General features: G+C 65.2%; 57 protein-coding genes, 5 tRNA genes and 2 pseudogenes (2 of these 64 running past the window's edge). 26 read left to right on the forward strand and 38 right to left on the reverse strand.

What is annotated here, in order from left to right:
* The 5 genes from gspD to ACVPT3_RS09570 form a co-directional block, all read right to left on the reverse strand.
* On the reverse strand, positions 1–1,016 hold the start of the coding sequence (gene gspD / locus ACVPT3_RS09550; protein WP_492040681.1) for a type II secretion system secretin GspD. The gene continues 1,141 nt to the left of window position 1, outside the view; only the first 1,016 of its 2,157 coding nucleotides appear in the window; it begins with the start codon at positions 1,014–1,016; the stop codon falls past the left edge of the window.
* Positions 1,013–1,810: a type II secretion system protein N gene (locus ACVPT3_RS09555; protein WP_492040682.1), complete on the reverse strand. Its 798-nt coding sequence runs from the start codon at positions 1,808–1,810 to the stop codon at positions 1,013–1,015. Before ACVPT3_RS09555 ends, gspD begins: the two co-directional genes overlap by 4 nt.
* 241 nt (positions 1,811–2,051) lie before the next feature.
* Positions 2,052–4,703: a TonB-dependent receptor domain-containing protein gene (locus tag ACVPT3_RS09560; RefSeq protein ID WP_492040683.1), complete on the reverse strand. Its 2,652-nt coding sequence runs from the start codon at positions 4,701–4,703 to the stop codon at positions 2,052–2,054.
* A gap of 75 nt (positions 4,704–4,778) precedes the next feature.
* The gene (locus tag ACVPT3_RS09565) at positions 4,779–6,305 is read right to left on the reverse strand and encodes a beta-helix domain-containing protein (RefSeq protein WP_492040684.1); all 1,527 of its coding nucleotides are present in this window, start codon (positions 6,303–6,305) and stop codon (positions 4,779–4,781) included.
* 219 nt (positions 6,306–6,524) lie between these two features.
* Positions 6,525–7,187: a sugar transferase gene (locus ACVPT3_RS09570; protein WP_492040685.1), complete on the reverse strand. Its 663-nt coding sequence runs from the start codon at positions 7,185–7,187 to the stop codon at positions 6,525–6,527.
* A gap of 132 nt (positions 7,188–7,319) precedes the next feature.
* On the opposite strand from ACVPT3_RS09570, the gene ACVPT3_RS09575 reads away from it, so the two are divergent.
* A complete protein-coding gene (locus ACVPT3_RS09575) occupies positions 7,320–7,496 on the forward strand; it encodes a hypothetical protein (protein ID WP_492040686.1) in 177 nt (58 codons plus the stop codon).
* A gap of 10 nt (positions 7,497–7,506) precedes the next feature.
* On the opposite strand, the gene ACVPT3_RS09580 is transcribed toward ACVPT3_RS09575, so the two are convergent.
* Positions 7,507–8,034 (reverse strand): hypothetical protein, encoded by a 528-nt coding sequence (locus ACVPT3_RS09580; protein WP_492040687.1) that lies wholly within the window; start codon positions 8,032–8,034, stop codon positions 7,507–7,509.
* Positions 8,031–8,996 (reverse strand): M28 family peptidase, encoded by a 966-nt coding sequence (locus ACVPT3_RS09585; protein ID WP_492040688.1) that lies wholly within the window; start codon positions 8,994–8,996, stop codon positions 8,031–8,033. Before ACVPT3_RS09585 ends, ACVPT3_RS09580 begins: the two co-directional genes overlap by 4 nt.
* A gap of 75 nt (positions 8,997–9,071) precedes the next feature.
* On the opposite strand from ACVPT3_RS09585, the gene ligA reads away from it, so the two are divergent.
* Positions 9,072–11,405 carry an NAD-dependent DNA ligase LigA gene (ligA, locus tag ACVPT3_RS09590; protein WP_492040689.1) on the forward strand — a complete coding sequence of 778 codons (2,334 nt, stop codon included), beginning with the start codon at positions 9,072–9,074 and terminating at the stop codon, positions 11,403–11,405.
* Positions 11,406–11,408: 3 nt separating this feature from the next.
* Here the strand turns inward: ligA and ACVPT3_RS09595 are convergent, their stop codons facing one another.
* Positions 11,409–11,918, reverse strand: coding sequence for a hypothetical protein (locus ACVPT3_RS09595; RefSeq protein ID WP_492040690.1), 510 nt, complete (start codon positions 11,916–11,918; stop codon positions 11,409–11,411).
* A 194-nt stretch (positions 11,919–12,112) separates the two neighbouring features.
* Positions 12,113–12,913, reverse strand: coding sequence for a LytTR family DNA-binding domain-containing protein (locus ACVPT3_RS09600; RefSeq protein ID WP_492040691.1), 801 nt, complete (start codon positions 12,911–12,913; stop codon positions 12,113–12,115).
* 152 nt (positions 12,914–13,065) lie between these two features.
* On the opposite strand from ACVPT3_RS09600, the gene ACVPT3_RS09605 reads away from it, so the two are divergent.
* The gene (locus tag ACVPT3_RS09605; protein WP_492040692.1) at positions 13,066–14,286 is read left to right on the forward strand and encodes an acyltransferase family protein; all 1,221 of its coding nucleotides are present in this window, start codon (positions 13,066–13,068) and stop codon (positions 14,284–14,286) included.
* 83 nt (positions 14,287–14,369) lie between these two features.
* On the opposite strand, the gene adhP is transcribed toward ACVPT3_RS09605, so the two are convergent.
* The 3 genes from adhP to ACVPT3_RS09620 all read right to left on the reverse strand — a co-directional run bounded on the left by adhP (position 14,370) and on the right by ACVPT3_RS09620 (position 18,168).
* Complete coding sequence (gene adhP / locus ACVPT3_RS09610; RefSeq protein ID WP_492040693.1) at positions 14,370–15,398, reverse strand: alcohol dehydrogenase AdhP; 1,029 nt, start codon at positions 15,396–15,398, stop codon at positions 14,370–14,372.
* Positions 15,399–15,541: 143 nt separating this feature from the next.
* Positions 15,542–17,059 (reverse strand): acetaldehyde dehydrogenase ExaC, encoded by a 1,518-nt coding sequence (exaC, locus tag ACVPT3_RS09615; RefSeq protein WP_492040694.1) that lies wholly within the window; start codon positions 17,057–17,059, stop codon positions 15,542–15,544.
* 134 nt (positions 17,060–17,193) lie between these two features.
* The gene (locus ACVPT3_RS09620; protein ID WP_492040695.1) at positions 17,194–18,168 is read right to left on the reverse strand and encodes a GAF domain-containing protein; all 975 of its coding nucleotides are present in this window, start codon (positions 18,166–18,168) and stop codon (positions 17,194–17,196) included.
* A gap of 203 nt (positions 18,169–18,371) precedes the next feature.
* On the opposite strand from ACVPT3_RS09620, the gene ACVPT3_RS09625 reads away from it, so the two are divergent.
* Complete coding sequence (locus ACVPT3_RS09625) at positions 18,372–18,794, forward strand: DUF2147 domain-containing protein (RefSeq protein WP_492040696.1); 423 nt, start codon at positions 18,372–18,374, stop codon at positions 18,792–18,794.
* A gap of 79 nt (positions 18,795–18,873) precedes the next feature.
* On the opposite strand, the gene ACVPT3_RS09630 is transcribed toward ACVPT3_RS09625, so the two are convergent.
* The 13 genes from ACVPT3_RS09630 to murA form a co-directional block, all read right to left on the reverse strand.
* The gene (locus ACVPT3_RS09630; RefSeq protein ID WP_492040697.1) at positions 18,874–19,860 is read right to left on the reverse strand and encodes an aldo/keto reductase; all 987 of its coding nucleotides are present in this window, start codon (positions 19,858–19,860) and stop codon (positions 18,874–18,876) included.
* A 96-nt stretch (positions 19,861–19,956) separates the two neighbouring features.
* Positions 19,957–20,033 (reverse strand) — tRNA-His (locus ACVPT3_RS09635).
* Positions 20,034–20,163: 130 nt separating this feature from the next.
* A complete protein-coding gene (locus ACVPT3_RS09640; protein WP_492040698.1) occupies positions 20,164–20,880 on the reverse strand; it encodes an energy transducer TonB in 717 nt (238 codons plus the stop codon).
* A 14-nt stretch (positions 20,881–20,894) separates the two neighbouring features.
* A complete protein-coding gene (locus ACVPT3_RS09645) occupies positions 20,895–21,329 on the reverse strand; it encodes a biopolymer transporter ExbD (protein ID WP_492040699.1) in 435 nt (144 codons plus the stop codon).
* A 5-nt stretch (positions 21,330–21,334) separates the two neighbouring features.
* Positions 21,335–22,222, reverse strand: a complete 888-nt coding sequence (locus ACVPT3_RS09650; protein ID WP_492040700.1) for a MotA/TolQ/ExbB proton channel family protein — start codon at positions 22,220–22,222, stop codon at positions 21,335–21,337.
* Positions 22,223–22,768: 546 nt separating this feature from the next.
* A tRNA-Phe gene (locus ACVPT3_RS09655) sits at positions 22,769–22,844 on the reverse strand.
* A gap of 63 nt (positions 22,845–22,907) precedes the next feature.
* Entirely contained in the window at positions 22,908–23,072 is a 165-nt protein-coding gene (locus tag ACVPT3_RS09660; RefSeq protein WP_492040701.1) for a DNA gyrase inhibitor YacG, read from the reverse strand.
* Positions 23,069–24,109 (reverse strand): ribonuclease E/G, encoded by a 1,041-nt coding sequence (locus ACVPT3_RS09665; protein ID WP_492040702.1) that lies wholly within the window; start codon positions 24,107–24,109, stop codon positions 23,069–23,071. The genes ACVPT3_RS09660 and ACVPT3_RS09665 overlap by 4 nt, the downstream gene beginning before the upstream one ends.
* A complete protein-coding gene (locus tag ACVPT3_RS09670) occupies positions 24,106–24,681 on the reverse strand; it encodes a Maf family protein (protein ID WP_492040703.1) in 576 nt (191 codons plus the stop codon). Before ACVPT3_RS09670 ends, ACVPT3_RS09665 begins: the two co-directional genes overlap by 4 nt.
* Before the next feature lie 12 nt (positions 24,682–24,693).
* Complete coding sequence (gene infA / locus ACVPT3_RS09675; RefSeq protein ID WP_008261544.1) at positions 24,694–24,912, reverse strand: translation initiation factor IF-1; 219 nt, start codon at positions 24,910–24,912, stop codon at positions 24,694–24,696.
* A 103-nt stretch (positions 24,913–25,015) separates the two neighbouring features.
* A complete protein-coding gene (locus tag ACVPT3_RS09680; protein WP_492040704.1) occupies positions 25,016–25,483 on the reverse strand; it encodes a UPF0262 family protein in 468 nt (155 codons plus the stop codon).
* Positions 25,480–25,965, reverse strand: a complete 486-nt coding sequence (locus ACVPT3_RS09685) for a DUF2948 family protein (protein WP_492040705.1) — start codon at positions 25,963–25,965, stop codon at positions 25,480–25,482. Before ACVPT3_RS09685 ends, ACVPT3_RS09680 begins: the two co-directional genes overlap by 4 nt.
* The gene (gene murA / locus ACVPT3_RS09690) at positions 25,965–27,257 is read right to left on the reverse strand and encodes a UDP-N-acetylglucosamine 1-carboxyvinyltransferase (protein ID WP_492040706.1); all 1,293 of its coding nucleotides are present in this window, start codon (positions 27,255–27,257) and stop codon (positions 25,965–25,967) included. The genes ACVPT3_RS09685 and murA overlap by 1 nt, the downstream gene beginning before the upstream one ends.
* Before the next feature lie 411 nt (positions 27,258–27,668).
* On the opposite strand from murA, the gene ACVPT3_RS09695 reads away from it, so the two are divergent.
* Positions 27,669–27,743, forward strand: a tRNA-Thr gene (locus ACVPT3_RS09695).
* Between the two features lie 136 nt (positions 27,744–27,879).
* Here ACVPT3_RS09695 and ACVPT3_RS09700 read toward each other — a convergent pair.
* The 4 genes from ACVPT3_RS09700 to lipB form a co-directional block, all read right to left on the reverse strand.
* Entirely contained in the window at positions 27,880–28,467 is a 588-nt protein-coding gene (locus tag ACVPT3_RS09700) for a hypothetical protein (protein WP_492040707.1), read from the reverse strand.
* 47 nt (positions 28,468–28,514) lie between these two features.
* On the reverse strand, positions 28,515–29,009 hold the full coding sequence (gene msrB / locus ACVPT3_RS09705; protein WP_492040708.1) for a peptide-methionine (R)-S-oxide reductase MsrB: 495 nt from the start codon (positions 29,007–29,009) through the stop codon (positions 28,515–28,517).
* 73 nt (positions 29,010–29,082) lie between these two features.
* A complete protein-coding gene (locus tag ACVPT3_RS09710) occupies positions 29,083–30,564 on the reverse strand; it encodes a hypothetical protein (protein WP_492040709.1) in 1,482 nt (493 codons plus the stop codon).
* Positions 30,565–30,690: 126 nt separating this feature from the next.
* Positions 30,691–31,407, reverse strand: coding sequence for a lipoyl(octanoyl) transferase LipB (lipB, locus tag ACVPT3_RS09715; RefSeq protein ID WP_492040710.1), 717 nt, complete (start codon positions 31,405–31,407; stop codon positions 30,691–30,693).
* A 65-nt stretch (positions 31,408–31,472) separates the two neighbouring features.
* Between lipB and ACVPT3_RS09720 the strand changes: the two genes are divergently transcribed.
* The 7 genes from ACVPT3_RS09720 (at position 31,473) to ACVPT3_RS09750 (ending at position 37,279) form a co-directional block, all read left to right on the forward strand.
* Complete coding sequence (locus ACVPT3_RS09720) at positions 31,473–31,724, forward strand: FliM/FliN family flagellar motor switch protein (RefSeq protein WP_183217073.1); 252 nt, start codon at positions 31,473–31,475, stop codon at positions 31,722–31,724.
* Positions 31,725–31,820: 96 nt separating this feature from the next.
* Positions 31,821–31,905 (forward strand) — tRNA-Leu (locus ACVPT3_RS09725).
* Positions 31,906–31,967: 62 nt separating this feature from the next.
* Positions 31,968–33,386, forward strand: coding sequence for a magnesium transporter (mgtE, locus tag ACVPT3_RS09730; protein ID WP_492040711.1), 1,419 nt, complete (start codon positions 31,968–31,970; stop codon positions 33,384–33,386).
* A 69-nt stretch (positions 33,387–33,455) separates the two neighbouring features.
* A complete protein-coding gene (locus ACVPT3_RS09735) occupies positions 33,456–35,105 on the forward strand; it encodes a lysozyme (RefSeq protein ID WP_492040712.1) in 1,650 nt (549 codons plus the stop codon).
* 43 nt (positions 35,106–35,148) lie between these two features.
* Complete coding sequence (locus tag ACVPT3_RS09740; RefSeq protein WP_492040713.1) at positions 35,149–36,318, forward strand: isovaleryl-CoA dehydrogenase; 1,170 nt, start codon at positions 35,149–35,151, stop codon at positions 36,316–36,318.
* A gap of 30 nt (positions 36,319–36,348) precedes the next feature.
* Positions 36,349–36,537, forward strand: a complete 189-nt coding sequence (locus tag ACVPT3_RS09745; protein WP_035305524.1) for a DUF3008 family protein — start codon at positions 36,349–36,351, stop codon at positions 36,535–36,537.
* Between the two features lie 103 nt (positions 36,538–36,640).
* On the forward strand, positions 36,641–37,279 hold the full coding sequence (locus ACVPT3_RS09750; RefSeq protein ID WP_492040714.1) for an exopolysaccharide biosynthesis protein: 639 nt from the start codon (positions 36,641–36,643) through the stop codon (positions 37,277–37,279).
* A gap of 250 nt (positions 37,280–37,529) precedes the next feature.
* Here the strand turns inward: ACVPT3_RS09750 and flaF are convergent, their stop codons facing one another.
* Positions 37,530–37,895 (reverse strand): flagellar biosynthesis regulator FlaF, encoded by a 366-nt coding sequence (gene flaF, locus ACVPT3_RS09755; protein WP_492040715.1) that lies wholly within the window; start codon positions 37,893–37,895, stop codon positions 37,530–37,532.
* Positions 37,855–38,277: a flagellar biosynthesis repressor FlbT gene (gene flbT / locus ACVPT3_RS09760; RefSeq protein ID WP_492040716.1), complete on the reverse strand. Its 423-nt coding sequence runs from the start codon at positions 38,275–38,277 to the stop codon at positions 37,855–37,857. Before flbT ends, flaF begins: the two co-directional genes overlap by 41 nt.
* Before the next feature lie 151 nt (positions 38,278–38,428).
* Between flbT and ACVPT3_RS09765 the strand changes: the two genes are divergently transcribed.
* From ACVPT3_RS09765 to ACVPT3_RS09800, 8 genes are all read left to right on the forward strand, one after another.
* Complete coding sequence (locus ACVPT3_RS09765) at positions 38,429–38,869, forward strand: hypothetical protein (RefSeq protein ID WP_492040717.1); 441 nt, start codon at positions 38,429–38,431, stop codon at positions 38,867–38,869.
* Positions 38,870–38,881: 12 nt separating this feature from the next.
* Positions 38,882–39,079 carry a hypothetical protein gene (locus ACVPT3_RS09770; RefSeq protein ID WP_492040718.1) on the forward strand — a complete coding sequence of 66 codons (198 nt, stop codon included), beginning with the start codon at positions 38,882–38,884 and terminating at the stop codon, positions 39,077–39,079.
* Positions 39,080–39,143: 64 nt separating this feature from the next.
* Entirely contained in the window at positions 39,144–40,004 is an 861-nt protein-coding gene (locus ACVPT3_RS09775; RefSeq protein ID WP_492040719.1) for an AAA family ATPase, read from the forward strand.
* A 56-nt stretch (positions 40,005–40,060) separates the two neighbouring features.
* Positions 40,061–40,870 (forward strand): methyltransferase type 11, encoded by an 810-nt coding sequence (locus ACVPT3_RS09780; RefSeq protein WP_492040720.1) that lies wholly within the window; start codon positions 40,061–40,063, stop codon positions 40,868–40,870.
* Between the two features lie 159 nt (positions 40,871–41,029).
* A complete protein-coding gene (locus ACVPT3_RS09785) occupies positions 41,030–41,623 on the forward strand; it encodes a YfbR-like 5'-deoxynucleotidase (RefSeq protein WP_492043806.1) in 594 nt (197 codons plus the stop codon).
* 2 nt (positions 41,624–41,625) lie between these two features.
* Positions 41,626–42,567 (forward strand): NUDIX hydrolase, encoded by a 942-nt coding sequence (locus ACVPT3_RS09790; RefSeq protein WP_492040721.1) that lies wholly within the window; start codon positions 41,626–41,628, stop codon positions 42,565–42,567.
* A gap of 87 nt (positions 42,568–42,654) precedes the next feature.
* Positions 42,655–42,744, forward strand: a tRNA-Ser gene (locus tag ACVPT3_RS09795).
* 129 nt (positions 42,745–42,873) lie between these two features.
* Positions 42,874–43,104 carry a hypothetical protein gene (locus ACVPT3_RS09800; protein ID WP_492040722.1) on the forward strand — a complete coding sequence of 77 codons (231 nt, stop codon included), beginning with the start codon at positions 42,874–42,876 and terminating at the stop codon, positions 43,102–43,104.
* 204 nt (positions 43,105–43,308) lie between these two features.
* On the opposite strand, the pseudogene ACVPT3_RS09805 reads toward ACVPT3_RS09800, so the two are convergent.
* From ACVPT3_RS09805 to ACVPT3_RS09825, 5 genes and pseudogenes are all read right to left on the reverse strand, one after another.
* A pseudogene (locus ACVPT3_RS09805) lies at positions 43,309–43,890 on the reverse strand (recombinase family protein); the annotation flags it as partial.
* 46 nt (positions 43,891–43,936) lie between these two features.
* Positions 43,937–44,329: pseudogene (locus ACVPT3_RS09810) on the reverse strand (recombinase family protein); the annotation flags it as partial.
* A gap of 51 nt (positions 44,330–44,380) precedes the next feature.
* Positions 44,381–44,635 carry a hypothetical protein gene (locus ACVPT3_RS09815; protein ID WP_492040723.1) on the reverse strand — a complete coding sequence of 85 codons (255 nt, stop codon included), beginning with the start codon at positions 44,633–44,635 and terminating at the stop codon, positions 44,381–44,383.
* 147 nt (positions 44,636–44,782) lie between these two features.
* On the reverse strand, positions 44,783–45,010 hold the full coding sequence (locus ACVPT3_RS09820; RefSeq protein WP_492040724.1) for a sigma factor-like helix-turn-helix DNA-binding protein: 228 nt from the start codon (positions 45,008–45,010) through the stop codon (positions 44,783–44,785).
* On the reverse strand, positions 45,007–45,387 hold the full coding sequence (locus ACVPT3_RS09825) for a hypothetical protein (RefSeq protein ID WP_492040725.1): 381 nt from the start codon (positions 45,385–45,387) through the stop codon (positions 45,007–45,009). Before ACVPT3_RS09825 ends, ACVPT3_RS09820 begins: the two co-directional genes overlap by 4 nt.
* Before the next feature lie 138 nt (positions 45,388–45,525).
* On the opposite strand from ACVPT3_RS09825, the gene ACVPT3_RS09830 reads away from it, so the two are divergent.
* The 3 genes from ACVPT3_RS09830 to ACVPT3_RS09840 all read left to right on the forward strand — a co-directional run bounded on the left by ACVPT3_RS09830 (position 45,526) and on the right by ACVPT3_RS09840 (position 48,949).
* A complete protein-coding gene (locus ACVPT3_RS09830) occupies positions 45,526–45,756 on the forward strand; it encodes a helix-turn-helix domain-containing protein (protein ID WP_492040726.1) in 231 nt (76 codons plus the stop codon).
* 369 nt (positions 45,757–46,125) lie between these two features.
* Entirely contained in the window at positions 46,126–47,220 is a 1,095-nt protein-coding gene (locus ACVPT3_RS09835) for a serine hydrolase domain-containing protein (RefSeq protein WP_492040727.1), read from the forward strand.
* A gap of 562 nt (positions 47,221–47,782) precedes the next feature.
* Positions 47,783–48,949: an acyltransferase family protein gene (locus ACVPT3_RS09840; RefSeq protein ID WP_492040728.1), complete on the forward strand. Its 1,167-nt coding sequence runs from the start codon at positions 47,783–47,785 to the stop codon at positions 48,947–48,949.
* A gap of 135 nt (positions 48,950–49,084) precedes the next feature.
* Here the strand turns inward: ACVPT3_RS09840 and ACVPT3_RS09845 are convergent, their stop codons facing one another.
* Together ACVPT3_RS09845 and ACVPT3_RS09850 are read right to left on the reverse strand one after the other, a co-directional pair.
* Entirely contained in the window at positions 49,085–49,600 is a 516-nt protein-coding gene (locus tag ACVPT3_RS09845; protein ID WP_492043807.1) for a P-loop nucleotide/nucleoside kinase family protein, read from the reverse strand.
* 714 nt (positions 49,601–50,314) lie between these two features.
* Positions 50,315–51,394 (reverse strand): IS110 family RNA-guided transposase, encoded by a 1,080-nt coding sequence (locus ACVPT3_RS09850; RefSeq protein ID WP_492040729.1) that lies wholly within the window; start codon positions 51,392–51,394, stop codon positions 50,315–50,317.
* A 504-nt stretch (positions 51,395–51,898) separates the two neighbouring features.
* On the opposite strand from ACVPT3_RS09850, the gene ACVPT3_RS09855 reads away from it, so the two are divergent.
* The 3 genes in view from ACVPT3_RS09855 to ACVPT3_RS09865 are tightly spaced (each overlapping or abutting the next) and all read left to right on the forward strand, a layout consistent with a single transcriptional unit that may run on beyond the window.
* A complete protein-coding gene (locus tag ACVPT3_RS09855) occupies positions 51,899–53,053 on the forward strand; it encodes an ABC-three component system protein (RefSeq protein ID WP_492040730.1) in 1,155 nt (384 codons plus the stop codon).
* Entirely contained in the window at positions 53,050–53,556 is a 507-nt protein-coding gene (locus ACVPT3_RS09860; RefSeq protein WP_492040731.1) for a three component ABC system middle component, read from the forward strand. The genes ACVPT3_RS09855 and ACVPT3_RS09860 overlap by 4 nt, the downstream gene beginning before the upstream one ends.
* Positions 53,553–54,687: the 5' portion of a DUF3732 domain-containing protein gene (locus ACVPT3_RS09865; protein WP_492040732.1), read on the forward strand. 812 nt of this gene lie beyond the right edge of the window; 1,135 of the gene's 1,947 nt are visible here — the first part of the coding sequence; the start codon lies at positions 53,553–53,555; its stop codon lies beyond the right edge, outside the window. The genes ACVPT3_RS09860 and ACVPT3_RS09865 overlap by 4 nt, the downstream gene beginning before the upstream one ends.

The raw sequence follows: 54,687 nt of genomic DNA on the forward strand, positions 1-54,687 counted from the left end.
GCGGTCACGGTAGACGAGCCGATGGCGCCGCCGCCCGCATCCGCGCCGCCAAGGCTGGCGGCGGTGCGCGACAGGCCGCTGGACGCGCCGGTCGTCGACCCGGTCGGGGCTGTCCGCAGCCCCTGGCTCGTGCTGCTCGAGGCCGTGACTGGCTGGCCGACCACCTGTTGCAGCACCGGCAGCAACTGTTCGGCGTTGGCGTGTTCCAGGAAGACGACATTGACATCCTGGCTGGCGCGCGACCGGCCGTCCAGGTCGTGGATCAGGCCGCGCACCCGCGCCAGGGCCTGACCGTCGCCGCGCAGGACGATGGAGTTGGAGCTCTCGACCGCCGTGACGGTGACCATCCCCTGCCCGCCGCCGCCCGGCGCGGCCATGACCTGTTGCAGCACCCCGGCGATCTCGCGCGCCGAGGCATTCTCCAGCGCCACGACCTCATAGCTGGACCGGTCCACGTCGATCCGGCCGATCAGCGAGCGGATGCGGGCCAGATTGTCCGAAAAGTCGGCCACCACCACGCTGTTGGCGCCGGGGTTGGCCAGGACCTGGCCCTGGGCACCGACCAAGGGTCGGATGGTCTCGGCGGCAGACGCCGCATCGATGTTGCGTAGCTGGAAGACCTCGGTCGAGAACCGCTCGGCCCCGACGGTGGACGGCCCCTGAGCGGCGCCCTGGGCCGGGCTGATCCGATAGGCGCCCGACTGGGTCGGGGTGACCACCAGCCCATTGGCCCGCAGGGTCGACAGGAAGACCTCGAACAACTGGGCGCGGCCCAGCGGCCGGTCGCTGGTCACCGTCACCGTCCCCGTCACGGCCGGATCGACGATGAAGGTGCGGCCGGTGGTGCGGGCCACGTCCTGGATGAAGGCGCGGATGTCCGCCCCCTGGACGTTCAGGGTCTGGCGCGCCTCCTGCGCCATGACGGGCGCGGCGGCCAGGGGCGCCTGCAGGGCCAGGATGGCGGCGAGGGCGCCGACGGCGGAGCGCTTCAGGCGATGGCGCAGAGAGGCGGTCATGGACGCGTCCTTATGGTGGTGGTGCGCGTCTCGCCCGCGCGCTCATATTGGATTTCAGCGGACGGGGCGCTGGCCAGCTGGCCGCGCAGGGCGCCGATGGCCTGGGGGCTGTTCAGCGCCACGCCGTTGACGGACAGGATGACGTCGCCCGACTGAAGCCCCGCGCTGCGCAACTCGGACGCATTGCCGGCTGAAGACACGGTGAAGCCGTTGACGCCCAGCCCCTGGATGCGCGGCCGCAGCGACGCCTGGGCCATCAGCCTTTGAGGATCGACGACCGCGGCCTGACCAGACGCTGGCGCAGCGGCGGGCGGACCCAGGACCTGAGGCGTAGCGGGCGGCGGCGGCGGGGCGGCGGCTCCGGCCGGCGCCTCGGTGAACTCCAGACGGCTGATCGACTGGCCACGCGCCAGGGTCACGAAGTCCGGCCCGACGCTCTGCAACACCAGGCCGGGCTCGACCTCCTCGCCCACGCCGACCGACATCTGGCGTCCGTCGGCCAGGCCGATAATCGCAGAACCGCCGCCGACGCCGCCCGCGCGAACGCCGAACAGCCGCATCTGGCTGGCGTCCGCACCCGAGGCGCCAGCCAAGGCCCCCTGCCCGCCCGTGCGGAAGAAGGCGTCGAAGCGCGACAGGATGCTCAGATCGACGGCGGGGGGCGCGGTCTCAGCAGCAGCCACCGACGACTTCGGCGACGGAGCGGCGAACAGCCAGACCAGTCGCCCGCCCTGAACCAGTAAAAGCAGGACCAGAACGCCTTCGACGAAGCGACGCAGCGGCAGACGCCGCATACGGTCGGTCGCCGAGGAGACGTTAAAACTACGGAAAGCCGCGATCACGACGCCATGCCTGTTCCAGCCCCCACACGGCCATGGCGCGATCTAGACTAATCGTCCGTATGCGGGCCGCACCGAAGTGTGAAGACACAAAGAACATGTCGTGACAGTCACGATCTATACGGATCATTTTCAAACGAAAACGACCGGAAGGCCGAAGGCCTCCCGGTCGCAAACGCGTCGCCTTTTTCTGAAATCAGAAGCGGGCGGTCAGGCTGACCGAGGCGCTCTGACCCAGGTCGTAGTTGTTGACCCGGATCTTGTTGCCCAGCTCCTGGTATTCGTCGAACTCGGTGCCCAGCAGGTTCCGCAGTTCCAGGGCGAAGCCCATGTCGCGGGCCATGACGGTGAAGTCCTTGCGATAGACGAAGTCGAGGAAGACGCCCGGCTCCTGGATGAAGTCGGGCTCGCGGCTCACGCCGGTGCCGGCGCCGCGGGCGGTGATCCGGTCGCTGACATAGTTGACGATGATCGTCGCCTGCGAGCGGGCCGTATCGTCTTCCCAACCCAGTTGCAGGTTGGCGACATGGTCCGACTGGCCTTGCAGACGGCTGCCGTCCTGGATGAAGAAGGACGCCTGTTCCGGCGTACCCGCGCCACCCAGGGTCAGGACGGTGTCGCCGTCGCCGACCTTAACCTCGGAGTTCGAGTAGGTGTAGTTGGCCTGCACCAGCCAGCGCTTGTTGGCGATGAAGCTCATGCCCTGGTCGGGGAACTCGAAATACTTCTTCACCTCGACCTCGGCGCCCATGATGGTCGCCTTGGGCGCGTTCAGATACGACTGCTGGCGCTGGTTGCCCACATCGACGATGACGGATTCAACCGGCTTATCCATGTCCTTGTAGAAGACGCCGGCGGTGATGAACTGCTGGCGGGCGAAGTACCATTCGTACCGCGCATCCAGGTTCAGCAGTTCGGTGTCCACCAGATAGGGGTTGCCGATGAAGATGCGGTCGCTTTCCGGGTCCGTATAGGCCTGGGGCGCCAGTTCGCGGAACTGCGGACGACCGATGGTCTGCGACACGCCGAAGCGCAGTTGCTGATCCTCGGCGAAGTTCCACGTCGCCGTCAGCGAGGGCAGCCAATACTGTTCCTCGATCTCGGTCGCCTCGTAGGTGGAAGTTCCGCCGAACACGTCGCGCGGCGTAACGCTCTGCTGACCGTCCTCGAAGCGGACGCCGACCGTGGTGCGGACCAGCGGGATGATTTCCGCATCGACCATGGCGTAGGCGGCGTTGACCTGCAGCTCGGCGTCATAGGCGCTGGCGCCGTTGCTGCCGGCGATTTCACGCAGCTGCAGGGTGGTCGGATTGATGTTGTAGTCCGAGAACAGATAGTCGATGCGCGACATCCGTTGATCGTCGGTCAAGCCATTGACGGCTTCGAACTGCAGATCGTGACGGCTGGCTTCGCGGTTGTTGTCCAGCGTGGCGACGCCGGCGCTGATGATGGCTTCCCGCGCCGACGACAAGGGCAGAGTATAGGCCACGTCCACGCCGCCCGAGACGATGTCGTCGTCCAGTTCGCTGAACGAGATCAGATTGCCCTGGACGTTGTGGATATAGTCGCCGTCCGCATTCACGCCGTACTGGAAGCGCGACTCATAGGGCGCGTCCCGCGACGTCTTGGCGTAGGCCGCGCGCCAGTCGATCTCCAGGGAACCGTCCATGAACTGATGTTCGCCGGCCAGCTGGCTGCTCCACAGCTGGCGCACGAACCATTCGGTATAGTCGTTGCGGATCACGCTGCCGCCGGCGTCGAAGTCGGGGCCGGCGACCGAGCGGGCTTCCTTGGTCGTGTTGCGGACATAGAGGTTGGTCCACTTGACCTCGTGATCGGCGTTAGACAGCGACAGGCCGCCGAGGAAGTTCAGGCGGATGTCGTTCTGGTTCGAGTCCACGGCATAGGTCGAGACCGGCACCAGGACTTCGCCCTGGAACTGGCCCTCTTCCTGGACGCCGCTACGCGCGCGCCAGCTGTTGTCGTATCCAGCGACGGCGATCAGGCCCAAGGTGCCGAAACCCGTGTCCTGCGAGAAACCGCCAGCCAGTTCCACACCGCCGTCGATCGGCGTCTTTTCGCGTTGCAACAGGCGCAGCGGCGCGTTCACCAGCGACTGGCCCATGGTCTGGAGCTGGTCGGCGGTGAAGTTGGCGCTATTGATCTGCTTGCCCTGGTCGAAGGCGATGGCGATGGCGCCGGGCACTTCGCGGGTGTCGTCGTCAAAACCGGTGAAGTCGGTGCGCGACCCGTAATAGATCAGGTTTTCCTTGCCGGTCGATTCGGTATTGCCGCCCAGCGACAGCTTCATGTTGAAGAAGGGCTGGTTCGGCGCGTCGACGGTGTGCAGGTCGATGACGCCGCCGCCGAACTCGCCGGGGAAGTTGGGCGAATAGGTCTTCTGCACCGTCACGCCGTCCAGGATGCTGGAGGGGAACAGGTCCAGGGGCACAACCCGCTGCAGCGGCTCGGGGCTGGGCAGGGGCGAACCGTTCAGCAGGGCCGACGAGTAACGCTCGCCCAGGCCACGGACATAGATGAAGCGGCCTTCGACGATCGACAGGCCGGTGACGCGGGTCAGGGCTGCGGCGGCGTTGCTGTCGCCGGTGCGCTCCAGGTCTTCGGACGTCAGGAAGACCGCGACTTCGGAGCTCTCGCGGTTGGGTTCGGGAATATAGCGGCCCAGGACGACGATCTCGCCGACGTCGGCAGCCTGTTCCTCAACCTGTTCGGCCGGCGTCTGGGTCGTCGAGGAGGTGGGATTCGTCTGGGCGAACGCCAAGCCGGGCGCGATCAGCGCACTGGTGGCGAGAAGGACCCCGCTCAGGGTCAGAGTAAGTCTATTCATGGTCTGCGCCTTGAAGGGGTCAGGAAACGCGAAGAACCGGCGGCGACCTCAGGGTCGCCGCCGGCGCTGTCATCGTCAGCAGGTGGAGCCGGCGGTCAGGCCGCAGGTCCAACCCTGCCACCAGGTGTCCTGGGCGTTCCGCACGGCGCCGATGTAGGTCACGCTGTCGAAGAAGCCGTAAACCGTCTTCGGATCGACCGCCGGCACGGCGTTCTCGTTGGCGCCGTTGATGAAGGCCAGGTTCTGATTGGTGATCGTCGTGCCCGAGGCCGGAGCGGTCAGGGTCGAGGTTCCCGCCGCCGTGACATTGGTGTTGCGGGCGTTGGTGAACACCGCCGTCGAGCGGGCGACGTTGGCCGGACGATACGAGACCGAGCAGGACATGAAGATCGAACGCAGCGACGGCGTAGAGCCGCCGTCGAAGCTCGTCTGGGTGTCGACGTCGGCGATGTCGAAGCAGCCGGCGACCGAGCCCGTCGTCGAGGTGGCGACGATGTTGATCAGGTTCGGGTTGGTGCCGGTGTCGAAGTGCATAACCGTGTGAGCGTCAGTCGGAGCGTTACGCCCGACCAGGGTCCAGTTGGCGATCTTCGGCTGCGACAGATAACGCGAGGCGTAGGCAGTCGAGGTCGGGGCGGACGAGAATTCGAAGCCGGCCGAGCGGCTGGTCGAGTTCGGGGCACGCTGGGTCACGATGCCGAACTGGGCGCCGCCGCGCCAGCCGGTGTCGGTGTCCAGACCATCGTCGTCGGCGCCGTTGATGACGATATGCTTCAGGTTGGCGTTGCCGCCGAAGATCTCGATGCCGTCGTCCGAGCTGTTGTACGACTGGATGTATTCCAGGGTCGTGCCCGAGCCGACGCCGGCCAGGGTCAGGGCCTGAAGCTCGTTGCCGGTGGCGATTTCAAAGCCCGAATACTTGATCTGGACATAGCGCAGACGACCAGAGTTGTCGGCCGCCGTATTGCCGCCGTAGAAGGCGTTGGTGCCCTCGACTTGGCCGGTGCAGGTGACCGGCGCAGTCAGCTGGCAGTTGGCTTGCGGCGCGCGGCCGGCGAGGACGATGCCGCCCCACTGGCCCTGCGAGGTCGCGGTGGCCGTGCCCTCGATGTCCTGGCGGCTGGTGAAGATGATCGGGTTGGTCGACGTGCCTTCAGCGAAGATCTGCGAGCCGCGGTTGACCAGCAGATAGTCGCCGCCGCTCGAAGCGAAAATCTTCACGCCCGGTTCAATCGTAAGGATGCCCTGCGTGCCCGTGGTCGACGCCGGGTCGATGCCGCGGTCGGTGCCGACTTCGGTGCGGCCGCTGATGGCGTAGATGGTGCCGGCGCGAACGGCCAGGGTCAGGTTGCCCAGCACCTGTTGCGGCAGCTGGCAGACGCGCAAAGTGTTGTTGGCGATGGTGCCGATGTTCGACAGGCCCGTCGGGCAATCGGCGGCGGGGGTGCCCGGCGTGGGCGTGGTCGGGGTGGTCGGCGTGCCGCCGCCGCCATTGCCGAAATCGCCCTCGCCGGGAGAGGCCACCTCGGCCGAGCCGCACGCGGCGAGCGCGAGGGCGCTGGCCGCCGTCACGAGAAGGGTCTTGAGCTGAAGGCCGGTCATCGTCAGTCCACCGTGTCTGGTCAAAGAGCTATGACAGGGGACGGTCGAGCTCATGCCCGGCCGCGATGACGTGTTCGTCCCTCCTGCCCAACTTCAGTCATAGTCAGGCCATGTGACGGCGCATGCGCCCTAAGATGAAGGTTAAGCGGAGGTTTTACGGACAATTCGCATCTTTTTTGCAATATTTCCTCCGCCTCCAAACCAGTTTCGCAACCTCGCCTAATAGACGCCCTCTCGCCTCAAGACAGCTGGGACTGTGCGGATCAGAAGCGCCACATAGGTTCTTACCGTCAGATTGCGGACCAGCCACACATCCATCGCGACACGACGTGGATAGGACACGTCATTGCGCCCCGACACCTGCCACAGCCCCGTCAGACCGGGCCGCACGGCGCAGTAGGCCGCGAAGCGCCGCCCATACAGGGCTGCCTCGTCCGGCACGATAGGCCGCGGCCCGACCAAGGACATTTCCCCAACCAGCACATTGACCAACTGTGGCAGTTCATCGAGGCTCGACAGGCGCAGGAACCGACCCAGCGGCGTCACGCGCGGGTCCCGTCGCAGCTTGCTGCGCTGCGCCCATTCTCCATCCGCCGACTGAGGCAGGCGCGCCTCGGCGTCCGTCGTCATGGAGCGAAACGTCAGACAGGCGAACGGCCGCCCGTCCCGGCCGATCCTCTGTTGCCGGAACAGGGCCGGTCCGCCGTCTTGCGCCCGCAACGCCAAGGCGATCAGCAGCAAGGTCGGCAGAAAGAACAGCAGACACGCCAGGGCGGCCAGCACGTCCAGCAGACGGATCACGGCCCGGCTTGCGCGATCGGAACGTCCCGAAACCGGTCCGTCCGCATCCATGCTGCGCAGCGCGGCCTCAACGGTCGTCATGTCCGCCCTCCCCCCAGCGCGGGGAATATCCCTTATGGTTGCACAATTGGCAATCCCAGGACGATAACCGGACATCGCGGCACGGATCATCAGCCTGTTGACGCCGCAGCACAACCTATCATAGGTTGCATTGTGCCTCTGGAAGATCGTAAATTCCCCCGCCGCCCGCCACTCCGGCTCGTCGAGCCCCCACCGGCGGAGCCCCGCTGGTCGGGTCGTCGCTCGGTCGTCGTCATGATCGGGCTGGGCGCCCTGATGTGGGTCCTGGTCGCGACTGGGGGATGGCTGCTGGCCCGCGCCCTCGCCTGACCTGGCCTGATCAGTCTCCGTTCCACCAGCCCAGGCTGAACGGAACCCGCTGTCCCTTCACCGTCACAGCGCCGGCGATCACCGGCGAGCCGTCGCCCAGGTTGCGGCGCGCCGTGGCCAGGGCGCCCGGATCGATCCGGGCGTCCAGCGTGGCCTCCGCCCCGTCGGGCGACACCCCCACCAGATGCAGGCTCTCGTCCGTCAGATCATAGACGCGCGGCGCGAACGTCACAGCGCCGTCGGGCCCGGACAGGGTCAGGATCAACGGCGACGCCTGGCGCCGTCCGCCCTCCCAGGCCTCTAAGGCCGAGGCCTGACCGATGAACAGGCTCTCGACCCGCCAGGCCTGCGTCGTCTCGGCCACGGGCCGATAGTCGCCGGAGATGTCCCCCTCCAGCCGATGGCGGAAATCGGCCTCACGCTTGGGCGCTGAAGCCGGCGCCTCCGGCCGCGCCTCACGCCGCTCGCAGCCGGCCAGGACCGCCATGCCGAACAGCATAGGGCCGATCAGGGCAGGAACGAGAAGACGCCGCATCATCGATCCAACGACCGGTCCAGGGCGCGGAAGCCGGCGATGGCCAGTTCCGTCGCCGAGGTGAAGACCTCCGGCTTGATCCGCTCGAAGTCGTCGGTCGGGCGGTGATAATCCGGGTGATAGTCCACGCCCATATAGAGGAAGGGCACCCCCTTGTCGTGGAAGGCGCCGTGGTCCGACGCCGAGACCCAGTTGTTCTCCCCCTCGTCCTGCGGCGTATCCTTGCCGAAGGCGAAGCTGACCGGACCGACCGCCGCCAGCGGCTCCAGAATCGGGCGCAGGTTCGGGTGTTGGTACGTTCCCGTGACCCACAGATGACCGTCGGTCTCGGCCCGCGCAGTCATGTCGAAGTTCAGATTCAGGGCGATGGACGACAGGGGCACGGGCGGCGCCTTGACGAACTCGCGCGCGCCCAGCAGCCCCCGCTCTTCCGCATCGAACGCGACCAGCAGCACGCTATGCTCCGGCGCCTGGGCCTTCAGCCGCTTGGTCAGCTCCAGCATCGTGGCCACACCTGAGGCGTTGTCGTCGGCCCCATTGTAAATCTGCCCGCCATAGGTCCCGACGTGATCATAGTGGGCGCTGACCACGATGTAGCGGTCGCCGACACGGGTTCCGGGGATCAGGCCCAGCACATTGGCCCCACGATAGGTGACCGGGCCCTGCGGCGAAGGCCCCGTCCCCTCGAACGGCTGCAACCGTCCGAACGGCGCCGGCGCGACGCCCAGCGCCTCGAGCCGCGCGACGACATAGGCCCGCGCCCGCTCCCCGCCCGGCGTTCCGGTTCCCCGCCCCTCCATGTCGTCCGCCGACAGGATCCGCACATCGTCCAGCAGTTGGTCGTATTCGGCGGCGGGCACAGACACAGGCGCGGGCGGCGGGGGGCTGATCGGCTCGACGCATCCGGTCAGGGCCAGGGCGGCGCATCCGCCGAGCAGAAGGGATCGGACGGCGGCAGGCGGCATGGACGACTCCGTAGACAATGATTCAGCCTAGCGTGCGGATCGTCCGGCGTCAGCCCGTGGTAATGAGACCACGACATGTCCAGCGCGATTCCCCCCTTCCCGCCCGTCGAAGACCTGACCGCCGAAACTGCGGCCGAGGAACTGGCCTGGCTGGCCGCCGAAATGGCCCGCCACGACGCCCTCTATAATGAGGCGACGCCCGAGATTTCCGACGCGGACTACGACGCCCTGCGCGCCCGGAACCTGGAGATCGAGGCCGCCTTCCCCGACCTGGTCCGCCCCGACTCCCCATCCAACAAGGTCGGCGCCGCCGCCTCCAGCCAGTTCGCCGAGGTGCGCCACGGCGTGCCCATGCTGTCCCTGGACAACGCCTTCGACGAGGGCGAGGTGCGCGACTTCGTCGCCCGCATCGCCCGTTTTCTGAAACTGCCCGCCGACGAGCCCATCGCCTTCGTCGCCGAGCCCAAGATCGACGGCCTGTCGGCCAACCTCCTCTATGTGGACGGCAAGCTGACCATCGGTGCCACGCGCGGCGACGGTCGTGCGGGCGAGGACGTCACCGCCAATCTGAACACCATCGCCGATGTGAAACAGACCCTGGCCGGCGACGACTGGCCCGACCGGATCGAGATCCGGGGCGAGGTCTACGCCCCCAACGACGCCTTCGCCGCCTTCAACGCCGCCGCGGAAGCCGAGGGCCGCCGCACCTACGCCAATCCCCGCAATTTCGCCGCCGGCTCCCTGCGCCAGAAGGACGCCCGGATCACGGGCAAACGCCCGTTGAACTTCTTCGCCTACGCCTGGGGCGAACATTCCAGCGACTTCGCCGAGACCCAGTGGGAGGCCCTGCAGAAGCTCAAGGCCTGGGGCTTCCCCGTCAACGCCCGTTCGCGCCGGGTCGAGGGCGCCGAGGGCCTGATCGAAGTCTATCGCGAGTTGGAACGCGACCGTGCGACCCTGGGCTATGACATCGACGGCGTGGTCTACAAGGTCGACCGCATCGACTGGCAGCGCCGCCTGGGCTTCGTGGCCCGTAGCCCCCGCTGGGCCATCGCCCACAAATTCCCCGCCCAACAGGCGACCACGGTGCTGGAAGGCATCGACATCCAGGTCGGCCGCACCGGCTCCCTGACCCCCGTCGCCCGTCTCCACCCCGTCACCGTCGGCGGCGTCGTGGTCCGCAACGCCACCCTGCATAATGAAGACGAGATCGAACGTCTGGACGTCCGCATCGGCGACACGGTGCGCCTGCAACGCGCCGGCGACGTCATCCCCCAGATCCTGGGCGTCGTCCCCGAGTTACGTCCCACCGACGCCGTGCCCTATGTCTTCCCCGACAAATGCCCGGTCTGCGGTTCGGAGGCGGTGCGCGAGGGCGACGAGGTCAAGCGCCGCTGCACCGGCGGCCTGATCTGCGACGCCCAGATCGTCGAACGGCTCAAACATTTCGTCGGCCGCCGCGCCTTCGACATCGAGGGCCTGGGCGAGAAACAGCTGGTCGCCTTCAACGCGCGCGGCTGGATCAAGGAGCCGGCCGACATCTTCCGCCTGGCGCGCGACGAGGCGCGGCTGAAGGAACTGGAACGCGAAGACGGCTATGGCGAGACCAGCATCCGCAACCTGGTCGCCGGCATCGACGCCCGCCGCGTCATCTCGCTGGATCGGTTCCTGTTCGGCCTGGGCATACGCGACATCGGCGAACAGACCTCCATCGTCCTGGCCCGCGCCTTCGAGAGTTGGCCCGCGCTGAAGGCCGCCTGCCTCCAGGCCGCTTCCGGCGTGCCTTCCGACGCCTGGACCGCCCTGGCCGCCTCCCACGCCATATCGCCCCGCGTCCTGACCCTGATGGCCGAGGCGACGCCGCCCGCCGCCGATCCATGGCCCGAGGCGACCATGGACATGAAGATCAGCCAGGCCTTCCCCGGCATGGCCGCCCCGGCCCGGCGTTCGCTGGCGACTATGGTTCAGGACTGGTCCGGCCTGGTCGAACTGGCCCGGGTGGCGCGCGAGGAAGGCCCGTCCGAAATCCTGAACCAGATCGCCGGCGTCACCGGCGTCGGCCCCGTCGCCGCCTTGGCCCTGGCCCACTTCTTCCACGAGCCGCACAATCTTCAGGTCGTCGCCGCGCTGGAGGCCGAACTGACCGAAATCCTCGACGCCGAACGCCCCAAGTCCGACACCCCGGTCGCGGGCAAGACCGTGGTCTTCACCGGCGCCCTGGAACGCTTCACCCGCGACGAAGCCAAGGCCCGCGCCGAAAGCCTGGGCGCCAAGGTCTCGGGCTCCGTCTCCAAAAAGACCGACTACCTCGTCGCCGGCCCCGGTGCCGGCTCGAAGCTGAAGGACGCCGAAAAACACGGGGTTCAGGTGCTGACCGAGGACGAGTGGCTGGCGCTGATCGGGGGATAGGCGTCAGGGGATCGGGAAGCCCCAGGTCCGAGGGTCGAACGGATCATCTCCCGGCGCCCAGTCATCAAGGGAAGTGGGACCTGCCGTTATTAAGACGGCGCGTAATTCCCCCGCGAGCCGCCCCCGGGTGATGTTTTCCTCGATCAACAGCATTCCATCGGCGGTCACGAATTGCGCCTGGCCAATGTCCTGCACGCGGGGCATGCCGTCGATCCAGTGGCACGCCCGACCGAGAACGATTTCCGGCGTTCGTTCGATCCTTGGCTTCTCAGTCGGTGCTGAAGCCGTATTGTGGCTGGCCCACATCCTCGTGTGCGTCGCCTGCCCGTCCCATTGCGCTGACCAGACGACGCTTCGATCTGAATTTTCTAAAGTTCTGCGGCGCTCGCCGTTGGAGATCTCCTCGACAAATCTCCAGTCGCCGCGACTTACGATAGTGCGACGGATTGGACCGATGACAAATGATCGCCCCTCCATAACGACACGATAGTCGCTCGGCTCAGGCAGGATCACGGCGTCACCCACCCGTGTAGGCGCTCGGGCGGCGCACCCTGCCAACCCCAATGCGACCAGAATAAAACCGTAGAGCACCCTCTTCATATTGCCAGAATAGCGCGTCTGGATTGCGCAATGCTTACGCCGTCCGCGAGCAAGTCAACTCAACCGACCCAGATCCTGACCGAAGACGAGTGGCTGGCCCTGATCGGCTATCCGCGCAGCGTCGCCAGGGCGGCGGGATAGCGGCGTGACAGGGGCGCATTGACCGCCCCCAGTTCCACGGTCCAGTCGCCAGAGCGGTCGGGTTGCAGGCCGGTGACGCGCTCTGCATTGACCAGCCACGAGCGATGGACCCGCACGAAGCCGAACCGCGACAGTTCGGCCTCCACCGCCGCCAGGGTCGCGCGCATCAGCGGACGCCGCCCGTCTGCCAGCAGGAACTCGACATAGTTCCCGGCCGAACTGACCGCCAGGATATCGGCCAGGGGCGCGCGGATGATGCGGGCCCCGTCACGAATGTCGAAACTGACCGGCCGCACCGGTTCATCGCGCCGCCGCCGCAGATAGGCGGTCAGCAGGAAGCCTCCGACCAGCAGGACATAGGTCACCAGGTCCTTGCGCAGCTCATAGCCGAACCGGTCGCCGAACTGATAGAGGCTCGCCCCCATGACAAAATAGCCGAGCTTCCTCAGCGCCACAAAACCGCTGACGTGCAGGGCCGAAAAGGTCATAAGCGCCGCCAGATGAATCCCGGCGCACCGCGCCTTGGGCCGCCATCCCTCGCCCGCCGCCTCGTCCGGCGGCGCCAGACTGGCGGCCAGCCAGGGGATCCAGATCACCGCCATCAGGGTGAGGGTGCTCGACACTTCCCAGACCATGGGCTTCCAGGCGGCTACATCCGGATTGTCCGCCTGAGCGGTCAGGATGTTGACCGGCGTGTTTATCAGCGAAAAGGCCAGGACCGCCAGGGCGCACCGCCACAGGTCGCGACCGTTCAGGCGTCGCGCCATAGCCGCCCATCCACTCGTCACGACACGCGCGCCGTTCGTCCCAGCGACCCCGGCGCCGTCCCCGCCAGGCGCCCGCACGGCCCCAGACGATTGCTGAACCGCCCGTCGGTCCGCGAGGACGGGGCCTGCATCATTCGCCATGGAGTTCTCGCATGTCTGTTACGCCCCCGCTCGTGTCGCCGTCCGCGACGACGGGCCGACGATACGATCTGGACTGGATTCGCGTCGGCGCCTTCATGCTGCTGATCCTCTATCACGTCGGCATGTTCTACGTGCCTTGGGACTACCATGTGAACAGCCCACGTCCGGTCGAGGCGCTTGAGCCGATCATGCTGCTGACGAACCCCTGGCGGCTGACCCTGCTGTTCCTGGTTTCGGGCTGTGCGACCCGGTTTCTGGCGGACGGGTTCGCCGCGCGCGGGCAAAGCGGATGGGCGCTGGCCGGATCGCGCATCCTGCGCCTCTTGCCGCCGCTGCTGTTCGGCATGTTCGTCATTGTGCCGCCCCAGAGCTATTACGAAATCCTCGAAGCGGCCAAGGGCTTGGGCATAGCCGACCCCGCGCATGGACCGGTGCTCAAGGACTTCTGGGTGCGGTACGTCACCTCGACCGGCCACTGGTGCGACGCCGACGGTTGCCTGACCACGCCGACGTGGAACCACCTGTGGTTCATCGCCTATCTGCTGCCCTACAGCCTGCTGCTGGCGGCGATGATCGCCTTTCCGGCCGCCCGGCGCGCGCTTCAGGCGGCGGGGGATCGAGCATTTCGGGGATGGGGGCTGGTGGTCTGGCCGGTGCTGTATCTGATCCTGATCCGCTGGTTCCTGGCGCCCCGGTTCGAGATCACCCATGCCCTGACCGACGACTGGTACAACCACGCCCTCAGCTTCGGCGCCTTCCTGTTCGGCTATCTGATCGCCCGATCGGAAGAGGCGCGTCAGACCCTGATGCGGCTGCGCTGGCCGGCCCTGATCATCGCCCTGTGCAGCTGGGCGGCCTGGGCGACCTATGCCTGGGTCTATCGCGGCGACGTCAATCCGTCCGAGCCGCTCAGGCAGGCGATGCGGATCGTCTATGCGCTGGATCAGGCCAGCTTCATCGCCGCCATCCTGGGCTTCGGCGCACGATGGTTGAACCGGGACGCTCCGGCCCTGCGCTATCTCTCGGTAGGCGTCTTCCCCTTCTATATCGTCCACCAGACCGTGACGGTTGTGGCGGCCTATAATCTGGCCACGCTCCACCTGCCGTTGGGCGTGGAGGCCGGCCTGCTAATCCTGATCACCGCCCTGGGCTGTCTCTTCGCCTACGAGATCGCGCGCCGGATCGGATGGATGGGCCTGTTGTTGGGGGTGAAGCCGCAGAAGGAAGGGTGAACCGTGCGGTCGCCCGCCTGATGCGAGGGCTGGGACCGCCCAGCCCTCTCAACTTCAAGCAAAGATCTTCGTCAGATGCATTTTCAAATCGTCATGACGATCCGGCCCTCGATCTGGCCGTCGCGCATCCGCTGGAAGATGCTGTTGATGTTCTCCAGCGGTTCAACCGAGACCGTGGCCTTGACCTTCTCGTCGGCGGCGAACTGAAGCGCCTCCTGCAGGTCCAGACGGGTGCCGACGATGGAGCCGCGCACCGTGGTCCCGTTCAGCACCATGTCGAAGATTGACAGGGGGAAGTCGCCGGGCGGCAGGCCGTTCAGGGCCACGGTCGCGCCCCGCGCCGTCATATTGACCGCCTGTTCGAAGGCCTTGGGCGAGACGGCCGTTACCAGCACGCCCTGGGCGCCGCCGTCGGTCTGGGCCTTGATGTCGGCGGCGGGGTCGTTGGACGTCTTGGCATTGACCGTCACGGTCGCGCCCAGCCGTCGCGCCAGATCCAGCTTAGCGTCGTCCACGTCCACGGCGGCGACGTTCAGCCCCATGGCCTTGGCGTACTGGACCGCCACATGGCCCAGGCCGCCGATGCCTGAGATCACCACCCAGTCGCCCGGCTTGGTGTCGGTCATCTTCAGCCCCTTGTAGACCGTGACCCCGGCGCACAGGATCGGGGCGATGTCGGTGAAGCTGACATTGGCCGGCAGATGGCCGACGTAGTTGGGGTCGGCAATGGCGTATTCCGCGAAGCCGCCGTTGACCGAGTAGCCGGTGTTCTGCTGGTCGTGACACAGGGTCTCCCAGCCGCCCAGGCAGTGTTTGCAGTGACCGCAGGCCGAGTACAGCCACGGCACCCCGACCCGGTCGCCCTCCTTGACCAGGGTGACCCCCGCCCCCACCGCCGAGACATAACCGACGCCCTCGTGGCCCGGAATGAAGGGCGGGTTCGGCTTGACCGGCCAGTCGCCCTCGGCCGCGTGCAGATCGGTGTGGCAGACGCCCGAGGCCTCGATCTTGACTTGGACCTGGCCCGGCCCCGGTTCGGGGATGGCGACCTCTTCGATGGTCAGCGGCTGACCAAACGCGCGCACGACAGCGGCCTTCATGGTTCTGGGCATGGAACATCCTCGTCGATTTTGGGGGAACGGGCGGACCGGAAGCAGGACACCGGCCCGCCCGCCTGGGAGTGCGCTCTCCGGACTGACGGATCAGAGAGCCGTTACAGGATGGCCGATATTGGACCGGCCATCCTTGATACAGATCAGAAGAAGCCCAGTTTGTCGGGGCTGTAGCTGACCAGCAGGTTCTTGGTCTGCTGATAATGGTCCAGCATCATCCGGTGGTTCTCCCGCCCGATACCCGACTTCTTGTACCCGCCGAAGGCCGCATGCGCCGGGTACTGATGATAGCAGTTGGTCCAGACGCGGCCCGCCTGGATGGTCCGACCCGCCCGATAGGCGGTGTTCATGTCACGCGACCAAACCCCGGCGCCCAGGCCGTATTCGGTGTCATTGGCGATCTCCATGGCCTCTTCGAAGGTCTTGAAGGTGGTCACGGCCAGGACGGGACCGAAGATCTCCTCCTGGAAGATCCGCATGTCGTTGGTGCCCTTGAACACGGTCGGCTTGACGTAATAGCCGCCCGACAGGTCGTCCGGCAGCAGCGACTGCTCGCCGCCCGTCAGCACCTCAGCCCCCTCGTCCTTGCCGATCTGCAGATAGCTCAGGATCTTCTTCAACTGCGGTTCCGAAGCCTGGGCGCCGACCATGGTGGCCGGGTCCAGCGGATCGCCTTGGACGATGGCCTCTACCCGGGCGATGGCCTTGGCGATGAAGGCCTCATAGATGTCTTCGTGGATCAGGGCCCGGCTGGGGCAGGTGCAGACCTCGCCCTGGTTCAGGGCGAACATCGCAAACCCTTCCAGCGCCTTGTCCAGGAAGGCGTCGTCGGCGTCCATCACGTCCTTGAAGAAGATGTTCGGCGACTTGCCGCCCAGCTCCAGCGTCACAGGAATGATGTTCCGGGTCGCATACTCCATGATCTTCTGGCCCACAGCGGTCGAGCCCGTGAAGGCGATCTTGGCGATCCGGGGATTGGTGGCCAGTGGCTCGCCCACCTCGGCGCCCGTGCCCGACACGATGTTCAGCACGCCTGCGGGCAGCAGGTCCTGGATCAGTTCGATCAGCAGCAGAATCGACGCCGGCGTCTGTTCCGCCGGCTTCATGACGATACAGTTGCCCGCCGCCAGGGCCGGCGCGATCTTCCATGCCGCCATCAGGATGGGGAAGTTCCACGGGATGATCTGGCCGACGACACCCAGCGGCTCATGGAAATGATAGGCGACCGTGTCGTGGTCCAGCTCCGAAATCCCGCCTTCCTGGGCGCGGATACAGCCGGCGAAGTAGCGGAAATGGTCGATGGCCAGGGGGATGTCGGCGGCCAGGGTCTCGCGCACCGGCTTGCCGTTGTCCCAGGTCTCGGCCTCGGCGACGGCCTGGAGATTGGCTTCGATCCGATCGGCGATCTTGTTCAGGATGACGGCGCGCTGGGCCACGCTGGTCTTGCCCCAGGCGTCCTTGGCGGCGTGAGCGGCGTCCAGCGCCAGTTCGACGTCGGCCGCGTCCGAGCGTGCGACCTCGCACAGGACGCGGCCGTTCACCGGGGAGGTGTTCTCGAAATAACGGCCGTTGACCGGCGGGACCCACTGGCCGCCGATGTAGTTGTCATAGCGCGCCTTGAACTTGGGGGTCACGGCGCGCGCAAATTCGGGTTTGGTCATAAACACTCCTGGCTTTCCCTCGGGCGTCGCTTTTCGACGTCGTTGGGACCAGAAGTTCGGCTCGACCCAGCCGATCCGCCAGACAGGCTGTTCATGGTGCGACGCAAACCTGTCGCACACTTGCGACAGTTGGCTCAATGAGGTTCGCGTGAAAGGCCCAATCGGTGCAGCTTGCGGTGCAGGGTCGCACGACTGACCCCCAGGGCTCGCGCGGCTGCCGAGACATTGCCTCCGCTGCGCGCCAGGGCGCGACGCACCGCCCCGCGCTCGGCCTCCAGCAGTTCCGTCTCGACACAGCCCGCCCCCAGCACCTCGGACGCCGCCAGTTGAGCCGCAATCCGCTCGTCGGTGATGGACAGGGCCAGGCGGGCCGCACGGGTGGCGCCGATCACCAGATCGTCCCGGTCGACCGCCAGCAGGGCCGCCGTATTGCGTTCGACCGTCTCCCCGGCCAAGACGATCCGCGCCTGGGAAAAGGCCTGACGAAAGGTTTGGGCCTCAATGGCCCGTGCCGCGTCCGCCACGGCCGCCGCGATCAGCCCCAGCATTCCCTCTGTCGCATCGGCCCGGCAGGATGAGACATCCAGCAGACCGGCCAGCCGCCCCAGATGATCATGGATCGGATGGCTGGTACAGCTCAGGGCCGTGTTGCGCGTGTGAAAATGCTGGTCCCGATGGATGGTCAGGGGCCGGTGTTCCGCCAGGGCCGTGCCGATGCCGTTGGTGCCCTCGACCGCCTCGGACCATATGGCGCCGGGCCACAGCCCCCAGCGGCGAAAGATCTCGTCATCCACAGCCGCGCCACGACGCTCCACCGGCACCCCGTCGGCATTGGTCAGCAGAATGCAGCAGCCGGTGTCGCCGACGGCCAGGAACAGCCGATCCAGCACCCCTTGCGCCGCTCGCGTCATCGGCTCCATCGCCTGGCGCGCCTCGTGCAGTTGCGCCTCCGTAAGGGTTTGCGGACGGCCGACGTCCTCGGGATCCAGGCCATACAGCGACATGGACCGACGCCAGGAGGCGGCCAGGGCCGACCGCGCCGCCTCGGCGCTGTTGCCGAGCGCCTGTTTGATCAGGCTTTTGTGATGGTTTCCTGGTCGGTCGCCCATGGTGTCTCCCAAGGCTTGTTTCGCCGGATCAGACGCTTGCCGCACGGCAAGGTCAAGGCGACCCGCCTGAACCCTGCGAAACCTTCCCTAAGGTCCGGTTTTCATTGCGATAAGGTGATCGGTTCAGCCTTGTTTTGAACCGAAACCCGGATCACCCTGCTTCTCAACGGGTCGCTGTACCGACCCGAGCAAAGGAAACGACCATGAAGACCAAGATGATGCTGGCCGCCGCTGCCCTGGCGACCGCCCTCGCCTCTCCCGCCCTGGCAGCCGATCCGACCGGCCTGTGGCAGACCCCAACCAACGGCGGCCAGGTGCGGATCGCCCGCTGCGGTCAGGCGCTTTGCGGGACCCTGGTGAATTCGGACCATATCCGAACCGACCCCAACGCTCGTGACGAGCATAATCGCGACGCCGCCCAGCGGAACCGGACCCTACGCAACCTGCCCATGCTGACCGGCTTCACCGGCGGTCCAACCGAATGGCGCGACGGCTCGGTCTACAATCCGGCCGACGGCCGCACTTATCGCGGCACGATCACCATGACCAACGACAACAGCCTGCGTCTCCGCGGCTGCGTCGTCGCTCCCCTTTGCAAGACCCAGACCTGGACCCGCATTCAATAGTGGATTTCGAATAGAGGAAGAGGCCCGGTCGGACGATCCGACCGGGCCTCTTCATGTCCACGCTCTAGCGGTTCATACTTTAGCGATTGAGGGCGGCGCGCGCCGCCTCGGCATAGCGATGACCGGCGGCGGAGCCCTTGGGAAACACCCCTTCGATCCGCCCCAGGTCCTCCGGCGTCAGGATGATGTCGGCGGCCGCGGCATTCTGTTCCAGGGTCGGAATACGACGGGTGCCGGGGATAGGGACCAGATCCCCGCCCTGATGCAGCACCCAGGCCAGGGCCAATTGCGCGGCGGTGACGCCCTTGTCGGCGGCGATGGCCTTGATCGCCTCGACCAGATCCAGATTTTTCTGGAAATTCTCGCCCATGAAGCGGGGATTGCTGCGGCGGAAGTCGTCGGCCGCCAGATCGTCGATCGAGGTGATCTCCCCCGACAGGAAGCCTCGGCCCAGCGGGCTGTAGGGCACAAACCCGATGCCCAGTTCGCGCACGACCGAGAACAGCTCGTCCTCGGGCTCGCGGCTCCAGAGTGAATATTCGGTTTGAAGCGCCGTGATCGGGTGGGTCGCATGGGCCTTGCGCAGCGTCTCGGGCGCGGCTTCCGACAGGCCCAGGAAGCGGACCTTCCCCGCCGTGACCAGCTCGGCCATCGCGCCGACCGTCTCCTCGATCGGCGTGTCGGGATCGACGCGGTGCAGGTAATAGAGGTCGACATGGTCGACGCCCAGACGCTGCAGGCTGCCATCGATGGCGCGGCGGACATTGGCCGGGCTGCCGTCGGTCAGCAACTTGGAACGATCAGCGTTGTAGTTAATGCCGAATTTGGTGGCGATGAAGGCTCTGTCGCGTCGGTCCTTCAGCGCCTCGCCGACCAGACGCTCGTTGGTGTGGGGCCCGTACATCTCCGCGGTGTCGAACAGGCTGATCCCGAGATCGAGGGCCCGATGAATGACAGAAACGGACTGAGCCTCTTCCGACCCGCCGTAAAAGGCGCTCATGCCCATACAGCCCAAGCCTATGGCTGACACCTCGGGCCCGTTTGGACCCAGCTTGCGCGTCTTCATCTGCGCTCTCCTGTCGATGTGGGGGATCGGCGAGGGCGCCGACGGCCAGGAGATGGGCGCTCCGACGGCGGGTCGCAAGCCCGTCCGCCGCAGAGATGGTACCGCCTCTCAGGCTTGAACTGAGGACCTCCGGTTCCACAAACCGGCGCTCTAACCAACTGAGCTAAGGCGGCCCGCGCATCGCGAGGGGCGTTCTCTACCGGGCCTTCGGCAGGTGATCAAATGATTTCTGACCTTCCCGCGACAAAGAAAAGGCCCCGGCGGTTTCCCGTCGGGGCCTGATCCTTGATCTGGTGTCGCGGCTTAGCCGAGACGCCAGTTGATCGGGATGGTTGCACGCCCGACGACGGCTTGACCGTCGCGCATGGCGGGCTCGATCCGCATCGTCCGCACCGCTCGCAGAGCGGCCTGGCCGAACCCGGCGCCCGAGGGCGACTCACTCACGACCGAACAGTTGGTCAGCGAGCCGTTCGTCTCCACCTGGCACTCCAGGACGGTACGACCCGACTGTTCACGCTCCAGGGCGCGATCCGGATAGAACCGGGCCAGATCGGGTTGGCGCGTGATGCGCGGGTTCGAAATCACCGGGGGACGCGGCGGCGCCGGCGGAGCCGGAGGCGGCGGCGGTCCCGGGATATTCACCGGAGGCCCCTTGTACTCGACCCGTTCTTCCTTCGGCGTCGGCGTGATGTTCACCGGCGGCGGAGGAACGATGTTCGGCACCGGAGCCGGCACGCGGACCTGCAGCTTGGGCGGCGGGGGCGTGTCGGTCGGCGGAGGCGGCGGCGGCGGAGGCGGCGGAGGCGGCGGAACCGGCTCGACCAACTCGACCTCGACGGACTCGTCGACGTAGTTGAATTCCTTCAGCTTGAACTTCGACTGCTGCAGGAAGAAGATCAGCAGGGCGAACAGGATGGTGACGACCAGCAGGCAGACGATGAGCACAGGGTAGGAAACCCCCATGAACCCCTTCGTCTTGGGTACGTCGTAACGACTGCGATGATATGCGACGTCTGTCATTCTATCTCCGCGCTCTATTGGGTCGCCTGGTCTTCACCGACCAGTGCAACGCTGTAGAAGCCGTTATCCTGCAGGGCGTTCATGACCTGCATGAAGTCGCCGTAGCGAGTGTTTTGGTCGCCCCGAATGAAGATCCGCTCGTCAGCCGGGTTCCGGGAGCCGATTTGCTGCTGCAAATCATCTCCCAGCGAGCCGACGCTGGTCGGGAAATCGCCCACGAAGACGTCGCCGTCATTCTGGATCGAAATATAGACCGGCTTGGGCGGATTCGGGGCCGCCTTGGCGACAGCGATTGGCAACTCGACCGGCACCGACACGGAAGCGAGCGGGGCCGCGACCATGAAGATGATCAGCAGGACCAACATGATATCAACGAAAGGCGTGACGTTGATATCGCTGTTGGCCTCTACCTGGTTGCCAGCGCCGCCCGATTTAATCTTGGCGGCCATCCGTCTTACGCCCCCTTGTCGAGCTGACGCGAGATGCCGTTCAGCAGCTCAGCGGCGAAGCCGTCGGCGCGGGTGCCGTAGCCGGCGATGCGCGTGTTGAAGTAGTTGTAGAAGACGACGGCCGGGATAGCGGCGAACAGGCCGATACCGGTGGCCAGCAGGGCCTCAGCGATACCCGGAGCAACCACGGCCAGGTTGGTCGTGTTGGATTCCGCGATGCCGATGAAGGAGTTCATGATGCCGTACACGGTGCCGAACAGACCCACGAACGGGCCGATGGAGCCGACCGAGGCCAGGAACTGCTGACCGCCCGACAGGCGCTTGGCCAGACCGGATTGAACGGCGACGACGGCAGCCTGGGCGCGGCCCATGGCGTTGTCGAGATGTTCGCCGGTGACCGAAAGACCAGCCTGACGCGACATTTCGATTTCTTCGGTCGCCGCAGCGGCCATGTCGGCCAGCGGGTTGCCGTCGAACTCTTCTTGCGTCGCGACGGCGCGCATGTCGGCGATGGTGCGGGCGCCGCGGAAGTTCTCGAGGAAGGTGTCGGTCTTGCGGTTCAGCGAGCCGAACTCGAACAGCTTGATGAGCAGCAGGGTCCAGGACAGGATCGAAGCGAGCAGCAGGCCGGCCATGACGACCTTAACGACCAGGGTCGCTTCCATGAACATGGAGATGGGGGTGATGCCGCCGCCGTGAGCGCCGCCAACGGACTCGTTGACGGTTTCCGGGTTTGCCGCGTCGGCGGCGGGAGCCATCGCCGTCGGGGCTTCCGCAGGCGCGGCTGCCGGGGTCGGCTCGGCCGGGGCCTGGGCCAGAACCGGCGAGCTCGCCATCAGCACGGCGGCGCCGGCCATGGCGAGAATGATGTTCGTCTTTTTGCTGTTCAGCATAATTCGCCAGTTCCTGCTTGGTCTGACTCGTGGAACCAAAGGTGCGGCCGTGTCAAAGGGCCGCCCCCCAACCTGAAATGTTTCCTTCAACGCCCAATGTCCCATCAGGATCAATCGGTCGCTGAATTCTTGAGTGGAGACGCGTCCGGTCGCCCGTACCGCCTCCGATGTCCGAACCGTTGGAGAACGCGCCTCCTGAGAATCCGTCTGACGCCTTTGTGGGAGGGCGTCGCAACCCCTTTGGCGAACCCTTACCGGAGCGTCAAGGGACAAGAGCGGGATTTCCCCTAAGGCACGAAGATCAGTCAGATCGTGCCGCCCCCCGCCCTCGCGTCGCGGAAGCACGACATTTCCGTGATGAATTTGAAGCGGTTGGCGCAAGCTTGTTCGAAAGCGCCATCCCGCGCAGTTTTATGCTTCCGGGGGAACGTTTCTCGGATCATCCGTCCCCTGGCTCTGGTCGCGGCGCCATGACGCACGCGGCGACGGCCTTACGACTGGCTCCGAAACAGTGGATCGAGGGGTTTTTCGCAGCCAAATAAAAGATGGTGCCTGGAGGCGGGTTCGAACCACCGACACGCGGATTTTCAATCCGCTGCTCTACCAGCTGAGCTATCCAGGCGCCGACGCGGCGTCGCGAGAGGCGGGTCTATAGGCGAGGCTTTTCGGCCTGTCCAGCGTCGTTTCAGTCCTTTTCGCCATCATCTTCGGCGCCTTCGTCCAGCGCGGCCGGAATGGCGTAGGCGCCGGTGAACCAGCGCTGAAGATCAACCTCGGAACAGCGTCGCGAGCAGAAGGGCTTGTATTTGGGATCTGCGTCGGCCTTGCGGCAGATGGGGCATGTGCTCATCGATCCGGTCCTTCAATACGGCCGCACCCTCGCCGTACGTCAGCGTCAGCCCGCACCGAGGCGCGCGGCCCCATTCGGGCGGCCAGGGGGGCCAGAAAAGCCGCCTCGTCCGGCGCACAGCGCGCGACGACGCGTGGAGACCGCGTGTCGGACAACAGTCGCCGGCGCAGCGCACGCGCCAGGGCCAGCACCTCGGTCTGGACCGACCGCCTTCCGCCGCCCTCGAACAGAATCTCTTCGATCGGCCTCCGCCGCCACGGCAGCGACATCTGCAACAGGCCGAACCGGCTGATCGGGCCGAACACGGCCTGGGGTTCGTGGGCGAAGGCCGCGCGGGCCGCCTTGTCTCCAGCGGAGGCGTCCTCGGCGTCGCCGACCAGGTCAATGACGATCAGCCCGCCCCAGTTCCGCAGGCCGATCAGACGCGCGGCCTGGTTCAGCCCCTGGCGATTCGCCGCCGCACGCGCCTGTTTCGGATCACGCCCCGTCCCGGCCGTGTGATCGATGTCGACAGCGATCAGAGCGCGGGTGCGTTGGATGGCGAGGTCGATTCCGTGGGAGGTGAAGACATGACTGGGCGCCAGGGCCTCTTCCTCCGCCTCCGTGACCGCGTCGATGGCGGCGAGACCTGTGGTCAAGCCCCCGCCCCCGCCGAGGTCTCGCAGCTGGGCGGTGATGCTGGGCGCGGCCTCCAACAGGCGAGGCGCCCCCTCCCCCGGTCCGAGGCGGCGCAAGACGGCGCCCTTGCCGGCGCGCGGCTCGGCGATGACCGTCGCCTCCAGCCGCTCGCCCTGGGTCAAACGTTCGTTGCGGTGAAAGGGCAGAAAGGCCGGAACCCCGGCGCCCAGATCGATAAAGGCGCCGCGCAGACCGGGATTGATCTCCGCCACCCGGCCAACGGACCGAGCGCCCAGCCGATGCTGGGGCAGATCGCCGTCCCGATGGATCAGAAGATGGGTGTAGCGGCCGTCACGCAGGACCGCGCCTCGGGTCTCGCCGGGCGCCTCATCGAGAAAGGTCTCGACCTCGCCGCTCATGCCCGCCAACCGACGCCGTGCAACAACTGCACCGCCTCATAGAGGGGCAGGCCCATGACGGCGGGATGGCTGCCGACGATTCGCTGCACGAAGGCGCCCGCCGGCCCCTGGATGCCGTAGCCGCCCGCCTTGCCGCGCCAGTCGCCGGTGGCGACATAGGCGGCGATCTCATGGTCCGAGAGCGGCTTGAAGCTTACGCGGGTCTCATTGACCCGCGAGGAGAGTTTTCCGTCGCGCACGACAGCCACGCCGGTAAAGACCCGGTGATTGCGGCCGGACAGCAGTTTCAGGAAACGGGTCGCCTCCGCCTCATCGGCGGCCTTCTCAAGAAAACGCCGACCTACCGCGACCACGGTGTCGGCGGCGATCACCACGGCGTCGGGCCGCCGAGCGGCAACGGCCTGAGCCTTTGACGTCGCCAAGCGTTCGGCGAGACGTGTGGGCGTCTCGCCCTTCAGCGGCGTCTCGTCGATATCAGCGGGATCGATATGGTCGGGCGTGATCCCGACCTGCGCCAGCAACTCAATGCGGCGCGGGCTGGCCGAGGCCAGCACCAGCTCAGGCCGGCTCATACGAGCCGCCCCTTACTTGAAGCGATAGGTGATGCGACCCTTGGTCAGGTCGTAGGGGGTCATTTCCACCAGAACCTTGTCGCCGGCCAGCACGCGGATGCGGTTCTTGCGCATCTTGCCCGCCGTGTGGGCGATGATCTCGTGGTCGTTCTCGAGCGTCACGCGGAAGGTGGCGTTCGGCAGCAGTTCGCTGACGGTGCCGGGAAACTCGAGCAGTTCTTCCTTAGCCATGCGGCCTCTCGCGCCCGTTGAATATGCGTTCGACCCCACGCCGGGCGGGCGCGAGGGGCGGAATGGAGGGGCCTAATGCCCGAAAATGCAGAGATAGTCGAGGTCAGCCGCGACGGTAGAGGGCGCAGAGCAGCGTAAACAGTCGCCGCGCCGTCTCGTGATCGACGACGATCTTGCCGTCCAGACGCGTCTTCAGCTGCTCAGCGCCCTCATTGTGTAGGCCGCGCCGGCCCATGTCGACCGATTCGATCTGGCTGGGAGACGAGCCGCGGAGCGCCTCGTAATAGCTGTCGCAGATCAGCAGATAGTCCTTCAGCACGCTCTTCAGCGGCGTCAGACTGATGGCGTAGGTCCGGGTGAAGTCCTCGCCGTCGATGTCGAACACCAGCCGATTGTCCTGGAGCGACAGCTTCAGTCTATAGGAGCCGCCTTCCGCCCCCACGGGCTCGAAACTGTTCTTCTCGACAAGGTCGAAGATAGCGACGCGACGCTCATGCTCGATCTCGGCCGTCGCCGCCGGCAGGGTGACCGTGTCCAGCTCGACCGAGGCCAGCCTGTGGGCGCCGCTCATGCCGCATTCCCTTCATCCAGTTCAGGGGCGTCCAGGTGGGTCGGTGCGACCCGCGCCGGCCACCGCTCGGAGATATCGGTGACTACGGCGTCCAGGCATTCGACGTCGATCCGCAGATCGCCGCCGCCCGCGAACATCAGGATCACCCGTCCGCCCGGCGCCTCCGCCGGCAGAAAATCCAGCGCGAGCAGCTCCAGCGAGGCATCGGGACTACGCGACAGACGCCGGCTCTTGACCGCCATGACGTCGCCGAACTGCATGGCGCACATCACCCGTGTCCCGCCGCATTCCCAGCAGAAGCGGCTGAAGGCGATGGTCAGGGTGCGCGCCTGTTTCTCCCAGACGATGTCCACGGGCCGCAGGATGGCGTCCTGAAGCGCCGCCGAGATGATCTGCAGATCGTCGGCGTCCTCCGCCAGCAGGCGCAGCGGCTCGACCGGCGCCTTGGGTTCGGGGATGACGCGGTCGACCTCAGTGCTCATCAGCCCATCCCATCGTCTTGACCCTTGATCCGTCGGATATCCGCGCCACAGGCGCCGAGCTTCTCTTCCAAACGCTCGAAACCGCGATCCAGATGATAGACGCGTCCGACCGTCGTCTCGCCCTGGGCGACCAGTCCGGCGATGACCAGGCACATGGAGGCCCGAAGGTCGGTGGCCATCACCTGGGCACCGTGCAGCACCTCCACCCCATGCACCTGAGCCTCGCCCGCATGGACCGAGATCTCTGCCCCCAGACGCGCCAGCTCCGGCACATGCATGAACCGGTTCTCGAAAATGGTCTCGCGCACCGTGCTGACGCCGTCGGCCGTTGTCATCAGAGCCATGAACTGGGCCTGCAGATCGGTGGCGAAGCCGGGATAGATGGCGGTTTCGATATCCACCGCCTGCAACCGGATCTTGGGATCGCGCTTGATCAGCACGCCGTCGGCGGTCGGCGTCACTTCCACGCCGGCTTCGATCATCTTGTCCGTCAGGGCGCCGATCAGCTCGGCCCGCGCCTTGGTCAGCCGCACCTCGCCGCCCGCCATGGCGGCGGCGACGGCGTAGGAGCCCATTTCGATGCGGTCGGGAATCACCGACCAGGTCGTGCCGCTCAGCGACGAGACCCCGGTGATGGTCAGGACGTCGGTGTCGATCCCATCGATCTTCGCCCCCATCGCCGTCAGGCAGCGGGCCAGATCGCCGATCTCGGGTTCGCGCGCGGCGCGACGCAGAACCGTTGTCCCCTGGGCCAGCACGGCCGCCAGCAGGGCGTGTTCGGTGGCGCCGACCGAAACGAACGGAAACTCGATCTCGGCGCCCTTCAGACCGGACGGCGCCTTGGCGGTGACATAGCCCTCTTCCAGCTCGATCTCGGCGCCGAGGGCCGTCAGGGCTTGAAGATGCAAGTCCACCGGGCGTGCGCCGATGGTGCAACCGCCGGGCAACGACACCTTGGCCTCGCCGGTGCGGGCCAGCAGCGGCCCCAGCACGTTGAACGAGGCCCGCATTTGCCGGACCAGATCATAGGGGGCGAAGGTCGAACTCAGGGTCCGGGCGTGGAACAGGCTCTCCTGCCCCTCCGCGCCGTCGCGCTCGGTCACCTCGACGCCGAACTGGCGCAGCAGTTGCCCCAGGAACCGCGTGTCCGCCAGGCGCGGCATATTGGTCAGCAACAGGGGCTGATCCGTCAGGATCGAGGCGGCCATCAGTTTGATGGCGGAGTTCTTGGCGCCGCTGACGGGAATGTCCCCGAAAAGCTGGGCGCCGCCCTGAATGGCGATACTGTCCATGACGTCCTTGAAGCGCGCCCGAAGGAAACGCCTCGGGGGGATGGTTCTCTAGCAAGTCAGAGCGCGCTTGCCAAAGGGCGGAGCGGGCGCGGGCCGATGACTTTCAGTTGCTGTCTTTAGGCGTCGGCGGGGTGCGGGCCGGCGCCTTGCGGCGCTTAAGGTTGGCGCGCAAGGCGGAAGCCAACCGGATCGCCCGCTCAGCCCTGGCCCGCTCCACCTCCGACGGCGTGTTCGATTCGGCAGAGGGCGCAGCGACGGGCGCGGCAGTCGGGGTATCGGCGTCATGCGGGGGGCGAGTCATGACCGTAGAATGCCGTGATCAGGGGCCATGTCCAAACTTTCTTTCAGATCGTCAAAAAACCGCTTCCCTCCCCGGAAGCCTCTGGCTATACGGCCGCTTCCTCAGTCGGGGCCGCCGTAGCTCAGTGGTAGAGCGCATCCTTGGTAAGGCTGAGGTCGTGGGTTCGATTCCCCCCGGCGGCACCATCTGAGACTGAAAAGGCCCGGCGAAAGCCGGGCCTTTTGCATAGGCGCAGGTGATCGTCCTTTGGATGGAGGGGCGATGGCCCCGATCTTAAGGGCGCCAGGCGCCATTTGGACATGTGCCAGGTGACCACGCCCCTCAGTCGTAGGTCGACGCCCCGGGCCGATATGGATCCCGTTCGTCCGTATCCTTGTCCTTGGTCCAACTGAGCCCCATCGACAGCGACTTGCTGCTGGCGTCGACGCCGTATCCCCGGCCGCTCCAGCCGCCGTAGGGCGAATGAAGGCCTGGCCCGCGCAAGCCGTAGCCGCCGCCATAACCATACCCCCACGGCTGGTTGCGGCCCTCGCGATAGGACAAATCCAGCCGCCCGTTCTCGCCGATCGGCATGGAGACTGCGGCGGCGTAGCTGCGATAGCCCCCGGTGCCCACCCCCGCCTCGACCATCCCATGAACCTGACGATCATCAACAGGGCCGGCGTCGGTCGGCTCCTGGAAGCTGGCGCCGGGGGTGCGGCTGTCGATCCAGTGCTGGATCTGCTGTTCAGTGGTTAGGCCGTGGGGCGCGGCGTCCTGGGCCGTGGGTGCGGCGGCCACAGCCTCGGGCGCAGCGGCCAGGGCGTCCGCCAGGCTGGGAGCGTTGGTGGGCGCGGTCGCGACAACGCCGTCGGGGTCGCTCCCCGACGCCATCAGCGCCATACCGGCCAAGAATCCTGCGATCATCATGCGCCGTCTCCTTCCAGATCATCCTAGCACGGCGAATAAGGCCAAGGTCAGGCGTTTCCGTCCCCCCGCTGCAACGGGTCCGGCAGGGGCTCGCCCGTCGCAACAAAGCTGAGCGCCACGGAGTTGATGCAGTAGCGGTTTCCCGTCGGCGGCGGGCCGTCGGGGAAGACGTGGCCCTGGTGGCTGCCGCAGCGGGCGCACTGGGTCTCGATCCGGACCATGCCGTAGCTGGTGTCGCGGACTTCGTGGACATGGGTCGGATCAACCGGCTCGGTGAAGCTGGGCCAACCGGTGCCGCTCTCAAACTTCGTTCCGCTCTTGAACAGAGGCAGTCCGCATTCGCGGCAGCAGAAGACCCCGGCCCGCTTCTCACCCAGCAAGGTTCCGCAGAAGGGCGCCTCCGTGCCGTGAGACAGGAGGACGCGCCTTTCCTCAGGATTCAGATCGGCTTCCAGCCGAGCGCGTTCGGCCTCGTCAGGCGGGGTGAGGTCATAGCCAGATGGCGAGCGCTTGGTTTCGGTGTTTGGGGCGAGATCGGTCATTAGCCTCAAATAAGACGGGGCGGGCCGAGGTTCCACCCCTGCCCGCCCCTTGATGCGCCCGTCGCGGCTCGTCTTACTGGAACAACGTGCCGACCCAGGCGCGGACCGCCGTCTCATCGGTCGGATTGCCGGCGTAGGTCAGGCCCTGGGCCGGGGCGAAGGGTGCGTCATTCCCCCGCTCGCGTGTCATCCAGGCCTTGTGGCCATAGCTGAGGTCCGCATAGTTCGACGGCAGGCGCAGCACGGTCGGTTCAACGAAGATCGAGTCTTCGGCCGTGACGGATCCGGCGAGACGCACGTTCGGCAGGCGAGTCAGCAGGTCCAGCGTATCCAGGCAGCCGCTGGTGCAACCGCCATCGACCAGGACGATCACCGGCCCGGCGACCGGATTGGGCGCACCCGTGTCCGGCACCGAGGGACGGCCGGGCATCGAGAAGGTCTCCTGGCCGGCGGCAAGGGCCGAATCGAAGGCGGCGACAATGGCCTGGGTCTGTTCGATCACCGCGCTCGATTCTGCGACGAAGCGCGGATCGGCCTGCATCCGCGCCAAGGTATCGACGAACCACTGGCGATTAGCCGGGGTGGCTCGATAGGTGATCGAACCCGCCTCCGGCTGGCGGCTGACGGTGAACTCGGGGGTCCAGATGTGGTTGGCAAGTACGTAGCCGCGTCCCGTGGCGTTAAGCGATGCGCCGTTGGCGCCGCGCAGATCGATGACGAAGCCCTGCGGACCCCGGATGGCGTCCAGCTGGGCGTCGACCGCGGCGAAGAAGGCGGCGAAATCAGCCTGGTCCTCTAGAGTGTGGACATGCAGCCAAGGGCGGCCGTTGACGGTCTCGATCGCCAGCGGGGTGGCGCTGGGCGTATAGACAGTGGCACGGTAGGCGGCTTCCAGTGCAGCGGGGTCCGCCGGCTGGCCTTGGAGCTGATACTCCTTGGTGCGACGGCCGTTCTGGAAGTTGCACAGCGGCGGCATTCCACCCGCAAATGGATTATTGCGGTTCCACAGCAGATAGGGCGCAGTGCGGACGCGGCCCGCCTCGGTCGTCAAGTCCCCTTCCCAGCGGTCCAGGCGTTCGGCGGCCAGATCCTCGGCGCTCTTGCCCAGGCAGTCGATCAGCACCGAGCCGACCGGCGGCGCATTGCGGACGCCCGGCTTCACATAGGCGACGACATATTTGCCGTCGCGCCAGGCGGTGGTCACGCCCGACCAGCCGGTGGCGAAGAAGGGGCCCAGACCTTCATAGGTCGGGCGGACCGAGATATTCGAATCGCGGAAGCCGTTGGCGTAATAGCGCAGCAGATAGGCGTGGCTGTCGCCGCTGTTGACGCGGCCGACCTTGGACCGGGCGTCGGCCAGGCCAGCGTCGATCCACTGGCGGAAGGCGTCACCGGGCGCGCCGGGCACGACGGCGGCGGGATGGTTGGCGGCCAGGACGTCGTGGACCGTCTGCAGATCCTGTTGCGCCAGAGCGCGGAAGTCCTGGGCCGAGGCGGCGCCCGCGGCCAGGGTCAGGGACAGGACGGCGGCCGAGGCGGCGATCAAGCGGTTCATGGAGACTCCGGGGCTCGGGCTGGGAAGCTTAGGGTGCGGCCGTTAAACCTTAAGCGAACCCTGCTTGCCAAGCCCCACGCGAGGGGAAGTCGGACTGCCCGCGGTTTTTCTGCCTCGCTCTTCCCGCTAGAGCGGCGCCGTCTGCGGCTTTGTGTCGCCGAATATCCGGTGAAAACTGCTCCTCAGCGCCGCGTCAGCCTCGTCCATGGTCGCCAGTACGCCCAGGTCGACCAGACTGGTGACGCCATGCTCCTGGATGCCGCACGGCACGATGCCGCCGAAATGATCCAGATCTGGCTCCACGTTCAGGCTGACACCGTGGAAACTGACCCATTTGCGCACCTTGACGCCGATCGCGGCGATCTTGTCCTCACGCGCCCAACCCGCGCCCCTGCGCTCGACCCAGACGCCGACCCGGCCCTCGCGCACGCCGGCCGTCACCCCGAACTCGCCCAATCCGCCGATCAGCCATTGCTCCAGCCCCCGCACGAAGGCGCGCACATCCCGGCCCCGCCGGTTCAGGTCCAGCATGACATAGGCCACGCGCTGCCCTGGCCCATGATAGGTGAATTGCCCGCCTCGCCCCGTTCGGTGCACGGGGAACCGCCCAGCGTCCAGCAAGTCCTCGTCCCGCGCCGAAACCCCTGCGGTATAGAGAGGGGGGTGCTCCAGAAGCCACACCATCTCGTCCGCCTCTCCCGCCGCCATGGCGGCGACGCGGGCCTCCATGAAGGCTTCGGCGGCGGCGTAGTCGACATGGCGTGACGACACGACCCATTCGACGGGGCGATCGTCCTCGCGGCGCAGCTTTTGAAGGTCAGGACTTAACGGCTCGGCAAGCATACGGCTTCAATGTGCAGCTCGAGGCGTTTCCGCAAGGGGACGACCTCAAGTGAACGAGAGCACCCGTGTCCCAGATCAACGCCGTCAACGTCGAAATTTCCGTAGTGCTGGGCCGTATGGTGCTGCCGATGTCCCAACTGCTGAAGATGGGACGCGGCGCGGTGATTCCGCTGGACGCCTCCGAAGGCGACGAGGTCTGGATCCTGGCGAACAATCATCCGGTCGCCCGCGGCGAGATCGAGATTCGCGATGACCGCATCGCCATCACCGTCACCCGCCCCGCCGACGTCTATGACTTCATGGCCGGCGCGGCCTGAGGCGGGAACAGCCGAGACGCATAAAGCGCGACGCGATGGAAAAGAGAGCCTTTCCTTTTCCGGCGGCTTCGTCTATTCGCCGCCGCTCCGATGCGAGCGGTCGTGGCGGAATTGGTAGACGCGCAGCGTTGAGGTCGCTGTGGGGCAACCCGTGGAAGTTCGAGTCTTCTCGACCGCACCATCTGGCTAAACAGGGCGATTCATCGGCTAACTACGGCTGGACATACCAAGGGAGGCGACAACGTGAGCAACACGGACTCCGCCTTCGCTCCAGCCGAAGCGCCTGATACCGAAGACCACGCCGCCCTGGACGCGGACTATGTCCTCACCCCTCAATTCGTCGAGAAAGTCGTGGACGCCGCCGACGCCGGCGACGGAATGCGGCTGCGGTCGCTGCTGGAAGACCTTCACCCGGCCGACGTCGCCGACCTGATGGGCTTCATCACGGCCGAGGTCCGCGCCGTGGTCGTGCTGTGGCTGCCGCCGGAATTGCTGGCCGAGACCCTGCCCGAACTGGACGACGGAATTCGGGAAGAGGTTCTGGAACGGGTGCCGCACGGCGCCCTGGCCGAAGCCCTGCAGGAACTGGACTCCGACGACGCCGCCGCCGTCGTCGAGGACCTCGAGGAGGGCCAGCGTGAACGCGTCCTCGCCGCCATGCCCGATGTCGACCGCGCCGCGATCGAAAACAGCCTGGGCTACGATGAGGAGTCCGCCGGCCGGCTGATGCAGCGCGAGGTTATGGCCGCCCCGCTATTCTGGAGCGTGGGCGACACCATCGACCACATCCGCAAGCAAGGCGACGATCTGCCCGAGCTTTTCTTCGACATCTATGTGGTCGACCCTCTGAATCGCCCGGTGGGCGGCGTGCCGATCAGCAGCCTGCTCCGGGCGCCGCGCAGCGTCGCCCTCAGCGACCTGATGGAGCCGATCAACGAGATCACCGTCGATCAGGACCAGGAAGAAGTCGCGTATATCTTCGAGAAATACCACCTGATCTCGGCGCCGGTCGTGGACGCGGCAAGCCGGCTGGTCGGTCAGATCACCGTCGACGACATCGTCAACATCATCCAGGAAGAGAACCGCGAGGACATCCTGCGTCTGGCCGGTGTCGCCGACGAGGACCGCGGGTCATCCGTGTCCGAGATCGTGCGCGGCCGTGTCCCCTGGCTGGCGATCAACCTGGCGACGGCGGCGCTGGGCGCCAGCGTCATCGGCCTGTTCGAGGGCACGATCCAGCAGATCGTCGCCCTGGCGGTGCTGATGCCGATCGTCTCGGCCATCGGGGGCAATGCCGGCACCCAGGCCCTGACCGTCACAGTGCGCGCCCTCGCGACGCGCGAACTGAATTCGGCCAATGCGATGCGGACCTTCCTGCGGGAACTGGCGGTGGGCGTCGCCAACGGCATGGTGCTTGCCCCTCTGATCGGCGTCGCAGCAGGCTTCTGGTTCCGTGACGAAGATTGGAGGATCGGCCTCGTCATAGGCGCGGCCATGATCCTGAACCTGCTGGTGGCCGCCTGTATCGGGGTGCTGACGCCCCTGACGCTGTCGAAGCTGAAGTTCGACCCGGCCGTATCGTCGGCCGTTTTCGTCACCGCGACGACGGATTTTTTCGGATTCCTGATTTTCCTCGGCCTCGCGACGATGGTTCTGTTGTAGAAATCTGGCCCCATGCTTGCTGAGACGGCGCCATGGCTTCGGCCGCCGTCTCGCTTTGGGGCAACACCTTTGTCTGACACGACCAAACCCGCCAAGATCTCTCGCGAAGGGGTCATTCTGATCAAGAGCTTCGAGGGTTTCCGCCCTCGAGCCATTCAGCGCGCCGATGGCCGTTGGACCATCGGTTATGGCCATACCAAGTCAGCGCGCGAAGGATTGACGGTGTCGGAGAGCGACGCCGAACTCCTGTTGCAATACGACCTGATTCCCGTGGCGGAGGCGGTCAGAACGATCCAGGTTCCGCTGAACCAGCATCAGTTCGACGCCCTGTCCAGCTTCGCCTTTTCGGTCGGCGTCGATCGGTTCAAGACGTCCGACGTCCTGGCGCGACTGAACGCCGGCGCGCCACTCGAGGCCGCCAACGCCCTGACCACATGGGTGGATGATCCGGACATCGTCACTCCGCCGCGCCGCCGCGCCGCCGAGCGCGCGCTGTTCGTGGCGGATCCCGACGCGCCAGCGTCGCTGGCCGATCTGCTGGCCGCGCCCCTGCCCCCGCCCACGGCCATTTTGGTCGAAGCCGCCGGATCGATCGAGCCGTCGGAGCAGACGGAGGCTGTCGACGCACCTGCGGCGGCCCCCTTCCCGGCTCTGCCGCCGTCCTCTGATTCGAACTCCGAAACCCAGCCGCAGAGCTCGCCTCCGCCTCCTGCCGTCGCAGCAACGTCCATGACGCGCGAGGCGGCCGTCGCCGCCCTGCTCGGCGAAGGCTTGGCCGGCGCGGCGGACGAAGCCTCCGAAACGGCGTCCGACCTGACGCCGGACCTGCAGCCCACGTCGGAAGATTCTAGCGGCAATCACGGTCCTCCCGTCGCCGCTCCGCTTGACGAAATCTCGACAGGCACGCCTTCGCCGATCGAGGCGCCCACACCGGCCGCCGCATCGACCTTCTATTCTCCCTACGCGGTTCGCGCCCTGGGACCGCTGGTGGGGTTCGGCCTTCGGCCCGTGAAGGCCGAATCCGTTACGCCGGCTCTCCCCTCCGACGAAGCCGAGGAAACGCCGCTCGCCGATCTATCCAACGATTCCGTGGCGCAGGAGCCAGCGGCCGAACAACTGACGCCTGCCGAGGAAGCCGCCTCCCCGGACAGCCTGCTCGACCCGGCCGCTGTCGAGGCGGAATCGGTCGAGACGACCCCTCCTACGAACTCATTCCAGCAAGAGGCTGAACCGGAACTTCAGACCGCCGCGCCGCCGTCCGAGCCGATGGTGGTTCCGGTGTTCGCTCCCACCGCCCCTGTTCCTGTCCTTCAAACGCCTCCAGCGCACCTGACTCTGACAGGCGCGCCCGAACATCAAACCCAGCGGCCGGAGGACCGGCTGGTCTGGCCCGAGCACAATGCGTCGTCGCATCCGGACCAGGCGCCCCTGTTCGAGCCGGAAGGCGGCTCGGTGGACGACGCCGCGGTCGAGTTGGGCCAGGAGACGGACGTCACCGTCCCGTCCGGATTCAAATGGAGCGAGACCCTGACCTTCCTGGCAATGGGCATCATCGGCCTGCTCTCGTTCGGCGCCTCGATGGCAGCCTTCAGACAGGCGTCCGCGTCGAACGGAGAACCGGCCCTGATTGGTTGGGTCCTGGCCGTCATCGCCCTCGCCTGCGTCGGCGCATCTGCTTACAACCTTTATCGACGCTGGGGCCGAGTCGACCAAGCCTAAGACTGTTTTGCGAAAGAGGATGCACGATGGTAACTCCTGACGCATGAGCATTCCCTTCGCGCCCCAGTCCATGGAATTCGGCCTCGGCGAAAACGCAGACGCCATCCGCGACACGACCGCCCGCTGGGCGGCCGACCGCCTCGCCCCCCTCGCAGCCGAGATCGACGAAAAGAACGAATTCAGGCGCGAACTCTGGCCCGAGATGGGCGAGTTGGGCCTGCATGGAATCACGGTTGAGGAAGAGTTCGGGGGCCTGGGCCTCGGCTACCTCGAACACGTCGTGGCGATGGAAGAGGTGTCGCGCGCTTCGGCCTCGATCGGCCTCAGCTACGGGGCTCACTCCAACCTGTGCGTCAACCAGATCCGTCGCTGGGGCACGCCCGAGCAGAAACAGAAATACCTGCCCAAGCTGATCAGCGGAGAACACGTCGGATCCCTCGCCATGTCCGAGGCCGGCTCGGGATCGGACGTCATGTCGATGCGCGCCCGCGCGGATAAAAAGGGCGATCGCTACGTCCTGAACGGGACCAAGTTCTGGATCACCAACGCCCCCCACGCCGACACCCTGGTCGTCTACGCCAAGACCGATCCCGACGCAGGATCAAAGGGCTGCACCGCCTTCCTGATCGAAAAGGGCATGAAGGGCTTCAGCGTCTCCAAGAAGCTGGACAAGATGGGCATGCGGGGATCCGACACCGCCGAACTGGTGTTCGAGGACTGCGAGGTCCCCGAGGAGAACATCATGGGGCCCCTGGGCGGCGGCGCAGGCGTGCTGATGAGCGGCCTGGACTATGAGCGTGCAGTCCTGGCTGCCGGCCCGTTGGGCATTATGCAGGCGGCGCTTGACGTCGTCCTGCCCTACGTCCGCGACCGCAAACAGTTCGGTAAGCCGATCGGCAGCTTCCAGCTGATGCAGGCTAAGGTCGCCGACATGTACGTCGCCCTGAACAGCGCCCGGGCCTATGTCTATTCGGTCGCCCGCGCCTGCGACGCCGGCCTGACCACCCGCTACGACGCCGCCGGCGCCATTCTGCTGGCGTCAGAGAACGCGGTGAAGGTCACTCTGGAAGCGGTTCAGGCCCTGGGCGGCGCAGGCTACACCAAGGAATGGCCGGTCGAACGCCTGGTCCGCGACGCCAAGCTCTATGACATCGGCGCCGGCACCAATGAGATCCGCCGCTTCCTGATCGGTCGGGAACTGCTGGGCGGCTGACGGCTTCTTCCGGGCGGAAGGAGACATCCGATGCCCGCAAAATCTGCAGCCCAGCAAAAGGCCGCCGGCGCCGCCTTGTCGGCCAAACGCGGCGACACGCCCAAGTCAGAACTGAAGGGCGCGTCCAAGTCGATGGTCGAGTCGATGACCGAAAAACAGCTCGAGGACTTCGCCCACACCAAACGGAAGGGCAAACCCGAACACGCGGCGAAGAAATAATCGCCTCCGATGCGATTATTCGGCTTTGTTGCCGTTCGGTAAGTGGCGGTGAAACCTGTGTGCGCCTAAATGGCGAAACTCCTCCCCCCGAGCTCCGCCCCTGATGCCCGCCCACGACAAGCCGAACGACGACCTGCGGCTCTTCTCGGACGTGATCGAGGAGCTTGGCGAAGGCGACGATCCCAAGCTGAAGCTCGAAGAACTGGTCGCGGCCTTCGGCGAGCGCGGCTTCGGGGCCATGATCCTGATCCTGTCCATGCTGGCCCTGCTGCCTTGGCCGCCGGGCGGCAAGGCGGTGTTCGCTGTACCTATCATCCTGATGTCGCTGGAACTGGCCTTTCAGCGCAGTTCGATCTGGCTCCCGCGGTGGGCCCTACGCACCTCCATCAGTCGCGCGGCCTATCGTGCGGGGGTCTCGCGGATCATGAAGGCGGTGCGGTATGTCGAGAACCTGACCCAGCCGCGCATTCCGTTTCTGACGGGCGAGGTCGCAGATACGGTCACAGGCCTGGTCTGCGTGATACTGGCTCTGATCATGGCCCTGCCCATCCCGTTCGGAGACGCCCTGCCCGGCATCGCCCTGGTCTTCTTCGCCCTCGGCATGATGCAGAGGGACGGCGTCGCCATTCTTCTGGGCGCGCTCGCCACCGCCGCCTGCGCCCTCTACCTGTTCCTGATCTGGCGCACGGTGTTCGAGGTGGCACATCACGCCGCCGGCTGGTTCGCACAGATTCTCCATTGAACGACAAAAGGGCCGCCGCGTCGCCGCGACGGCCCTTCATTGTCTGACCGCGAACGGCCGGACCGCAACTCAGCCCGAAAGGATCAGGCCAGGCCTCCGACGAGGACCAGGGTCGCGGCCACCGCACGCGATTGATGACAATGAGACACTGGATCACCTCCTTTCGACTGTTCAACAGGGATTCGAAAGGTAAGACGTCTCAAGGCCTTGCAGCAACAGGCTTCTCGATTTCGTGAACTGGACCTGTTTTTCAGGCCGCCTGCTGGGCGCCGCCAGACAGGCCCTGCATCATCATCCTGTTGATATCGATGAGATCCTGAAACGTTTCCTCCCCGCGCATGATCGCCGAGGAGTGCCGGCCCACGAAAAGGCTCAGCGAAATGATCTGCGCCCGCAGGGGCGCAGGAAGAACATTCGTCGGCTCGCTGCAATCGGTAGCCAACGTCGTCCAGAGACGACGATTCCAGTCGAGCGCGTCTATGCGCGTCGCCATGTCGCGATCATCGGCCAGCGAAGCCTGAACAAGCGCGCGGGTCACCTGGCCAAACAACCTGTATTCAAGGTCGCGCGGCGTTTCAGCCCGCGACGTCGCCGCTTTGTACGCCTGAAGCGACATTCAGCACCTTTTCTTCGTACTCGACAATCTTCCGGGCGGCCATCAGGGCCTTGTAGTATTCCCGCGCCAACACATGCCGCGACGCCGAAACGCATTCGGTGAGAATGGCGGGGTTCTTGGTCGCCCCCATGAATTCGGAGATCCGCAGCGCCAATTCGTCGTAGAATTTTCCTGCGGAGGCTTCGTCGAGATACATCATCATGATCGGGAAATAGATCCGTCGGGCGGGAGTGACGACTTCCTCCGCCTGCATGATGTCCTTCTCGCGCAGCACGCTCGCGCGGTTCTGAAGAATCAGCACCCCGCGACGGTCGCCGTTCTGGACCACCGCGCCGTTCAACACGAACTTTTCGCCGGGTTTCAACGACAGCTTCAAGGCCATGGACGACCGAACTCCCACGGGCGGACCCATCAAACATGGACCACCGCAATGAATAGCCTCTTAAGCCAAGAGGGTTAATCATCTCTTGTCCGGCGTACAGGCTGGAACACGTGGTCCGGCGCGACGTTTCCTGTGTGCACAGGAGGCGACCATGCCGAACAATGATTATCAGGACGATCAGGAACAGTCGGAAACCTTCGACGAAACCCATATCGACGACGAAGGCGAAGGCGACATCCTGCTGGACGAAGCCGACCAGGTTTTGGACCTGACCCAGGCCGATGGGGACGCCGACGAGGATGAGTTCGATGAGGACGACATCGACCTGGACGATCAGCTTGCCTTGGACGGCGTCGAACGAGAGGCTGACGCCCTCCTTGGCCTTGACGGCGAGACCCTCAGCCAGTCGGACGCGGACAGCAACGGCTCCCGCTCTGAAGACGAGATCGAACTTGTCTATTCGGGCTTGATGGAAAACGAGCGCGGCGCCCAGGCCAGCGCGGCCCACTGGGAAGCGCGTAGGCTCGATGACGACGATATCGAGCAGCTCGGATACGCGCCAGACGCAGACGCAGACAAGACCGCAATCTAAGAAGGACAACGAATGACCGACAACCACGCCAAGACCGACGCATCGACAGACGCTCCGTTCGCCAAGAAGATCCAGGCCGAAGAAGGCAAGCCGGATCAACTGAAGGACAAGGTCAAGGACGGGGTCTCCCGCGAGGAAGCCCTGGTCGATGAAGGTCTGGAAGAAACCTTCCCCGCCAGCGATCCGGTGTCCGCCAAACACATCACCTGATCGCTGTTCATATCTCTACCGATCGGCTAACCCGCTTCGTGACATTCACGGAGCGGGTTTTGTCATGAGCCGGTTCGAAGGCACCGATCGCTATATCGCCACTGGGGATCTCAAGATCGCGGTCAATGCGGCCGTGGCCTTGGAGCGCCCCCTGCTGATCAAGGGCGAACCCGGCACAGGCAAGACGGTTCTCGCCTATGAGATTTCCAAGGCGTTCGACGCCCCGCTGATCACCTGGCACGTCAAGTCGACCACCAAGGCCCACAACGGCCTTTACGAATACGACGCCGTCAGCCGCCTGCGCGACAGCCAGCTGGGCGACGAACGCGTCCACGACGTCCGCAACTACCTGAAGAAGGGAAAGCTGTGGGAGGCCTTCACCGCCCCGACACGCCCCGTCCTGCTGATCGACGAGATCGACAAGGCCGACATCGAATTCCCCAACGACCTCCTGCAGGAGCTCGACCGGATGGAATTCTACGTCCAGGAGATCGACGAAACCATTCGGGCCGAGGTGCGCCCCATCGTCATCATCACCTCGAACAATGAAAAGGAGCTGCCGGACGCCTTCCTGCGCCGCTGCTTCTTCCACTACATCCGCTTCCCGGACGCCGAGACCCTGTCGGCCATCGTCGATGTCCACTTCCCTGGCATCAAGCCGCGACTGGTCGCTGAAGCTTTGAAAACCTTCTACGAGATCCGCGATACGCCTGGTCTGAAAAAGAAGCCCTCGACCTCCGAGTTGCTGGACTGGCTCAAGTTGCTGCTTGTCGAGGATATTGACGCGGAGACCCTGCGTGAGAAGACGCCCAACCGCCTGATCCCCCCGCTCCACGGCGCTCTGTTGAAGAATGAACAGGATGTGCACCTGTTCGAGCGGCTGGCCTTCCTGGGACGGCGCGAGGGCGGCCGTCCGGGCGGCTGAGTGGCATTACCGCGATTTCACTGGATCACCGGCGCTTTGCGATCACAATGAAGACCATGAGCGTTACCGTCCCGTATCGTCTTCTGGCCGCCGGTTTTACGGCCGCTATCCTCAGCGCCGGCCTTTCGGCGTGCGACGGCGAAAACGCGGTCCGCATCACCACCTCCACCACCCGCTCCCCGGACGAGGCGTCCCAGGGCGTGCTGAAGGTGGTGGACGGTCTGCAATGCCCCGACACCGTCAGCGTCCTGACGCGTAAGGGATCGGCCAGCCCTGGCGGCGGATCCTGCACCTACGGCGGGCCGCGCGGCGCCGAGGTGGTGCTTTATCTGGTCAAGCTGGACGGCCGCATGCCCGAAGACGTCCTGAGTGACTACGAACGCCGCCTCTCGGCGGAAATTCCCCAGGCGGCGGTGCGGATCGACGCCCGCGAGACCGAGGCGGGCGAGGAAAAGGCCTCGGTCGAGGCGCCCGGCGTGAACATCAAGACCAGGGGCGAAGACGCCACCGTCAGCCTGCCCGGCCTTCATATCGAGACCCAGGGCGACAACGCCACGGTGCGGATCGCGGGCATCAACATCCAATCCAAGGACGGCCAGGGCGTCCGCTCGGAGACGAGCGCGGTCAGCGTCCGCACCGACGGCGAAACCACCCAGGTCCGCACCCAGGCGCCGGGCGAGGCCACGCGCATGACCTTCCTGCTGGCCGACGACAACGTCGAGGCCGGCGCCTGGCGTCAGGTCGGCTTCGTGGCGCGCGGTCCGGCCGGCGGCCCTCTGGTCATCGCCACCATGCGTTCCAAGGCCAAGAACGGCCGCGTCTTCGAATCCGCCAAGGAGCTGGTCGCCTTGAACGTCGGCGACTGACGGCTTTTTCACGCCCAGACGCCGTCTGATCCACCCGGATCGCCCCGCAAGTCTTGATCCACGCGCCGCTTTGCGTCACCTGACCAGCCCACACGCATCAGGATCGACGATTTGGCCGAGCGACCCAAGAAGAAGACCGAAGTCCGCGCCTGGCAGCGCATGCTGTCGGGCCGACGCCTGGACCTGCTCGACCCCTCGCCCTTCGACATCGAAATCGAGGACATCGCCCACGGTCTGGCCCGGGTCGCGCGCTGGAACGGCCAGACGATCGGCGAACACGCCTTTTCGGTCGCCCAACACAGCGTCGTGGTCGAGGAAATCGCCGCTCACATAAAGCCCGGCCTTGATCCCAAATGGCGTCTGGCCGCCCTGCTCCACGACGCCTCCGAATATGTCATCGGCGACATGATTTCGCCGTTCAAGGCGGCGCTTGGCTCGGGATATAAGGATTTCGAAGCGCGGTTGGAGGCCGCCATCCATGTCCGTTACGGCCTGCCGCCCAAGACGCCGCAGACCATCAAGACCCTGATCAAGAAGGCGGACAAGGCCTGCGCCTATTTCGAGGCGACGCAGTTGGCAGGGTTCACCGAAAAGGAATCCCTGAGCTTGTTCGGGTCTCCGCCCAATGGATACAGTCTGATGATCGAGCCCCAGCCGGCCTCGGTGGCCCAGGCCCGCTATCTGGAACGCTATCAGGTCCTGGCCAAGGCGGTCGGTCTTCTCCCCGTCGACGACGCCTGGCACACGGAATAGGCATGGCGGAAGCGGCGGATCAGGGCGTGCGGATCGGCCTGTCGGTCGTCGTCATGACGCTGAAGGACCGCAAGGCCGTCGTCCTGACGACCCGGGACGACGAGGGCGCGCGTGTTCTGCCCTTTGGTCCCTTCGACCCGGCGCGCGACCGCACCTTCGAACGCGCCCTTCGGGATTTCGTGACCGAACAGACCGGGTTCAGGCTCGGTTTCGTCGAGCAACTGTACACCTTCGGCGACGCCGGCCGCGGCGGCGCCTCCACCCTCGGTCGTCAGCGCGACGTTTCGGTCGGCTATCTCGCCCTGACGTCCGACGCGGCCGAAGGCCAGACCCATGACGCCCGCTGGGACGCCGTCCTCGACGTCTTTCCCTGGGAAGACCGTCGCGCCGACCCTGTCGGCCTGAACCAGAGCCTGGTCGATGGTCTGACACGCTGGGCCGGCGGCGACGAGCGACGCTGGGGCCGCGTCCGCGCCCTGTTCGCCCTCGGCCCGGAGCATCGCTGGAACGAGGAACGGGTGCTGGAACGCTACGAGCTGTTGTACGAGGCGAGACTGGTCGCGGAGGCTTGGCGTGACGCCCGGGAGGCGCCGACCGACGCCGCATTTCTCCTTCCCGGCGTGACCATGGGATCCGACCATCGGCGCATTCTGGCGACCGGTCTCGGGCGGCTGCGCAGCAAGCTGAAATACCGTCCGGTTCTGTTCGACCTGACGCCGGAGGTCTTCACCCTGTCCGAACTCCAGGCCGCCGCCGAAGCCGTCTCTGGACTGACGCTTCACAAGCAGAATTTTCGCCGCGGCGTCGAACGAACCGGCCTGGTCGAGCCGACCGGACGACTGTCTTCCGCCACAGGCGGACGCCCCGCGGAACTGTTTCGATTCAAGGGCGTCGATCCCCAGACGGGGGCCGCGCCGGGCCTGTCCCTGCCGGCGCAAAGATAGGGTCGGATTTCTTTCAAAGACCGCTTGCGGTGCGGCCCGCCTGCCATTAGAGAAGCCGCTCGCTCGACCAAGCGACTGATGCGCCGCGGAGAGGTGGCAGAGTGGTCGAATGTACCGCACTCGAAATGCGGCGTGCCTGGAAGGGTACCGTGGGTTCGAATCCCACCCTCTCCGCCACTTCAGTCCTTGAGTGGGCACTGCTCCCACGCCGCCGTTGGCGGTAATGGCCTGAAGCAGCCGGGCCTTTGATCCCATTATACGAACTTCACCTACATTGACCTCGACCCGCTGAGCGAGGGCGCGGAGGTGGTCGCGGCGATAGCCGCCGTCGTCCAGGCGCATGCGCTGGCGAGCGGTGCGAGCGAAGCGCTTGAGCATCTCCGGCGTGACGGCCTGATGCCCGGAACTGTTCAGCATCCCTTGGGCGCGCTCGGCGTCGGCCTTGGCTTGGTCCCGAATGGCCTTGAGGCCGTCGAGCCGATCCTTCAGCGCTGGATCGTCCAAATCGGCCACGCCCGCCTCTATGGCGTCGTATAGTCGCTTGAGCCTTTGATCGGCCTCCGTGGCCCGCTTGTTCAGTTCGGCGATGTGATCGCGCCGCCGCCCGGCCTGCTCCTGTCGCCGGTCCAGCACGGCTTCCAGCACCTCCTCCAGCCTCTTGGGCTGAAGCAGCCGCGTCTCCAGATGCTCGGCGACCAGATCGTCGAGTTTCTCCATGGGGACCGCCATGCCCTCGCAGGCGGTCGGACCTTGGCGGGCCTTGGTCGAGCATGCGTAGTAGCGGTAACGCCCGCCCTTGCCGGTGCGGATGGTCATGGCCCCGCCGCACTTGCCGCAATGGATCAGGCCCGTCAGCAGCGTCGGCCCAGACACCACCCGTGCAGGCATGACCTTGGGATTGCGGGATTTGAGGAGGGTCTGAACGGCGTCGAACGTGTCGGGGTCTATCAACGACGGGACGGGCACCACGACCCGCTCGCTGAGAGGCTTCGGATTGCCGTCCTTGTCCCGACGATTGAACTCATGCTCGCCGATGTAGGTGCGGCGGGTCAGGATACGGTGCACTTGGCCGATCCCCCAGCGCCCGCCGTCGCGGGTGAAGATGCGACGGCTGTTCAAGTACGAGACGATGGCCTTGATCCCCATCTGGCCGGTGGCGCCGTCGCCCTGAAGCGCAAGCCGATACATCAACCGCACGGTGTCGGCGTGGAGCGGATCGATCTCCAGCACCTTCTTGACCTTGGTCCCCCGCGTCTCGGCCGCGACGATGCGGTAGCCGAAGGGCGGGCGGGCGGGCGCCGTTCCAGAACCCCTGACGCGCATTCTCCTTCAAGGCGCGGGAGACGTGCTTGCCATTCTCCTTGGACTGATACTCATCGAACAAAGCCATGATCCGCCGCATCATGTCGTGGATCGGATCGTCGCCCAACTCCTGGGTGATGGAGACCAGCTTGACCCCATTACGGGCCAGCTTCCTGACGTAGAACTCCATTTCGAAGGCGTCGCGGAAGAAGCGCGAGAAGCTGTGCACCAAGACGATGTCGAAGGCGGGCGGCTTGGCCGTCCCGGCTTCAATCATCCGTTGGAACTCTGGGCGCCGGTCGTTGGTGGCGCTGTTGCCCGGCTCCACGAAGGTTTCGACCAGATCGTAGCCGCGCCCCTCGCACCAGGCCTCTCCCTGCTTCTGTTGATCCGGGATGGACACCGCATGTTCCGCCTGTCTCACGGTGGAGACGCGGAGATAGAGAGCGGCGCGGGTCATGGCGGGTCTCCTAAGATCAGAACCACAGGGAATCAGCCCGCGCCTGGAATGTCACTCCCGGAATTCCCGCGAGGGCGCCGCTGGGGCGTCCCCGACGAACAGGTCATCGAACACGTCGCCGAACCACGCCATGCACACCATGATTTCTGCGTCGGTCACCGGCACGGCCTCTGGCCAGTCGTCAATGACGCGCCACGATGAAGGATCATGTTTGGGCGGACGGCCCGTAAAGGGCCACGGCTCGCCCAACAGTGCGGCAAGCTGTTCGGAGGCTGTGGACGGGCGGGTAGGATCGGTGCGCGGCATGGCGAAAGAATCGGGCCAAGCGCGCCGCACCCGAATAGCCCAATCCTGCGACCAAGCTCGCCTCGCATGAGCGCGCTGAAAGACAGGCGTTCTCGGACTACAGGCGATAGGCGCGAACGGGCGCGCGGACCTGTCGAAGCGACCACCTCAGGTCTCGGGCGCCCATGTCGCATCGACAATCAACGACATGCCTTCCGCGAAGTATGCTTCGATCTCGTCCCGTTCGAGATCCAACTTTTTGCCGATCTCCTCGTACGACAGGCGAGCAAAGCGGTGCAGGAGCAATACGTCGCGCAAGTCTGGAGGAAGGTCGAAGATCGCCCGCTTAAGAGCTTGGCGCGCTCTGGCCTCCCCACGGCGGCCCTGGCGGGTCATGACGCGCCTCTGATGGCTCGTAGGTCGCGCACGGCCCGAGAGAGAATGGCGTAGACGACGGCGTTCTCTTCTAGAGCGATAAGCCGCTCCGCCACCCGCAGATTATACAGCACGGCGTCATAGTCGCGGCTGGGGCCGGTCGGCATCTTGCGCAGCAACCGGCCGACGCGGCGATGAACGACACGCAGTCGCGCGCTGATCTCCTGTAAGCCGTTGGCCTGCTGGGCCTCCGCCTTCTCCGCGTCGGAAAGGGCGAACCATCCCGGCCGTCGCTCCAGGTCTCTGTTGAGGTCGCACCACAGGTCCAGTAGCCGGATGCGTTGGTCGTCCAGCGCAAGCCAGCGCCTATGCCAGTGAGCCCTATGATCGTCAGGCATGCGTGACCTCCCGCGCAGCAGCCCGGTCGCTCAGTTTACACTGAACGGTGGAGTTTCGGAGTAATTCGGTTAGAGTTCAGAGGAATTCGCCGACCGAGTCAACAGAATTCTTCAAATAGTCGGAGATTTTCGCCGAAAATGATTACTGCCGCTCAGATTCGCATGGCTCGCGCGGGCCTCGGCATTAGCGTTCGCGTGCTCTCCGAACGCGCCAAGGTCGCGGATTCGACCATCCATCGATTTGAGGCCAATCGAGGCGGTATGCAGGCCACGACCTTAGATCGCCTTCAGGCGGCGCTTGAGGCGGAAGGGGTCATGTTCCTTTCTGCGGATTCCTCTGGCGGGCCTGGCGTTCGCCTGAAGGCCTGATCCTCACCAGCATCACCACGGCAGCCAATCGCCGGGCCGCGAACGGACTGTCAGGGGTGAGCGCGGCACGCGCTCATCGCTTAGCGACGGCGCAGCCGCCCTTGACCGGCCGAGAGCGGTTCGGCCCACTCACGAAGCCGGTGGTGGCTGGAAAGCCACGGATACCGACGAGTCCGCCACCCACAGCGCCCCAGTATCGACAGAGCTCCCTAAGGGAGACTTAGGAATGTCTTTAATGGGTGGTTAGCGGCCATTGATGAGAGCTCGTGTCGAGGAAGCGTCGCTCCACCTGTCTCCGAGTTAACTTGGCGGATGCACCCCCACGTCGCACCTTCCCGCGACCGCCGCCCGGCGGGTCAGGAGGCGCCAATGTTCACCCGTCGTACAATCCTGGCCGGCGCCACTGCTGCGGCGTTCGGCGGTCCCGCCGCCTCTGCGACATTAGGCAACAATGCGCAGGCGCTGGCTGAAACGGCTCGAATCAACACCATCGTCAGCGAGTTCGACTTCAACGGCGTGGTGCTGTTGGGAGACAGCGGCCGCCCCACGTTCCAGAACGCCTACGGGCTCGCCGACGCCGAGACTGGGAGAGCCGCGTCGGCCCGAGATCGATACGTCATCGCCTCGATATCCAAATGGCTCACCGTCGCAGCGATCCTGCAGCTGGTGGAGCAGGGCCTGATGAGTCTGGACGCGTCAGTCGCAGACACCTTGCCAGGCTTCCGGAAGGACGCGGGCGGGCGGGTCACCCTCCGCCAGTTGCTGAGCAACACCAGCGGCGTTCCCAACCTCTATGGACCCGCCGTCGAGGCGGACCCCACCCTCAAGCGATCGACCATGACCGCCGTAGAGGCGGCCAACTTGTTCTGCTCCGGCGAACTGATCTTCGAACCCGGCGCCCGTTTCGACTATGCGATCACGAACTGGATTCTCGTCGTCGCGATGGTGGAAGGGGCGACTGGAAAACCGTTCGAGCGCGTTGTCGACGACTTGGTCGTGACGCCCCTGCGGCTTCCGGACACCGATGTGGCGAAGTTCGATTTCGATGGGCGTCCCGATACGGCCAAGGCCTATAGTTCGATCTCGCCACCCGTGCTCAAGATGTCTCCGCGACCGGCGTTCCTCGCCGCTGCCGGCGGCTACTCCAGCACCGCCAACGATCTTCTCCGCGCCGCGTCCGGCGTTTTCGACACCCCCCTGTTGACGCCGCAATCCCGCGCAGAAATGCTGAGGATCACAACGCCCGATCAGCATTACGCCATCGGCGGTCGGGTCGCCCGTCTCGCCACGCCAGGCGGGACGCGCCTGGCGGCGTGGGAGACAGGACGAACGGACGGCTACCGTTCGGTCCTGGCGCATGTGCTGGATGAGCGTCGGACCGTTGTCCTGCTCAACAACACGGATATGTCACAACAGAGCATGGACCGCATCGCGCTTCGGCTGTTGCGCGCAGACTGGGCGTAAATATCGGAGGCCGTATTTGCATTCACTCTGCCCACGGCCAATGTCTCCAATGGGTCGGACCACGACATCGACAGCGGCGCAGAGAGCGGACATTGCGTCATAGCTCGGGCAATCGAAAACCCGTGACCGAGCCTATGGCGTCGAGCCAATCGCCCCACATAGCTGGATCGGCGGTTTGGCCGTCCCCGCCCTGCATCCCTGAAAGAAGCATAGCGACCTGATCGTCGGTGCATCCACCCCGCTTCCAGTATGCCTCAATGAACGCGAACATGGCTTGATAAGCGTTGGCCGTGCTCAAGGTTGGAAGTGTAGACATTTCGGGATCGCCTCTCTTGAGGCGATAACCGTAATGCACCCCCTTGAGGTCGGCTATGGGTCGGGTGCGGTCATCGCCACCCCGCCTGGAAACGGACGTTCGACCGCGATAGCCAGGATCGGCATTGCGAAAAATTTCGGCGGGCTTCGATGACGACTCAAGGCTGATTGGGCAATCATGGTCCTTGATCGCCCTTAAACTTCCTGGCGGTCTTCAGGACATGCCATGAACGCTATTTCGAGGGGCTTGACCGCTCTCTCTAGTTTTTCGCTTCAAGCCACTCATCGCCGCGCCTACGGCCCTGACCTGCTGCGGGCCGCCGCCATCCTGCTGGTGATGGCCTGGCACATGCCTAAGCCCGCCAGACCCGAGCCGCTGCTCACCGTCCAGCCGTTCGGCTGGCTGGGGGTCGACGTGTTCTTCGTACTGAGCGGCTACCTGATCGGCGCCCAGTTGCTGAAGGGGATCGCGGCCGGGAACGGCGTCGACTTCGGGCGGTTCTGGACCAGCCGTGCCTTTCGCATCCTGCCACCCTTCCTGGTGGTGCTGGCGCTCTATTTCCTGCTGCCCGGCTTCTCGGACGGCCAGGCGATCCAGCCGCTGTGGCGGTTCCTGACCTTCAGCATGAACCTGGGCCTCGACTACCGGGTGACTGGCGCCTTCACGTCAGCATGGTCGCTTTGTGTCGAGGAGCACTTCTACTGGATCCTGCCGACGCTTGTTCTCCTCCTGGCTCGCTTCAGGGGATGGGGACCGACGCTAGCCGTCGGGACGGCCGTGATTCTCGGCGGCATGGCCCTGCGCTGGGGGATCTGGCATGGCCCGGCTGCCGATCCGGCCACGCGGCCCGCCGATTTCCTCCGGCTGATCTATTACCCGACCTGGACCCGCCTAGACGGCCTCGCCCTGGGCGTACTGCTGGCTGCCGCCCGCACCTTCCGCCCGGCCCTCGTTACCCGTTTCGCGCCGCCCTGGCTGACCGGACCGCTAGGCTTTGCGGCCGCCGCCGGGACCGTGATCCTCTGCGTCGAGGGGGCCGATGGGGTGGTGCTCAATCTGGCCGGAACTGTCGTCCTGTATCCCCTGGCAGGCCTCGCCAGCGCCCTGCTGCTCTGCTCCCTGCTCGACCTGGAGCCGGCCCTGCGGCGGCTGCCGTTGCAGCCGTTCACCGCCGTAGCGACTCTGGCCTACAGCCTCTACCTCGTCCACAAGCCGGTGCAGCACATGCTGCGCGAGATCCTGGGCGACGGGGTGCTGCACGGCTGGACCGGCGTTGCCGCCTATCTCGTTGCAGACTTCGCCGCCGCCATCCTGCTGTGGGCGCTGATCGAGCGACCTTTTCTGCGGCTGCGCGACCGGGCGCTGCGCCGTCCGGTCCCCGCACCGGGCGAGGAACAGAGGCTGGCGGCGTGAGACGCCTATTAGCCATGTCGCCCAAATGTCCGTAATGGGTCGGACCACGACATCGATACCCCCGCGAAAAACGGACATCCCCACCACAGCCCAAAAGCGGACGCGCCGAGCTGCGGCTAGGGGTGGGGAGCGTCGTTACAAAGCCCAGCGGTCGCATACGTCCAAAGCGAGGGCGGGAATATCGATCGGTCTGGTCGTGTCCACGGCTATGGTGGCCCCCACACCCATGGGCCGGTCATATTCGGCCAACATAGCCGGCGGCAGAGCGCGTAGGGGGTGAGCGCCAGCGTGATGGGTGGAAGTCGCAGCCCGTGCAGCAAACCTCCTGGCCGTTTCAGCCGGCCCGCAATCACAATGGATTTCCACAATGTCGGCTTTAAGGGACCGAAGTTTCCCCAATTCATAGTCGCTATGAGGACGGAAATTCGCCTCCAAAACTGCGAACGGCGTCCTCGTCGCCAGCGACCATAAAAGCTCCATGGCCGCGCCGCCCAATCGCCTGGAAGCGTCCAACGATCCGGCGTCGTCGCCCAGAACATCCACCAAGGTCTCCTTGATAAAATCCTTGGAGAACAGCGGATAGTGGAGATAAGCCGCAAGCGGGACCGCAAGGGTCGTTTTACCGGCGCCTGGCGCTCCAGACACGATCACCAACCTGCGCCTCATCGTTCCGTCTCGCGCTCTGCGCCGTCAACCTATCGAGCTACCGGCACGCAGCAAGCCGGAAGCGGACTGTGCGTACGTCCGCAACGGGTCGCAAAGCGAAGTTCGCTTCGGGGCGGGATGCTGACCTACATCCACCCCGCCCAGCCAAAGTAAACGGCGACCAAGGTCCCTATTTTGCTTTTTCTTTAACATGCTACCCGCGATGCACCTTGCGGTGCGGACGCGCACCTTGTCAGATCCGACTGAAAAGCAAGGGAGAATCTTCGTTTAACCCGGCCCGCACCTTGCGGCTTTTATCTTGCCCTCTTAATCGGGCTCTTCTCTTTCTTCTTCGGCATGACCGTCTTCCTTTCTCTGATGGTCTCCAGTGTACTCCGATGGACGAGTAGACGCGAGAATCGACGCTTTGAGGTTGGATCCGTGTTTCTTGGGAGAAGTCGAGGCGCGCCGTGCACTCTTCCGGGCTCATCGACGGCGGGCTTGGGACCGTCTGAGCGGTCGTCGAGCCGTCGAGGCACATGCTGCTATCGGACTCGCGGGGCATCGTCACAGGCACTCGAGCGTGGTCCTGGATCACTCCGGCCACAGGCAAGATATCGTGCTTCCCGCATTCCATGGTCTGCGCCCTTTCTCTCCGCCGAAGCGGATCTCCTTGCGTTCAGGCGGCCGCAGCCGCGTCGCGTATGGGGATGATCCCGGTCATGCACAGGCTCCGAGAAGCTTGCGGTCCTTGGCCGAGGTCGTGGTCGTGGAGGTGCTGTCGGCAGGTCGGTCGAGGTACTCGGTGCCGTCGCGCCACATGGCGTGCATGATCACCGCGAGCTTGCGGGCGACCGCCACGACCGCCTTCTTGTGGCAGCGTTTGGCGAGCTTCATGCCCCAGGTCTTGAGCGCCGTCGTGCCCTTGAAGCGCGTCAGCATGGCGCTGGCGGCCTCGTAGAGCGCGCGTCGAACATCGGGGTCGCCGGCCTTGCTGATGCGGCCCTGGATGTCGATCGACGAGCCGGACTGCCAACGTTTGGACGTCAGTCCGAAGTAGGCGGCGACGTTGCGCGAGCGGCGGAACCGGGCCGGATCGTCGATCGCCGTGACGAAGGTCAGGGCGGTGATCGGCCCTACGCCGGGGATCGCCATAAGCCGTCGGCACAGGGCGTCCTGAGCGACGATCTTGACCACCAGATCGTGCAGTTTGAGGTACTGTTTCCACAGCGCGGCGCGGGCTTCGAGCATGCAGTCCATCAACTCGGCGGTCAGCGGATCGTCGGCCGACGCCGTGCGCACCGCCGCATCGAAGCCGCCGCGACCGACCTTGTTCAACCGCACGCCGAAGCTCTTCAACGAGTGGCGGATGGTGTTCTCCAGATCGAGGAACTTGCGCTTCAGGTTACGGCGCTGGATCAGCAACAGCCGCAGCCGGTAGGCCTGGTCGGTCTTCACATGGGCCTGGCGGAACCAGCCGGTGCGCATCAGATGGGCCAGGCCCAGCGCGTCGGCGGCGTCGGTCTTGTTGCGCTGGGCCGCCATTGTCGCGCGGACATGGCGGGTTTCCAGACAGACCACCGGCACGCCCAGGGCCTTCAGACCGGGCTGAAGCCACGGCGACAACGAACCCGCCTCGTGCCCGACGCGGCGCAAAGTCCGCGCGAACGGCGCCAGCACCGTCGCGATCGCTTCGGGATCGGTAAGAACGGAGCAGCGCATCAGCACCGTCCCCTCGGTATCGACGACGCACACCGCCGTCTCCTCCATCGACACGTCCAGACCGGCAAAATGCTCCACGGCTGATCTCCTCCTGCGCAGGGCGGGACGAGGGACTTCGCCCGCTGGCGGGAGTTTGGCGCCGCGACCGGGCCGCTGAAACCCGGCCGCCACTGGTGGATCGCCGAGCCCGAATACGGCGGCACTCAATCGCCGGGAGCTCGATCAGGCTATTTCAACGTCTAGCCCCATCTGCAAGCATCCGAGATGCGCCATTAGGGGCTCAGGTTTGGGGTGCCATAAGCGGACCTCTCTGTGCGGGCCCACGCCAGTAGCTTCGCTTGGATTTCCGCGCGGTGGTCGTGCCGCTCGGCCCATGCCCCATTTCCCTCATGCTTGCAGTTACGACGGGGGGTAAGCCTACGCAGTGGCTGGTTCGGCCAACCACTTCCGATTGCGCTTTACATTTCAATGATCACCCAAATAATGTGCGCCTAAGCTGAAATAAGAAGATGAGTCCTAGAACTTGCGCGAGGCTTGGTGGAAATGACTGGCGTGTTGGCAAAGTACAACGCAACGAACTCCATGCTCGGCTACCTTTATCAGTGCCGAGAAGCGCTCCTATTAGGTTTGGAAGCATCCAAAACCTCACCTGGCCTCGCCATCGCTATCGAGCGCTTCGACGATGTGACCTTCCACGAGGGTCAGGCGCTGCGTGACCAGATTCAGCTGAAACACCACACCAAGGCTGGCAACCTGACGGATGCCAGTGTCGATCTCTGGAAAACGCTCCGCATCTGGAGCGACCAGGTGAAAGCCGATCCCAGTCTGCCTTTCGAGCGGCGCTTTATTATCCTCACCACCGGCACCGCGGCCGACGAGTCCATTGCTGCGATGCTGCGCCCCGGCCGGCCTACGGAGGATGAGCAGAAAGCGTTGAAAGAACTGCGGCACGTAGCTGGCAGTTCGACCAATACCGAAACCAGTGCTGCGCGCATGGCCTTCCTCGCCCTGCCGGAACCCGACCAGCGAAACCTGATCACGGCCATTTTCGTCTACGACAACGCGCCCTCGATCACCGATGCTCGGTCAGAGATTGAGGACAAGCTGCGGTTTTCAGTTCCCGAAGCGCATGTCAGCGGGCTGGTCGATCACCTCGAGGGCTGGTGGTTCGCTCAAGTCATTCTTTCGTTGTCGGATGCCAGCGCTCCAGCTATTTCCCTTCTTGCTCTGCGTTCCAAGATTGATGAAGTCGCCGCCGCTTATCGGACCGACGACCTAATCTTAAGTGTCGATGTGGAAGCTACTCCAGCAGATGCTGCGGGGGCGGAAACACGGACCTTCGTTCGCCAGATGCGTCGCGTTGGCCTAGGCGAAAGCGCAATCGACATGGCAAAGCGCGACTTCTACCGCGCTACCGCACAACGGGGTGCTTGGGCTCGCGAAAACGTGCTGCTTGACGGTGAGTCGATACGCTACGACGACGCGTTGATAGACCGCTGGCAACGTGAACGTCTCGCCATGGAAGAAGCGGCTCAGCCTTCCACCGATGATGAAAAGCAAAAGTTCGGGCGTGAGCTTTTCCACTGGGCCAACCGCGTTCAGGCACCATTCCGTAACCGGCACGAGGCGTGGCTTTGTTCTGGCTCTTACCAAATTCTGTCTGATGGTGTCGCTCTCGGTTGGCACCCCGACCATGCATCAATATTCGGCAAAGTCGAACAGGGGGAAGCTGCATGACACTCCCCCGTTGGAACGCCCGGCCATCCGAGGAAGCGAACCTCTTTAATCCAGCTCTGTGTGGTCTCCTGACGACCGAGTTCGTGAAGGAGTATCAAAAGGCGAAAGGTTGTCCCTGTCCCTTTGTATTGCCCTTCATCGCATTGCCCATTGCTCTTCACGAGAAGACGCGCCGGTTGCTTCCCGGCTCCACGGTGACTTCGCTGTACACATGGCGAGAGCGCAATCCAGGTGCTCTGGTCGGGTTTGCGGAAAGGGCACGCTCGCTGCGCCCGGCAGTCCAGGAAGCAATTCGTTTCTGTATCGATCGGAAGGTGCTCGCCGTGTTTGAGGACGGTAGCCTTTCCACAGGCTCATCCACATTGGCCGCCGGACAGAAGTTCGTCCTCGCGCTCACCGAGGACGCGGCGGACGGATTAAGCTGCGCGCGCATGATGGGACGCTGGTTTGCCAAGGCAGGAACCGCTTCAACCATCCTATCCGCCTGGGGGGTGAAGCCATGACCATGAGCATCCAAACGATTGTGCTCTATTCCCATGACGGTGAGCAGAGAAGGCTTTCGTTCAAACGTGACTGCCTCAACGTCATCACGGGCGATTCCAAAACCGGGAAGTCGGCGATCATCGACATCATCGACTACTGCCTTGGCCGGTCGCGTTGTAATGTTGCCGAGGGGGTGATCCGACGCAGTGTTTCTTGGTTTGGGCTAGAAGTGGTCAACGGCAACGACACGCTGTTTATCGCTCGACGAAACCCCGGCCCCGGAACTGATCTCGGCTCCGAAATTTACATGCGTCGGGGCGTATTCGAGGCCCCGCCGGCGTTCGCCGACCTGACCAAGAATGTTCTTGAAGACGAGCTGATCAGTCTTCTTTCGCGCTTCGTTGGCATCTCCGAAAATGAGCATCGCCCCCAGAGCGGCACCCGGCGACCGCTTGAAGCGACGATCCGCCATGCGTTGTTCCTATGCTTCCAGAAGCAGGACGAGATCGATAACCGGGATCGCCTATTCCATCGCCAGGGCGATGAGTACATCCCGCAGGCGATCAAAGACACGCTTCCCTATTTCCTTGGCGCGGTGGACGAGGATCATTTCCTTCGGCAGCACGAACTGGACAATGCGCGAGACGCGCTCAAGGAACTTGAGGCGCGGGCTTCCCGCCGACGCGACCAAGGCAATGCCGACCTCGGGCGAATCCGCCGCTTGGTCAATGACGCCAAACGGGTTGGGATTATCGACCAGGCCTTCGAACCGGTCGAAGTGGAAATGGCGCTGGCCCGCCTCGAATCCGCTAGCCGCGTGGAACTAAGTACGCCCAATGCGCTCCCAGATTTCGGCGACACCATCAACCGCTTGCGCAATGAGCAGACCACCTTGAGAGAGGTTTTGCAGCAGACGAGCGACAACAAGCGGGCGGCCAGCCTGCTGATGTCCGAACAGTCCGCCTTTACGCGCGAAGGATCTGAGCAGCGCGCTCGTTTGAGCGCTATCGGCCTGTTCAAAGGCGAGGCAGATGGGAACATCTGCCCTGTCTGCGAATCGGAACTCGAAGTCCCAACCCCGACATCGGCACAGATCAACGGGGCGCTCGCTAATGTCACACGCCAGCTTCAAGCCGTCGAGGTCGAACAAC

Source organism: Brevundimonas sp. FV1ps31S (assembly GCF_058681265.1).

What these genes read in the sequence shown, in the direction of transcription:
- ACVPT3_RS09700 (WP_492040707.1), bottom strand. Translation starts at nt 28,467, where the DNA reads ATGATGATCGCAGGATTCTTGGCCGGTATGGCGCTGATGGCGTCGGGG.
- ACVPT3_RS09645 (WP_492040699.1), bottom strand. Translation starts at nt 21,329, where the DNA reads ATGGCCGCCAAGATTAAATCGGGCGGCGCTGGCAACCAGGTAGAGGCC.
- ACVPT3_RS09685 (WP_492040705.1), bottom strand. Translation starts at nt 25,965, where the DNA reads ATGAGCACTGAGGTCGACCGCGTCATCCCCGAACCCAAGGCGCCGGTC.
- adhP (WP_492040693.1), bottom strand. Translation starts at nt 15,398, where the DNA reads ATGCCCAGAACCATGAAGGCCGCTGTCGTGCGCGCGTTTGGTCAGCCG.
- ACVPT3_RS09640 (WP_492040698.1), bottom strand. Translation starts at nt 20,880, where the DNA reads ATGACAGACGTCGCATATCATCGCAGTCGTTACGACGTACCCAAGACG.
- ACVPT3_RS09580 (WP_492040687.1), bottom strand. Translation starts at nt 8,034, where the DNA reads ATGATGCGGCGTCTTCTCGTTCCTGCCCTGATCGGCCCTATGCTGTTC.
- ACVPT3_RS09650 (WP_492040700.1), bottom strand. Translation starts at nt 22,222, where the DNA reads ATGCTGAACAGCAAAAAGACGAACATCATTCTCGCCATGGCCGGCGCC.
- ACVPT3_RS09820 (WP_492040724.1), bottom strand. Translation starts at nt 45,010, where the DNA reads ATGACCCGCCAGGGCCGCCGTGGGGAGGCCAGAGCGCGCCAAGCTCTT.
- ACVPT3_RS09630 (WP_492040697.1), bottom strand. Translation starts at nt 19,860, where the DNA reads ATGAAGACGCGCAAGCTGGGTCCAAACGGGCCCGAGGTGTCAGCCATA.
- ACVPT3_RS09680 (WP_492040704.1), bottom strand. Translation starts at nt 25,483, where the DNA reads ATGAGCGGCGCCCACAGGCTGGCCTCGGTCGAGCTGGACACGGTCACC.
- ligA (WP_492040689.1), top strand. Translation starts at nt 9,072, where the DNA reads ATGTCCAGCGCGATTCCCCCCTTCCCGCCCGTCGAAGACCTGACCGCC.
- ACVPT3_RS09790 (WP_492040721.1), top strand. Translation starts at nt 41,626, where the DNA reads ATGGCGGAAGCGGCGGATCAGGGCGTGCGGATCGGCCTGTCGGTCGTC.
- exaC (WP_492040694.1), bottom strand. Translation starts at nt 17,059, where the DNA reads ATGACCAAACCCGAATTTGCGCGCGCCGTGACCCCCAAGTTCAAGGCG.
- murA (WP_492040706.1), bottom strand. Translation starts at nt 27,257, where the DNA reads ATGGACAGTATCGCCATTCAGGGCGGCGCCCAGCTTTTCGGGGACATT.
- ACVPT3_RS09555 (WP_492040682.1), bottom strand. Translation starts at nt 1,810, where the DNA reads ATGCGGCGTCTGCCGCTGCGTCGCTTCGTCGAAGGCGTTCTGGTCCTG.
- infA (WP_008261544.1), bottom strand. Translation starts at nt 24,912, where the DNA reads ATGGCTAAGGAAGAACTGCTCGAGTTTCCCGGCACCGTCAGCGAACTG.
- ACVPT3_RS09855 (WP_492040730.1), top strand. Translation starts at nt 51,899, where the DNA reads ATGCTCGGCTACCTTTATCAGTGCCGAGAAGCGCTCCTATTAGGTTTG.
- flbT (WP_492040716.1), bottom strand. Translation starts at nt 38,277, where the DNA reads ATGGCCTTGAAGCTGTCGTTGAAACCCGGCGAAAAGTTCGTGTTGAAC.
- flaF (WP_492040715.1), bottom strand. Translation starts at nt 37,895, where the DNA reads ATGTCGCTTCAGGCGTACAAAGCGGCGACGTCGCGGGCTGAAACGCCG.
- ACVPT3_RS09660 (WP_492040701.1), bottom strand. Translation starts at nt 23,072, where the DNA reads ATGAGCACATGCCCCATCTGCCGCAAGGCCGACGCAGATCCCAAATAC.
- ACVPT3_RS09710 (WP_492040709.1), bottom strand. Translation starts at nt 30,564, where the DNA reads ATGAACCGCTTGATCGCCGCCTCGGCCGCCGTCCTGTCCCTGACCCTG.
- ACVPT3_RS09565 (WP_492040684.1), bottom strand. Translation starts at nt 6,305, where the DNA reads ATGACCGGCCTTCAGCTCAAGACCCTTCTCGTGACGGCGGCCAGCGCC.
- ACVPT3_RS09585 (WP_492040688.1), bottom strand. Translation starts at nt 8,996, where the DNA reads ATGCCGCCTGCCGCCGTCCGATCCCTTCTGCTCGGCGGATGCGCCGCC.
- ACVPT3_RS09825 (WP_492040725.1), bottom strand. Translation starts at nt 45,387, where the DNA reads ATGCCTGACGATCATAGGGCTCACTGGCATAGGCGCTGGCTTGCGCTG.
- ACVPT3_RS09670 (WP_492040703.1), bottom strand. Translation starts at nt 24,681, where the DNA reads ATGAGCCGGCCTGAGCTGGTGCTGGCCTCGGCCAGCCCGCGCCGCATT.
- ACVPT3_RS09665 (WP_492040702.1), bottom strand. Translation starts at nt 24,109, where the DNA reads ATGAGCGGCGAGGTCGAGACCTTTCTCGATGAGGCGCCCGGCGAGACC.
- lipB (WP_492040710.1), bottom strand. Translation starts at nt 31,407, where the DNA reads ATGCTTGCCGAGCCGTTAAGTCCTGACCTTCAAAAGCTGCGCCGCGAG.
- ACVPT3_RS09835 (WP_492040727.1), top strand. Translation starts at nt 46,126, where the DNA reads ATGTTCACCCGTCGTACAATCCTGGCCGGCGCCACTGCTGCGGCGTTC.
- ACVPT3_RS09815 (WP_492040723.1), bottom strand. Translation starts at nt 44,635, where the DNA reads ATGCCGCGCACCGATCCTACCCGCCCGTCCACAGCCTCCGAACAGCTT.
- ACVPT3_RS09775 (WP_492040719.1), top strand. Translation starts at nt 39,144, where the DNA reads ATGAGCCGGTTCGAAGGCACCGATCGCTATATCGCCACTGGGGATCTC.
- ACVPT3_RS09560 (WP_492040683.1), bottom strand. Translation starts at nt 4,703, where the DNA reads ATGAATAGACTTACTCTGACCCTGAGCGGGGTCCTTCTCGCCACCAGT.
- ACVPT3_RS09860 (WP_492040731.1), top strand. Translation starts at nt 53,050, where the DNA reads ATGACACTCCCCCGTTGGAACGCCCGGCCATCCGAGGAAGCGAACCTC.
- msrB (WP_492040708.1), bottom strand. Translation starts at nt 29,009, where the DNA reads ATGACCGATCTCGCCCCAAACACCGAAACCAAGCGCTCGCCATCTGGC.
- ACVPT3_RS09570 (WP_492040685.1), bottom strand. Translation starts at nt 7,187, where the DNA reads ATGACGACCGTTGAGGCCGCGCTGCGCAGCATGGATGCGGACGGACCG.
- ACVPT3_RS09770 (WP_492040718.1), top strand. Translation starts at nt 38,882, where the DNA reads ATGACCGACAACCACGCCAAGACCGACGCATCGACAGACGCTCCGTTC.
- ACVPT3_RS09765 (WP_492040717.1), top strand. Translation starts at nt 38,429, where the DNA reads ATGCCGAACAATGATTATCAGGACGATCAGGAACAGTCGGAAACCTTC.
- ACVPT3_RS09745 (WP_035305524.1), top strand. Translation starts at nt 36,349, where the DNA reads ATGCCCGCAAAATCTGCAGCCCAGCAAAAGGCCGCCGGCGCCGCCTTG.
- ACVPT3_RS09750 (WP_492040714.1), top strand. Translation starts at nt 36,641, where the DNA reads ATGCCCGCCCACGACAAGCCGAACGACGACCTGCGGCTCTTCTCGGAC.
- ACVPT3_RS09780 (WP_492040720.1), top strand. Translation starts at nt 40,061, where the DNA reads ATGAGCGTTACCGTCCCGTATCGTCTTCTGGCCGCCGGTTTTACGGCC.
- ACVPT3_RS09830 (WP_492040726.1), top strand. Translation starts at nt 45,526, where the DNA reads ATGATTACTGCCGCTCAGATTCGCATGGCTCGCGCGGGCCTCGGCATT.
- ACVPT3_RS09740 (WP_492040713.1), top strand. Translation starts at nt 35,149, where the DNA reads ATGAGCATTCCCTTCGCGCCCCAGTCCATGGAATTCGGCCTCGGCGAA.
- ACVPT3_RS09625 (WP_492040696.1), top strand. Translation starts at nt 18,372, where the DNA reads ATGAAGACCAAGATGATGCTGGCCGCCGCTGCCCTGGCGACCGCCCTC.
- ACVPT3_RS09605 (WP_492040692.1), top strand. Translation starts at nt 13,066, where the DNA reads ATGTCTGTTACGCCCCCGCTCGTGTCGCCGTCCGCGACGACGGGCCGA.
- ACVPT3_RS09600 (WP_492040691.1), bottom strand. Translation starts at nt 12,913, where the DNA reads ATGGCGCGACGCCTGAACGGTCGCGACCTGTGGCGGTGCGCCCTGGCG.
- ACVPT3_RS09785 (WP_492043806.1), top strand. Translation starts at nt 41,030, where the DNA reads ATGCTGTCGGGCCGACGCCTGGACCTGCTCGACCCCTCGCCCTTCGAC.
- ACVPT3_RS09620 (WP_492040695.1), bottom strand. Translation starts at nt 18,168, where the DNA reads ATGGGCGACCGACCAGGAAACCATCACAAAAGCCTGATCAAACAGGCG.